At 50.8% G+C, this 53,802-nt stretch carries 47 protein-coding genes and 4 pseudogenes; 36 read left to right on the top strand and 15 right to left on the bottom strand.

All coding sequences use genetic code 11. The features are described 5' to 3' along the window. The 3 genes and pseudogenes from glgB to BZG13_RS10940 all read right to left on the bottom strand — a co-directional run. Positions 1-1,666, bottom strand: a pseudogene (glgB, locus tag BZG13_RS10950) (1,4-alpha-glucan branching protein GlgB); the annotation flags it as partial. 183 nt (positions 1,667-1,849) lie between these two features. Next, positions 1,850-4,036 carry a 4-alpha-glucanotransferase gene (gene malQ, locus BZG13_RS10945; protein ID WP_077486647.1) on the bottom strand — a complete coding sequence of 729 codons (2,187 nt, stop codon included), beginning with the start codon at positions 4,034-4,036 and terminating at the stop codon, positions 1,850-1,852. Between the two features lie 116 nt (positions 4,037-4,152). Beyond that, complete coding sequence (locus BZG13_RS10940) at positions 4,153-6,603, bottom strand: glycogen/starch/alpha-glucan phosphorylase (RefSeq protein WP_077486646.1); 2,451 nt, start codon at positions 6,601-6,603, stop codon at positions 4,153-4,155. A 506-nt stretch (positions 6,604-7,109) separates the two neighbouring features. Here BZG13_RS10940 and malT point away from each other — a divergent pair. The 8 genes and pseudogenes from malT (at position 7,110) to BZG13_RS10900 (ending at position 16,291) form a co-directional block, all read left to right on the top strand. Next, on the top strand, positions 7,110-9,818 hold the full coding sequence (gene malT, locus BZG13_RS10935; protein ID WP_077486645.1) for an HTH-type transcriptional regulator MalT: 2,709 nt from the start codon (positions 7,110-7,112) through the stop codon (positions 9,816-9,818). 210 nt (positions 9,819-10,028) lie between these two features. Next, a pseudogene (locus BZG13_RS10930) lies at positions 10,029-11,206 on the top strand (alpha-1,6-glucosidase domain-containing protein); the annotation flags it as partial. 329 nt (positions 11,207-11,535) lie between these two features. Further along, positions 11,536-13,215: pseudogene (locus tag BZG13_RS15590) on the top strand (PAS domain S-box protein); the annotation flags it as partial. Between the two features lie 169 nt (positions 13,216-13,384). Beyond that, entirely contained in the window at positions 13,385-14,314 is a 930-nt protein-coding gene (locus tag BZG13_RS10920) for a DUF368 domain-containing protein (RefSeq protein WP_077486643.1), read from the top strand. 3 nt (positions 14,315-14,317) lie between these two features. After that, positions 14,318-14,797, top strand: a complete 480-nt coding sequence (locus tag BZG13_RS10915) for a hypothetical protein (RefSeq protein ID WP_077486642.1) — start codon at positions 14,318-14,320, stop codon at positions 14,795-14,797. Then, positions 14,794-15,381, top strand: coding sequence for an SCO family protein (locus tag BZG13_RS10910; RefSeq protein WP_077486641.1), 588 nt, complete (start codon positions 14,794-14,796; stop codon positions 15,379-15,381). Before BZG13_RS10915 ends, BZG13_RS10910 begins: the two co-directional genes overlap by 4 nt. 2 nt (positions 15,382-15,383) lie before the next feature. Next, positions 15,384-15,860, top strand: coding sequence for a copper chaperone PCu(A)C (locus BZG13_RS10905; RefSeq protein WP_069362923.1), 477 nt, complete (start codon positions 15,384-15,386; stop codon positions 15,858-15,860). Between the two features lie 185 nt (positions 15,861-16,045). Next, positions 16,046-16,291: an Lpp/OprI family alanine-zipper lipoprotein gene (locus tag BZG13_RS10900; protein ID WP_077457827.1), complete on the top strand. Its 246-nt coding sequence runs from the start codon at positions 16,046-16,048 to the stop codon at positions 16,289-16,291. Positions 16,292-16,374: 83 nt separating this feature from the next. Here BZG13_RS10900 and BZG13_RS10895 read toward each other — a convergent pair whose 3' ends face one another. Then, positions 16,375-17,373, bottom strand: a complete 999-nt coding sequence (locus BZG13_RS10895) for a L,D-transpeptidase family protein (protein ID WP_077486649.1) — start codon at positions 17,371-17,373, stop codon at positions 16,375-16,377. 55 nt (positions 17,374-17,428) lie between these two features. Then, positions 17,429-17,857: a hypothetical protein gene (locus BZG13_RS10890; protein WP_077457829.1), complete on the bottom strand. Its 429-nt coding sequence runs from the start codon at positions 17,855-17,857 to the stop codon at positions 17,429-17,431. Positions 17,858-18,265: 408 nt separating this feature from the next. Here BZG13_RS10890 and BZG13_RS10885 point away from each other — a divergent pair, with 408 nt between their 5' ends. Next, a complete protein-coding gene (locus BZG13_RS10885; protein WP_069362919.1) occupies positions 18,266-18,919 on the top strand; it encodes a hypothetical protein in 654 nt (217 codons plus the stop codon). On the opposite strand, the gene BZG13_RS10880 is transcribed toward BZG13_RS10885, so the two are convergent. Continuing rightward, complete coding sequence (locus BZG13_RS10880; protein ID WP_077486640.1) at positions 18,916-20,613, bottom strand: SgrR family transcriptional regulator; 1,698 nt, start codon at positions 20,611-20,613, stop codon at positions 18,916-18,918. The two genes, BZG13_RS10885 and BZG13_RS10880, sit on opposite strands and share 4 nt — an antisense overlap. Positions 20,614-20,821: 208 nt before the next feature. On the opposite strand from BZG13_RS10880, the gene BZG13_RS10875 reads away from it, so the two are divergent. Then, positions 20,822-21,340 carry a hypothetical protein gene (locus tag BZG13_RS10875; RefSeq protein WP_131825168.1) on the top strand — a complete coding sequence of 173 codons (519 nt, stop codon included), beginning with the start codon at positions 20,822-20,824 and terminating at the stop codon, positions 21,338-21,340. On the opposite strand, the gene BZG13_RS10870 is transcribed toward BZG13_RS10875, so the two are convergent. After that, complete coding sequence (locus tag BZG13_RS10870; protein ID WP_077457835.1) at positions 21,337-21,564, bottom strand: DUF3820 family protein; 228 nt, start codon at positions 21,562-21,564, stop codon at positions 21,337-21,339. The genes BZG13_RS10875 and BZG13_RS10870 overlap by 4 nt on opposite strands. 17 nt (positions 21,565-21,581) lie before the next feature. Further along, positions 21,582-22,121, bottom strand: coding sequence for an NUDIX hydrolase (locus tag BZG13_RS10865; RefSeq protein WP_077486638.1), 540 nt, complete (start codon positions 22,119-22,121; stop codon positions 21,582-21,584). Positions 22,122-22,304: 183 nt separating this feature from the next. On the opposite strand from BZG13_RS10865, the gene BZG13_RS10860 reads away from it, so the two are divergent. The 3 genes from BZG13_RS10860 (at position 22,305) to BZG13_RS10850 (ending at position 24,508) form a co-directional block, all read left to right on the top strand. Continuing rightward, positions 22,305-23,456 (top strand): HD-GYP domain-containing protein, encoded by a 1,152-nt coding sequence (locus BZG13_RS10860; RefSeq protein ID WP_077486637.1) that lies wholly within the window; start codon positions 22,305-22,307, stop codon positions 23,454-23,456. Between the two features lie 74 nt (positions 23,457-23,530). After that, complete coding sequence (locus tag BZG13_RS10855; protein ID WP_077457841.1) at positions 23,531-23,962, top strand: DUF3010 family protein; 432 nt, start codon at positions 23,531-23,533, stop codon at positions 23,960-23,962. Between the two features lie 21 nt (positions 23,963-23,983). Further along, entirely contained in the window at positions 23,984-24,508 is a 525-nt protein-coding gene (locus tag BZG13_RS10850) for a methylated-DNA--[protein]-cysteine S-methyltransferase (RefSeq protein ID WP_077486636.1), read from the top strand. 7 nt (positions 24,509-24,515) lie between these two features. On the opposite strand, the gene BZG13_RS10845 is transcribed toward BZG13_RS10850, so the two are convergent. After that, positions 24,516-24,944 carry a GNAT family N-acetyltransferase gene (locus BZG13_RS10845; protein WP_077486635.1) on the bottom strand — a complete coding sequence of 143 codons (429 nt, stop codon included), beginning with the start codon at positions 24,942-24,944 and terminating at the stop codon, positions 24,516-24,518. Positions 24,945-25,037: 93 nt separating this feature from the next. Next, a complete protein-coding gene (pdsO, locus tag BZG13_RS10840; RefSeq protein ID WP_158011734.1) occupies positions 25,038-25,754 on the bottom strand; it encodes a sortase-associated OmpA-like protein PdsO in 717 nt (238 codons plus the stop codon). 205 nt (positions 25,755-25,959) lie between these two features. Between pdsO and pdsR the strand changes: the two genes are divergently transcribed. The 4 genes from pdsR (at position 25,960) to BZG13_RS15665 (ending at position 29,957) form a co-directional block, all read left to right on the top strand. Then, positions 25,960-26,658: a proteobacterial dedicated sortase system response regulator gene (gene pdsR / locus BZG13_RS10835; protein ID WP_077486633.1), complete on the top strand. Its 699-nt coding sequence runs from the start codon at positions 25,960-25,962 to the stop codon at positions 26,656-26,658. Next, positions 26,655-28,880, top strand: a complete 2,226-nt coding sequence (gene pdsS / locus BZG13_RS10830; protein WP_077486632.1) for a proteobacterial dedicated sortase system histidine kinase — start codon at positions 26,655-26,657, stop codon at positions 28,878-28,880. Before pdsR ends, pdsS begins: the two co-directional genes overlap by 4 nt. Before the next feature lie 111 nt (positions 28,881-28,991). After that, positions 28,992-29,660 carry a glutathione S-transferase family protein gene (locus BZG13_RS10825; RefSeq protein WP_077486631.1) on the top strand — a complete coding sequence of 223 codons (669 nt, stop codon included), beginning with the start codon at positions 28,992-28,994 and terminating at the stop codon, positions 29,658-29,660. 90 nt (positions 29,661-29,750) lie between these two features. Then, positions 29,751-29,957 carry a DUF1289 domain-containing protein gene (locus tag BZG13_RS15665; RefSeq protein WP_077457855.1) on the top strand — a complete coding sequence of 69 codons (207 nt, stop codon included), beginning with the start codon at positions 29,751-29,753 and terminating at the stop codon, positions 29,955-29,957. Here BZG13_RS15665 and BZG13_RS10815 read toward each other — a convergent pair. After that, on the bottom strand, positions 29,925-30,257 hold the full coding sequence (locus tag BZG13_RS10815; RefSeq protein WP_241824799.1) for an XRE family transcriptional regulator: 333 nt from the start codon (positions 30,255-30,257) through the stop codon (positions 29,925-29,927). The two genes, BZG13_RS15665 and BZG13_RS10815, sit on opposite strands and share 33 nt — an antisense overlap. Positions 30,258-30,451: 194 nt before the next feature. On the opposite strand from BZG13_RS10815, the gene BZG13_RS10810 reads away from it, so the two are divergent. The 3 genes from BZG13_RS10810 (at position 30,452) to BZG13_RS10800 (ending at position 34,931) form a co-directional block, all read left to right on the top strand. Next, on the top strand, positions 30,452-30,685 hold the full coding sequence (locus BZG13_RS10810) for a DUF3283 family protein (protein ID WP_077486630.1): 234 nt from the start codon (positions 30,452-30,454) through the stop codon (positions 30,683-30,685). Positions 30,686-31,187: 502 nt separating this feature from the next. Continuing rightward, positions 31,188-33,098: a methyl-accepting chemotaxis protein gene (locus tag BZG13_RS10805; protein WP_077486629.1), complete on the top strand. Its 1,911-nt coding sequence runs from the start codon at positions 31,188-31,190 to the stop codon at positions 33,096-33,098. Positions 33,099-33,263: 165 nt separating this feature from the next. After that, complete coding sequence (locus tag BZG13_RS10800; RefSeq protein ID WP_077486628.1) at positions 33,264-34,931, top strand: pyridoxal phosphate-dependent decarboxylase family protein; 1,668 nt, start codon at positions 33,264-33,266, stop codon at positions 34,929-34,931. Here BZG13_RS10800 and BZG13_RS10795 read toward each other — a convergent pair whose 3' ends face one another. Beyond that, on the bottom strand, positions 34,932-36,392 hold the full coding sequence (locus BZG13_RS10795) for a TrkH family potassium uptake protein (RefSeq protein WP_077486627.1): 1,461 nt from the start codon (positions 36,390-36,392) through the stop codon (positions 34,932-34,934). A 234-nt stretch (positions 36,393-36,626) separates the two neighbouring features. Further along, entirely contained in the window at positions 36,627-38,429 is a 1,803-nt protein-coding gene (locus BZG13_RS10790) for a DEAD/DEAH box helicase (RefSeq protein WP_077486626.1), read from the bottom strand. Positions 38,430-38,780: 351 nt separating this feature from the next. On the opposite strand from BZG13_RS10790, the gene BZG13_RS10785 reads away from it, so the two are divergent. The 3 genes from BZG13_RS10785 to BZG13_RS10775 all read left to right on the top strand — a co-directional run bounded on the left by BZG13_RS10785 (position 38,781) and on the right by BZG13_RS10775 (position 42,687). Beyond that, the gene (locus BZG13_RS10785; RefSeq protein ID WP_077486625.1) at positions 38,781-40,763 is read left to right on the top strand and encodes an exoribonuclease II; all 1,983 of its coding nucleotides are present in this window, start codon (positions 38,781-38,783) and stop codon (positions 40,761-40,763) included. 215 nt (positions 40,764-40,978) lie between these two features. Continuing rightward, positions 40,979-42,208: a GGDEF domain-containing protein gene (locus tag BZG13_RS10780; RefSeq protein WP_077486624.1), complete on the top strand. Its 1,230-nt coding sequence runs from the start codon at positions 40,979-40,981 to the stop codon at positions 42,206-42,208. Then, positions 42,205-42,687, top strand: coding sequence for a C40 family peptidase (locus BZG13_RS10775; RefSeq protein WP_077486623.1), 483 nt, complete (start codon positions 42,205-42,207; stop codon positions 42,685-42,687). The genes BZG13_RS10780 and BZG13_RS10775 overlap by 4 nt, the downstream gene beginning before the upstream one ends. On the opposite strand, the gene BZG13_RS10770 is transcribed toward BZG13_RS10775, so the two are convergent. Beyond that, positions 42,678-43,274 carry a DNA-3-methyladenine glycosylase I gene (locus tag BZG13_RS10770; protein ID WP_077486622.1) on the bottom strand — a complete coding sequence of 199 codons (597 nt, stop codon included), beginning with the start codon at positions 43,272-43,274 and terminating at the stop codon, positions 42,678-42,680. The two genes, BZG13_RS10775 and BZG13_RS10770, sit on opposite strands and share 10 nt — an antisense overlap. Positions 43,275-43,467: 193 nt before the next feature. Here BZG13_RS10770 and folM point away from each other — a divergent pair, with 193 nt between their 5' ends. The 9 genes from folM to BZG13_RS10725 all read left to right on the top strand — a co-directional run bounded on the left by folM (position 43,468) and on the right by BZG13_RS10725 (position 50,261). Further along, complete coding sequence (gene folM, locus BZG13_RS10765; protein ID WP_077486621.1) at positions 43,468-44,166, top strand: dihydromonapterin reductase; 699 nt, start codon at positions 43,468-43,470, stop codon at positions 44,164-44,166. 21 nt (positions 44,167-44,187) lie between these two features. Beyond that, complete coding sequence (gene folX / locus BZG13_RS10760; protein WP_077486620.1) at positions 44,188-44,553, top strand: dihydroneopterin triphosphate 2'-epimerase; 366 nt, start codon at positions 44,188-44,190, stop codon at positions 44,551-44,553. 112 nt (positions 44,554-44,665) lie between these two features. Then, the gene (locus BZG13_RS10755) at positions 44,666-45,205 is read left to right on the top strand and encodes a cytochrome b (protein ID WP_077461382.1); all 540 of its coding nucleotides are present in this window, start codon (positions 44,666-44,668) and stop codon (positions 45,203-45,205) included. Next, positions 45,202-45,771: a YceI family protein gene (locus BZG13_RS10750; protein WP_077486619.1), complete on the top strand. Its 570-nt coding sequence runs from the start codon at positions 45,202-45,204 to the stop codon at positions 45,769-45,771. The genes BZG13_RS10755 and BZG13_RS10750 overlap by 4 nt, the downstream gene beginning before the upstream one ends. A 100-nt stretch (positions 45,772-45,871) precedes the next feature. Then, positions 45,872-46,579: an HAD family hydrolase gene (locus tag BZG13_RS10745; RefSeq protein WP_158074889.1), complete on the top strand. Its 708-nt coding sequence runs from the start codon at positions 45,872-45,874 to the stop codon at positions 46,577-46,579. A gap of 191 nt (positions 46,580-46,770) precedes the next feature. After that, positions 46,771-47,673, top strand: coding sequence for a metal ABC transporter substrate-binding protein (locus BZG13_RS10740; protein WP_077486617.1), 903 nt, complete (start codon positions 46,771-46,773; stop codon positions 47,671-47,673). After that, the gene (locus BZG13_RS10735; RefSeq protein WP_077486616.1) at positions 47,660-48,541 is read left to right on the top strand and encodes an ATP-binding cassette domain-containing protein; all 882 of its coding nucleotides are present in this window, start codon (positions 47,660-47,662) and stop codon (positions 48,539-48,541) included. Before BZG13_RS10740 ends, BZG13_RS10735 begins: the two co-directional genes overlap by 14 nt. After that, positions 48,538-49,383, top strand: a complete 846-nt coding sequence (locus tag BZG13_RS10730) for a metal ABC transporter permease (protein WP_077486615.1) — start codon at positions 48,538-48,540, stop codon at positions 49,381-49,383. The genes BZG13_RS10735 and BZG13_RS10730 overlap by 4 nt, the downstream gene beginning before the upstream one ends. Beyond that, complete coding sequence (locus tag BZG13_RS10725) at positions 49,380-50,261, top strand: metal ABC transporter permease (RefSeq protein ID WP_077486614.1); 882 nt, start codon at positions 49,380-49,382, stop codon at positions 50,259-50,261. The genes BZG13_RS10730 and BZG13_RS10725 overlap by 4 nt, the downstream gene beginning before the upstream one ends. Before the next feature lie 123 nt (positions 50,262-50,384). On the opposite strand, the pseudogene BZG13_RS10720 reads toward BZG13_RS10725, so the two are convergent. Then, positions 50,385-51,269, bottom strand: a pseudogene (locus tag BZG13_RS10720) (type II toxin-antitoxin system HipA family toxin); the annotation flags it as partial. Between the two features lie 74 nt (positions 51,270-51,343). Here BZG13_RS10720 and tnpA (BZG13_RS15660) point away from each other — a divergent pair. The 4 genes from tnpA (BZG13_RS15660) (at position 51,344) to tnpC (ending at position 53,774) form a co-directional block, all read left to right on the top strand. Continuing rightward, the gene (tnpA, locus tag BZG13_RS15660) at positions 51,344-51,481 is read left to right on the top strand and encodes an IS66 family insertion sequence element accessory protein TnpA (protein ID WP_443216358.1); all 138 of its coding nucleotides are present in this window, start codon (positions 51,344-51,346) and stop codon (positions 51,479-51,481) included. 61 nt (positions 51,482-51,542) lie between these two features. Beyond that, complete coding sequence (gene tnpA, locus BZG13_RS10710; protein WP_077486613.1) at positions 51,543-51,842, top strand: IS66 family insertion sequence element accessory protein TnpA; 300 nt, start codon at positions 51,543-51,545, stop codon at positions 51,840-51,842. Further along, the gene (gene tnpB, locus BZG13_RS10705) at positions 51,839-52,183 is read left to right on the top strand and encodes an IS66 family insertion sequence element accessory protein TnpB (RefSeq protein WP_025675503.1); all 345 of its coding nucleotides are present in this window, start codon (positions 51,839-51,841) and stop codon (positions 52,181-52,183) included. The genes tnpA (BZG13_RS10710) and tnpB overlap by 4 nt, the downstream gene beginning before the upstream one ends. A gap of 88 nt (positions 52,184-52,271) precedes the next feature. Next, entirely contained in the window at positions 52,272-53,774 is a 1,503-nt protein-coding gene (gene tnpC, locus BZG13_RS10700; RefSeq protein ID WP_077486612.1) for an IS66 family transposase, read from the top strand. The last annotated feature ends 28 nt before the right edge of the window (positions 53,775-53,802 follow it).

Genomic DNA, 53,802 nt, shown 5'->3' with positions numbered 1-53,802 from the left:
AATCACCACTCATCGGCACACCCAGCTGAAAACCGTCCCGGGGTACCGGGGTGAAATTACTCACCACCAGCATCCGCGAGCCGTCATCGCCAAGCCGTTCGTGTGCCATGACACTGAGATCGGCAGCGTCTTTTAATCGCCACTCAAACCCTGCCGGATCGCAGTCGAGRCGATGCAGTGCCGGCGTTGAGACATACAGGTGGTTCAGCGCTTTCACCCATGCTTGGATACCTTGATGGCGACCGTATTGTAGCCAATGCCATTCAAGCTGACTGTCATGGTTCCACTCTGCGGTCTGACCGATCTCCGCCCCCATAAAGTTAAGCTTTTTACCTGGCTGACCATACATATACCCAAGAAAGGCACGTAAGTTGGCGGTTTGCTGCCACTCGTCACCGGGCATTTTACCGATCAACGAACCTTTTCCATAAACCACTTCATCATGCGACAGTGGCAATACGTAATTCTCGCCAAACGCATAAACCAATGGAAATGTTAGCGTGTCGTGGTGATAGCATCGATACACCGACTCTTCACGGATATAACTGAGGCTGTCATGCATCCAGCCCATATTCCATTTGAACCCAAACCCAAGTCCGCCGGCATAAGTAGGTGCCGATACTCCCGGAAATGTCGTCGATTCCTCGGCAATGGTCATCGCATTTGGGAAATAATGATAAACAGACTCGTTCATCCACTTTAAGGTAGCGATGGCATCATAGTTCTCGTTGCCGCCATCCACGTTGGGGACCCATTGATCCTGCTCGCGCGAGTAATCGAGATACAGCATCGACGCGACGGCATCGACACGCAGGCCATCGATGTGAAACTGGTCAAGCCAATACAAGGCGTTATTCACCAAAAAGCGGCGCACATGCTCTTTACTCATATCGTAGAGATGACAATGCCAGTCGTTGTGCCAGCCACGTCGTGGGTCGGGGTCATGATATAGCGGAGTGCCATCGAAAAAGGCTAAACCGTGATCATCGGTAGGGAAATGCCCCGGCACCCAGTCAAGGATCACACCAATACCCGCTTGATGGCACTGGTCGACAAAATACTTAAAATCATCTGGCGAGCCATAGCGGCTGGTCGGCGCAAACAGGCCAACCGGCTGATAACCCCAGGAACCATAAAACGGATGCTCACTGACTGGCATTAGCTCCACATGGGTATAACCCATTTCTACCAAGTAAGGAACGAGACGGTCAGCAAGCTCACGATAGCCTGGGCACTGACCCGATGCATCTCGCTGCCAGGAGCCGAGGTGAAGCTCATAAAACGATAACGCTTGCGTGTGTTTTTCGGTGACGGGACGCGCTTGCCAGTGCTGGTCGTGCCATTGATAAGCATGTTGATCATAGGTCAGAGAGGCAAAGGACGGGTATTGCTCGGCATACGCCCCGTAAGGGTCGGCTTTGTGCGGTAAGCACTGTCCATCAGGCCCCGTTAGGGCGTATTTATAGCGCTGCTGCATGCTAAGGTGAGCAATAAACCCGACCCAAAAGCCATCTTCAATCGGCGTCATGTAGGCGGCGTCGGCTTGCCAATGGTTCCAATCACCTATCACGCTGACTGATTGTGCATGCGGGGCAAAAACCACAAACCGAACCCCCTCAACCGCTTTACCCGCGACGGGTAACGTCACCGGATGCGCGCCCATATACTGATGTGCAACGCTCGGGTTATATAAAGCAGCCATATCCATTGCAAAGTGATCAGGCTGAATAGATTGGGGCTGTATCGAATGGGAAGAATCTGGCACTGGAGGCTCCTTATACAAAAAAACGCTCCATCCTGTACGTGTTGGCTGGCACTGAGGATAGAGCGTTAGAGCATGGTATGGTGGTTACACCGTTTGGCGGCTCGCTTGCATACGCACCCGAGATAAATCTCTGGCAAGTTGGTTGAGGTCGTCTCGACTAAAAAGCGCCTCTAAACTGACCGAGAGTTTACGTCGCCAGTTAGGATACTCATCCACCGTGCCTGGGATGTTGACCGGTTTCTCCATTTCCAACCAATCTTCCAACTGGACACTTAACAGCGCCGATTGGCCGGCGGCAACATGCAATTGCAATGCGCGGCACAAGTGGCCATCCATCGGCACATAGCGCGCATCAGCCCCCACGCCATCCGGTAGCATGCCGTGCCAGCTTACACTGTCTAATATGCCTTGTTTGGCTTTTAAGCGATCATCAAACAATTGTTGGAGTTGCGCTTCATCTGGGTATAGGCCTAACTCTTGCCCCAGCTTTAAATCGTCGCAATGCCAAAAACCACGAATCGTTGGCATATCATGGGTGGCAAGCGTCGCCATCGCTTGCTCGGTGTAATGCGCCGGAGAAATAAAGCCACCGTCCTCTTCTGAGGTTTCAAAGAAGAATACCTTGTAGGAATGCACGCCCGCATCCGCAAGTAACGCGCCAATTTCATCGGGTACCGTCCCCAAGTCCTCACCAATCACACTGCACTGATGACGATGCGACTCAAGCGCTAAAATCGCGAGCATGTCTTTAACGGGATAGTACAAGTAAGCGCCCTCGGTAGCATTTTTCCCTTTAGGGATCCACCATAAGCGCAGCAAGCCCAGTACGTGATCGATACGCAACGCCCCACAATGACGCATGTTGGCACGTAGCAATTCGATGTAGGCATGGTAACCGGTGTGTTGCAGCGCTTGCGGATCAAATGGCGGCAAGCCCCAGTTTTGTCCCCGCGGTCCCAACACATCCGGCGGTGCACCAATGCTAGCATCCAACACTAACGGTGAATTATCCGACCAGGTTTCGCTTCCCGCCTCTGACACCCCAACAGCAAGATCACGGTACAAGCCCAGCGACATCCCCTGCTCTTCAGCAATGGCTTGTACCTCTTCCATTTGACCTTCGGCAATCCACTGTAGATACATGTACAGTTGAATGTCATCGCTATGCTGCTCGATAAATGCTTGCGTCGCCGCGTTTTCATAACGACGATATTTTTCAGGAAACACTGGCCAACCCCAGGCGTGAGGATCATCGGCCCGTAAATACTGGTGCAACGCATCAAACGTCGCTTGCTGTTTTAAGCTTTCTCCGCCTTTTTCAATAAAGTCTAAAAACGCACGGCCACGTCGTGTCTGTTGCAGTAGCTCGCGTTGCTTAAACTCTTGAAATAAAAGCGGTAGTACGGCCATCTTTAAGGCGGCGACTTCACTATAATCAACCCAATGCGTGTCGCGTACTGCTTGCAGGCGACGCTGGAATTCGGCACTGCCCACGAGTTGCTGGGCACGGGCGCTCAAACAAAACTCTCGAACGTTGCTCACATCAATATACAAAAGATTAAGCCAGCGGCGTGATGACGGACTATACGGGCTCGCGGCTTCTGGATTGGCAGGGAACAACGCATGAATAGGGTTAAGGCCAACAAAGTCAGCGCCGCGCGAGGCAAGCTCACTAACCAATTGTTTGAGATCGCCAAAATCACCGATACCCCAGTTATGAGGGGTACGTAATGTGTAGAGCTGAATACTCGGCCCCCACATTTTCTTGTGTTGATCCAATTCTGGCTGCTTATAACATTGGGTGGGCGCCATGATGAGTGTCATTTGATACGGGGCTTTGCGCCGTTTACGTATCACGGAAAGGCGGTGATAGCCCCACGGTAGGGAGCAAGGCAGGCTAAACACCAATGGGCCACCATTACTGCGCTCATCGCGAACGATTTGTGACTGTAAGTAACCTTCAAAGCATTCGCCCTGTTCGGTTTCCAAACGCCAACTAAAGTCACTTTCTCGCGCACTGGTACCTAAATGAAGCGCAATYTCAACCGGCTCATTCTCCTGCACCACCTGCACGGGGGCGAGCACATCCGCTTTGTGTTTTTTCTCCGCCGACGCCAATAACGCCTCGTCGTTTCGTGTGTCATAGCCAAGTGACGTTAGTAAGTCATGTAAGGTACTGTCCGGCACAGCCGCTTCTGAGCCCCATGCACTGATATAGCGATCAGCGAGGTTGGCCATTTGTGCGACTGTCTTCAATGCAGATTCTTTCATCGCTTTCTCCGAGGGGTCTGCCCCCTTCTTTTATTGGGCAATATTGTTGTCATTATTGTTAGGTGGCAAGGCTCATTCCTTGCCACCGATAAGGTTGTTAACCCGTTATATTGCAATTAGCGCTTAATCGCTTCTAACTGCCAAATGTTATTAACGTAATCGCGAATTGAGCGGTCTGAGCTAAACTTACCGACCAGCGCGGTGTTCAGAATCGCTTTACGTGCCCATTGCGACGCGTCACGGTAATCACGGTCAATGTCATTGTGTGCGCGCACGTAATCGGCAAAGTCAGCCAAACACAGGTACGGGTCGCCGCTACCCATCACGCTGTCAAACACAGGACGCAGGGCCCCTGGCTGACCTGGCGTGAACGTCTCATCCAGCAAACTATCCAAAGCGGCCTTCAATAGGGGCTGGCTGTGATAGACCGCTTCAGGCTGATAGCCTTTTTGGCGTAATTCGGTGACACCATCAACATCTAAGCCGAAGATATAGATATTATCGTCACCCACCTCTTCACGGATTTCCACGTTAGSGCCATCCATGGTGCCGATGGTAAGCGCGCCGTTGAGTGCCATTTTCATGTTACCCGTGCCAGACGCCTCTTTACCGGCCATAGAAATCTGCTCAGACACATCGGCAGCCGGAATAATGATTTCTGCCATGCTGACACGATAATCAGGAATGAAGACGACCTTGAGCTTGTCACCGACTCGTGGGTCATTATTAATGGTTTCAGCGACCTTATTAATCGCATAGATGATCGATTTTGCTAATTCATAGCCAGGCGCGGCTTTCGCGGCAAAAAAGACCACTCGTGGCGCCATGTCAAAGTCTGGCTCGTTAAGCAAGCGCTGATAGAGCGAAATCACATGCAATAGATTCAAGTGCTGACGCTTATATTCATGCAGACGCTTAATTTGTACATCAAAAATCGCATCGGTATTGAGGGTAATATCGAGATGCTCTTTGACCCATCCTGCCAAACGCTGCTTGTTGCGCTTTTTGACATCCATGAATGTCTTTTGAAACGCAGTATCATCGGCGTATTGAGCAATCCGCTCGAGTTGCTCTAATTGCGCTGGCCACTGCTCACCGATTTTTTCACTGATCAAGTTGGACAAGTCAGGGTTACAGAACTTCAACCAGCGACGCGGTGTGATGCCATTGGTCACATTTTGAATGCGGCCCGGATATAGCGCATCAAATTCTGGGAATAAATCACGCTTAACTAACTGAGAGTGCAACGCCGCAACGCCATTTACCGCATAAGAGCCAACCACACATAGATTCGCCATACGCACCATGCGCTCACCTTTGTCGTCAATCACTGACAACACCTGCTTTTTCGCCACATCGCCGGGCCACTTCGCTTCTACCTCTTGCATGAAGCGATGGTTAATCTCAAAAATGATCTCCATATGACGCGGCAGCAAGCGCGCAATCAATGCCTCACTCCAGGTTTCCAGCGCTTCGGGCAGTAAGGTGTGGTTGGTGTAAGCAAAAGTACGACTGGCGATTGACCACGCCTCATCCCAGCCCAGACGATAATCATCCAGCAATACGCGCATCAGCTCAGGAATCGCGATGGTGGGGTGGGTGTCGTTTAATTGAATGGTTTCATACTCTGGCAACGCCGCTAGAGCATGACCTGCCTCTAGGTGACGACGGAGGATATCTGCGACCGAGGCGGCACTGTGGAAGTACTGCTGCATCAAGCGCAGCGTCTTGCCCGAATCATGGTTATCGTTGGGGTAAAGGACTTTAGACAGGTTACCCGCATCAATATCTGCTTGCTGCGCATGGGTATACTCGCCCGCATTAAAAGCATCAAGCGCGAACGGTGTCAGTGCTCGACCTTCCCACAAACGCAATGGATAAACGGTGTTACTTTGGTAACCGACAATGGGTAAGTCCCAAGGCATTGCCTGGATTTTCAAGCTTGGCACCCATTGGCGATAGGTATGCCCTGCTTCTTCAACGACCTCAACATGACCATAAAAGCCGATAATTTGGGATAATTCAGGACGTACCAGTTCCCATGGGTAGCCTTCCGGTTCGCGCCATGCATCAGGAGCCTCTTGCTGCGCCCCTTCATGAAAAGACTGACGGAAAAGCCCATATTCATAATGTAATCCGTAACCCACTGCCGGATACTGCTGTGCCGCCAAAGAGTCCATAAAACAGGCCGCCAGACGTCCCAAGCCGCCATTACCCAGAGACGGATCACGCTCTTGTTCGAGTAAATCCGTTAACCCAAGCCCAAGCTCACTCACGGCATCGGCGATAGCATCGTACAAGCCCATGCTAATCAGGTTGTTCCCGGTTAAACGACCAATCAAAAACTCGAGGGATAAATAGTTAACACTTTTCGCTTGTTTAATAGCTTGATCGTGTTCAGTGGCCACCAAGTCACTCGTCGTGTGTTCGGCTAATGCGCGGCCAAGCGCGAGGTACCAATCACGCAGTTGAGCAGTATCTGGTGCGTGACCTAGCTGGGTTAAGTGTTGAACCATACTGATTTTAAACGCACTTTTATCAAACGCATGTTGCTGTTTTGGTGTCATGTCGTTGCTCTCGATAATGGAATGAAACCTTGATGGTTAGTCATCCTGCCCAACCCGAGCACGGCAAACATCCTCCCACGTCGTTCTCATCAAAGGAGGAGACCACAGGGCGTAGAGAGCCAGGTCACACATCAACAGTGAGCGGGCTCTCATCAAAATGAAGCACAGCCCACTGACTGGTGATCTTCATCACGCTATGAGACAAAAGCCTGTCTAAGCCGGCGATGAAAAAAACCGTCTAGCTTTTGGTGATTTTTGTGCGCTAGCGCAAATTAAACCCTGACAAACCAACATGAATGTGTACACCGACGATAAAAAAAGCCAAGAAAAAGGCAATTGAGTGACATTTATCACAATTATAAGGCGTAGTTGCACTAAATTAGGGCACCCGTTAAGAGATCAGGGATAGATCATAGTTTGTGTCTTTGAAGTTACATACACTGCAATCAGGACAGAGGTGCGCACCAAAGATGACGCACCGCATTTGTAGTGAAGGACAGTGTCTTATGTGGATCCCATCAAAGCTGACTCGGCCTGGACGGCTTTATAACGCGATATTGCGCCCGCGAGTGCTCGATATTTTACAACAAGCCCCCCACTATAAGCTGGTGCTGTTTCGCTCTCCGGCCGGTTATGGCAAAACCACCATGGCTGCCCAGTGGCTCGCCGATCAACCCAATGTCGGTTGGTTTAGCATTGATGACAGTGATAACGACAGCTTTCGCTTCATAAACTATTTATTACAAGCGTTGCACCAAGCCACCCAAGAAGGCTGCGCCAATACGATAAAACTGGCGGAAAAACGCCAATTCTCATCACTTCGTGCGCTCTTGTCTGATGTTTTTGCCGAACTGGCCGGGTTTCACGCCACCAGCTATTTGGTGCTGGACGACTATCAACTGGTTGATAACGAAGAAATCCATGAAGCGATGCGCTTTTTCATCAAGCACATGCCAGAGAACCTCACGTTAGTGGTGACGTCACGCGCTAACCCACCACTGGGCACCGCGAACTTACGCGTGCGAGACCTGATGATCGAGATAGGCAACGAGCTTCTCGCGTTCGATAACGAAGAGACAACCCGGTTTTTCAACCAACGTATCGACGATGGCGTCGATGAATCGACCGCGAATGCCTTATGTACCTACGTCGAAGGTTGGCCATCCGCGCTGCAACTGATCGCCATTCAAGCGCAGCACCAAAAACGCACGCTAATTCAAAGCGCCGCCTCGTGTGCAGAATTTAACCATGCCCATCTTTGGGACTATCTAGCGGAAGAAGTCTTCGACTTGCTTGACACGGAGACACGTCAGTTTCTGATGAAGGTCTCAGTGTTAGAAATGTTCAATGATGAACTGGTTTTCGCCTTGACCGAGCGAGAAGATGCGCTGGGTATGCTTGAGTCACTCAATCGCTATGGCTTGTTTATCTATCCGCTTGAGGGGGATAACAACTGGTTCCGGTTTCACCATTTATTCGCGGAGTTTTTGGCCCACGAGCGCCAAGCCAGGATCCCCCACCAGCAACAAACCTTGCATCGACACGCGGCACTGGCTTGGCTAAAGCTGCAGTCCCCTCATCAAGCCTTGCGCCACGCACGCTATGCCAAAGACGATGCGTTGCTGGCCGATATTCTCAATCAACACGGCTGGCGTATGTTCAATCGTGGCGAACTATCCACACTCGCATCCGCGATTATCAAGCTCAGTGATGAGCTTTTATACCAATACCCCAATTTGAGCTTACTGCGTGCTTGGTTAGCACAAAGCCAACACAGGTATCACGAAGTTGGCGAGTTATTGGCCAGTGCCGAAAAGGCGTATCAAGCCCGCGACATTCCACTGGATATTGATTACCAAGGCAATGCCAATGCCCTGCTTGCCCAAGTAGCCATTAATGCGAATGAGCCTGAGCAAGCGATGCAGCTGGCAGAAAAAGCACTCGAGCAACTCGATAGCGCCAATTACCGAGGACGTATTGTCGCGACTTCCGTGGTTGGCGAGGTGAATCATGTGCTCGGCGAACTGGATCGCGCTTTATCCATGATGCAACAAACGGAAAAGTTAGCGCGCCAGCATCAGGTATATCACCAAGCGCTGTGGGCCATTTTACAGCAAAGTGAAATTCTCCTGGCACAAGGCTATGTGCAAGCCGCGTTTGAGTTGCTCGACAGCGCCGATCAGCTCATTGAAGATCAGCAATTGCACCAAGTTCCTTTACATGAATTTGCTCTACGGCTTCGCGCCCAAATACTCTGGTGTTGGAACCGACTGGATGAAGCTGAAGCCTGTGCGTATAAGGGGCTACAGGTTTTGGAAAACCAACCGCCGAGCAAGCATTTGCATAGCTACTCTATGCTCGCGCGCGTGGCTGTTAGTCGCGGTGAGTTAGATAAAGCGGCCAAAAGCATTGAGCACATAGAGCACCTTCTACGAGAGTCTGTTTATCATGTTGATTGGACCGCTAACGCGTCACTCTCGCTATTGCTCTATTGGCACGCCAAAAACGAACTGACCAATATGGATGAGTGGTTACATCAAGCCGTTCGCCCCGCGACCGCCTGCAACCACTTTAGCCAGCTTCAGTGGCGAAACATTGCCCGCGCGCACCTGCATTTGGGTCAGTATGATCAAGCACGTCAAGCGGTCGATTTTCTGCGCCGCGAAGCGAACCGGGCCAACTTAGTGACGGATAAAAACCGCAATCTCATCGTCGAGGCCGTGCTCGCCAGTAAAGTGCAAGAGACGGAATACGCCAAAAGTCTCTTGCAAGATGCCCTGATCCTAACCAATCAAACCGGGATGATGGGTAACTTTTTAATCGAAGGTGATGCGCTCTCATCATTGCTGCACGCGTTGATTGAACAACATGCGCTCGGCGCATTAGAGCGCCACCGGGCACAGCAGCTATTAAAAGAAATCGCCAGCCATCAGCGCTCACGCTCCACCCACTTTGATGAAGCCTTTGTCGAAAAACTGGTCAAGCACCCTAACGTGCCAGAGCTGGTGCGAACCAGCTCCCTGACGCAACGCGAATGGCAAGTGCTCGGCTTGATTTATTCCGGGTTTAGTAACGAGCAAATTGCTCATGAACTGGATGTCGCCGGTACCACCATCAAAACCCATATCCGTAACCTTTACCAAAAGCTCAATATTGCTAACCGTAAAGAAGCGGTCGTCACCGCCGAAAACCTCCTTCAGCTTATGGGTAACTAGTCATCTATGCCTACGCCCCCAGACTTTTCGGGGGCGTAGTGGTCTTTCGCTCTCCCCCTACTTTTCGTGATACTTTACTGAATTTCATCATCTTTTCTGCCATAACACGCTGAGTTTTAACCCGATCACGCATGGTAGGTGTCGCCCTTCAGTATGCTGCGCCTCAGTATTGACACATGAGGAATAATCAATGAAGCGCACTCACTTTTTGCAACCGCTCGGCGCATCGGTTGCCATCGCGACTATCATGGTGAAGGTTGGAAGAAGTCGCCAACGATCGCCAGTTTGTCCAAGCCACCCAAGCAAACCTGGCCGGCACAGGTATTGGTTCGTTTTCTGACCGACTTCGTGATGCGGTTCGTGGCGGCGGTCCATTCGATGGCGGCGAGTACCTGCGTAAAAACCAAGGCTTTGGTAATGGTCAATGGGTCGCGCCCAATGATCTGCAACAGCAAAGCAACGGGGAAAGAGCCAGTGCCCTGCATAACGCCGATTTAGTCCGTTTGGGTATGGCGGGTAATTTAAAAGATTTTCAGTTACAAATTGCCAATGGAGATACGGTCCGAGGCGACGAGGTCGATTACAACGGTCAACCGGCTGGCTACGCACAAGATGCTTGGGAGATCCAAAACTATGTCTCCAAGCACGACAACCAAACCTTGTGGGATAACAATCAATACAAATTCCCTTACGCCATGCCGCTCGCGACACGCGTCCGTGCCCAGGCCGTGTCACTCTCCACTGCACTGTTGGGACAAGGGGTGCCTTTTATTCACATGGGCAGCGAGATGCTTCGTTCAAAATCCATGCAGCGTGACTCATATGATTCGGGCGATTGGTATAACCGCGTCGACTTTACCCAACAAACCACGCAGTGGGATCAAGGGCTGCCGCGTGAAGATAAAGACGGCTACACCTGGCCGATGATTGAAACCGTGATTGCCAACCACAACAACGAGGCCAAACCAACGCCACAGGCAATCAGCAACATGGACAGCTACTTTAATGAGCTGGTGGCGCTGCGTACGTCGTCAGGGCTGTTCAATCTGGGCCAAGGCAGCGTGATCAACCAACGTGTCAGCTTTCACAATACAGGCGCCTCACAAATTTCAGGGCTAATTGTGATGAAAATTGATAACAGTGGCAGTCTGCTCGACAGCACGATGGATGCAACGCGTGACGGGATTATCGTCGCGATCAATGCCTCAGGCGCGGCGGTCAATGACTTTGCCAACATCGACGCCACCGGCTATCAGCTTCACAGCTTGCAAGCCAATGCGGGCAACGGCTCGATAGCGTATAACCAACAGCCCGCTCAAGTGACCAACGGCAAACTCACTGTACCCGCTTGGTCCGTCGCCGTGTTCGAGAAACCTCAACAGCCTTAACCATCATTTGGGGGAGTCCGGCTCCCCCACTCCACTTGCCGCCCGGACATACAGGCTTAACGCCATCATCATCAACCTAGCCTTCCTTTAAAAAGCCGTTAAATACACGAGTTTTCTGGCCCGCGCTCGCGTTATTTATAGTGATATCAACGCTTGAATACGCTTTGACAGTATTTCCTCGTTTTTTGTGTTGCTATTGGCATAAACGCTGATCGGTTCACTCAACACCCGAGTACAGGATGTGATACGGTATTTCTCTCTAATTGGAACTGACATCACACTCATCAATAGTCACCGAGGAGTGTGAGCGGTCAATAAGGAATAAGTGAATGTTAAAAGATTTGGTCGTTGATGGACGTTATAAAAAAACACTGGATCAGTCGATACACGCTATCGTGACCATCGACGAAAAAAATGATGTTATCTATTTCAACGATGCTGCTGAATCGCTGTGGGGTTATCAACGCAATGAAGTATTAGGTCACAACGTCAAAATGCTGGTTCCAGAAGAAATTCGGGGCAGTCATGACGGGTTCATTAATCATCACCGTACGACCCAAGAAAATCGCATCGTCGGAACATCTCGCGATGTACAGTTAGAAAGAAAAGATAGAACTCGTGTATGGGTGAACATCTCGTTAAACCATATTAAACATGCTGGAAAATCTACTTACACCGCATTTGTTCACGATATCTCTTCACAAAAACAAGCTCAAGAGATTGTTCATCAAACCCTCGAGCAAGCTCTAGATGCAGTCGTGACTATCGATGGCCGTAACTGCATCACCTTTGCTAATAAATCTGCTGAGCAAATGTGGGGATACTCTCGGGACGAAATGCTAGGCCATAACGTAAAAATGTTGGTGCCTGAACAACACCGTCATGAGCATGATGAATTAGTCAATCGAAACCGAAGAACCGGTATCAACAAAATTGTGGGCTCCACCCGCGAAGTCCCTTTCGTACGTAAAAATGGTGAAAACCGTTGGGGAAGTTTCTCAATATCTAAAATAGAACTTGATGACGAGATTCAGTACACCGCGTTTGTCAAAGACGTCACAGAGGAAGTTGAGCGTCGGGAAGAATTCAAAATGCTGTCGATGGTAGCAAATGAGACAGATAACTCAGTCATCATTACCGATGCTGACGGCTATACCCGTTATGTTAACCAAGGGTTTGAAAAACTTACAGGTTATACAATGTCGGAAATGCGCGGCAAAAAACCAGGTACCATGCTTCAAGGGCCAGGAACTAACACCGAAACTGTCGCGAAAATCTCACAAAAACTAAAAAATCGCGAACCCTTTTACGACGAGCTCCTTAATTATAACAAACACGGTGATGCCTATTGGATATCTGTCTCTATCAATCCAATTTTTGATGATAACGGACAGTTATCTAGCTTTATTTCTATTCAAGCTGATATCACCGAAGCGAAACAACGATCACTTGAGGCAGAACGTCGATTTGATGCGATCAGTGTCAGCAACGGCATTATGCAGTGGAGTCTTGACGGTACACCTGATTCGTTTAATTCGTACATGCTTGACCACTTACGCGCAGAAACATCGTCGAACTCAGAAATTCTAAGCAACAACCTCAAGAATAAGCTCGGAGAACCGACATTTAGCGATGTGCTCTCGGGTAAACAAATAAAAGAAGTACTGCCGTTTACAGCTGCAGACGGAAGCGAACGCCGTTTCGATACTGTCGTCGCCCCCATTTTTGACTCCGAAGGGAACCCTGTGTACCTCGTCTCCTACGGTATTGATGTGACCAATAGAGCCCAAGCTGTTGATGTAACGGAGAAGGAAATGACAAAAGTCGAAGCATCTAGCAGCGAAATACAACAAATTATTGGTGTAATAAACGGCATCGCCGAACAGACAAACTTACTTGCGCTCAACGCAGCTATTGAAGCAGCTCGGGCCGGTGAGTCGGGCCGAGGTTTTGCCGTGGTCGCCGATGAAGTACGACAATTGGCACAACGCTCTGGAGAGTCTGCAGCCGAAATTCGTCGCCTTGTCGATCAAACGAATGAACGCGTGAGGGCACTAGCTGATGCTCTTCAAAATTTAAATGGCGAAGACGACTAGTCGTCCTAGTATAAGCAGGCCTATCACTGACGATTCATCTCGGTATAATGCAGCCCTTAGCTTTTTATCGATGAATAGCATTATGATCAAGAACCTGGTCTCAACTTACCTTAAAGGCATGGCGATGGGGGCTGCAGATGTGGTTCCTGGTGTCTCTGGCGGCACCATCGCATTTATTACTGGTATCTACACCCAGTTACTTGAGAGTATTCGGCGTATCACGCCGCGCCTTTTTACACTCTGGCGCAAGGAAGGGTTCAAGGCCGTCTGGCACCATATCAACGGCACCTTTCTTTGTGTGCTCTTAGCCGGCATTCTGACCAGTATTGCCAGTTTGGCCAAAGGGATAAGCTGGATGCTCACCCATCACCCGATCCCACTGTGGTCGTTTTTCTTTGGCTTGATCATCGCTTCAGCGTTGCATATTGCCAAACAATTGCCCGCCCCCAGAATAAGGCCTAAAACCGTTCTCGCCGCACTGCTAGGGATCGGGTTTGCCTATTGGATTACTATTGCGAACCCGTTGCAGCTCACCGCCTCGCCGCTCACCGTCTTTCTCGCCGGCGCCATCGCGATTTGCGCTATGATTTTGCCTGGGATCTCTGGCAGTTTTATTCTGCTGTTGCTGGGAATGTACAGTCCGATCCTAGATGCGGTTCATCAAACGCAGTTTGGCTTACTGGGATTATTTGCGGTGGGCGCGGTGACTGGCTTATTGACCTTTTCGCACCTGTTGTCATGGCTGCTGCGCCGCTACTACGCGCTAACGCTCGCGTTTCTGACCGGCCTGATGTTGGGCACGCTAGGTAAAATCTGGCCGTGGAAACACACGCTTACATGGCGTACCAACTCATCCGGTGAGCAAGTGCCTCTGATGCAAGATAACCTTCTACCGGGCGCGTACGAGGCAATCGTGGGACACCCGGCACAAGTTAGCTTGGCCATCATTGCCATGATAGGTGGCTTTGTGCTGGTATTATTGCTGGAGCGTTTCTCGCCTAAGCAGGACTAAATAATGCATATATCACCCTCACAATCACCCGTGAGTCGCCCATTGTTTATCACTGTCGGTCTCTTAATGCTGGCAGTGATGGCTTTTTTTCTTCCCTCTTGGCTATCTGGCTTTTTCTCGACCGCTTCGAGTTCAACCGTCGCGCCAGCCGCCTACTGTTCGCTAAATCAGCAAACGTGCCAATACAAGGGTTATCAAGCCCACTTAGGCAATCCAGTGGTTCATCCACTACACGCCAATACCCTCACGGTAACCGCCCCCCAGGCGCTTAACACGGATACCTTGCTCGTGAAGCTCCAAGGCGTCGAAATGAATATGGGGGAATATCGGCTGGTGCTTAAACAAACCGATAAACTGACTTACCAAGGGCAATTGATGCTGCCCGTTTGCACTGAAGACAGCATGACCTGGGCGGGAACCATTACACTTAATGATGATGCAAACACGCTATTCCCCATTAAAGTAAGCATGGAGCGACTATGAGTAAGAAAGCTTGGCTTGTCGCCATTATTGCCGTTTGTTTTGGCTTGGGTGCCCGCGCGCTATTTGATCACTATCAAACGTCACAAAAGCAGGCACAAGCGGGTGCATTACAATCACAAGGGCAACCGTTTAACCTTTACAATACCGATGACCCACGTCCGCGCATTGTTTACTTCGGTTATACCCATTGTCCTGATGTTTGTCCCACCTCGCTCGCCGTACTATCTGCTGCGTTAAAATCGCTCCCTGAGTCGACACGAAACGCGGTGTCGCCAGTCTTTATCACCCTCGACCCAAAGCGTGATACCAGCGAAAAAGCCGCGGAGTATGCCCATTTTTTCCATCCGGCCATCACCGGCGTCAGTGGTTCAGAAGCACAAATCGCCCAGCTGGCAAACCGTTACGGAGTTTTATATCGCATCACCGAGCTGGAAGACTCCGCCATGGACTATGCCGTTGACCATAGCTCCTTTTTTTATTTTCTCTCACCGAACGGTGAACTCGTAGAGAAAGTCCCTCACACCTTAAACCCTGAGATGCTGATCGCAGCGATTGAACGGGTGACTGGTCAAAACAAGGAATAACAATGACATCATTCAAATCTTTTATTGCCGCTATCGCTTTTATGGTTGCCCCATTGGTGCATGCCCATGGTGAGTTTTTTATTCATGATGCCTACGCGCGTGCCACTGCACCTGGCGCACCAAATAGCGCCGCTTTCATGGTGCTCGATAATCAAAGCAAGGTGCTAAAACGGGTGGTGAGTGCGAGTACACCGGCGGCGAAACGGGTAGAGTTGCATGAGCATGCCATGGTAGATGGCATGATGGAAATGCGACAAATTGCGCAAATCTTGGTGCCTGAAGGCGAGCAAGTCACATTAAAGCCAGGAGGCCTGCATGTGATGCTATTTGATCTTACCCAGCCACTCAAAGTAGGCGAGCACATTTCGTTGACCTTAAACACTGCAGACGGTCATTCACTGACCAAGCAGATCCCAGTGAAATCAGTCATGGATGGTATGCAGCACCATAGCGATGAAGGAAATCATCACCACGAATAGTCTTTAACGTGTCTCGATGGATGGGTCGAACAGCGCGTTAAATGTTAACTGTGTCAAGGTATGGCCGCCAAGTTGAGGATTCAGCAGCAAAATCCCCTACCAGCGTCTATGGTAAAAGGTAGTCGCGCTTGCGCGTGACCCTTTTGACGTGATTGCTATCTCCAACAACAATAGCGAGGTTCTCTATGAAAATCCGTCCAATGGCTCTAGCAGCAATAGCTTCAACCGTGTTGCTCGTCGGCTGTACTAGCAACACCGCACTACAACAAAGTGTTGATGATTTATCCGCGAAAGTCGATGCGCTCTCTAACGACGTTTCTATGATGAAAAGCGACGTGAGTGATACCAAAGATACCTCTCAAATGGCCTATGACGAAGCCAAACGTGCTAACAAGCGCATTGATAATATGGCGCAGTCGTATACCAAGTAGCGTATCGACTTAAGCACCGACGACGCATTGAATAAACAAAACGGCGCTACGCCATGCGCCGTTTTCATGCTGTTATCTGACGTTTACTCCTTCGTTCGCCTCACTGGCTTGACATCTACGTCTGCACGCTCGAGACGCTGCCAGGCTTTTAACTGTGCTGGGGTCAGTGTCGCGATCTCTATCGGCACGCCTTCCTGAACCGATAACGCCGCTCGGTACCGCTGAGGTGACAATTCCAATCGCGCTAACATCGCTAACACCTGAGGATCAGGCTCAATCGACAAACGCGCTTTGGTCTCTTTTTCATTTTTTGACAAAGGACGATGGGCTTCTACCATCACGCGCCCATCAGGCTCAACGCTTAGCTTCGCGGGTTGATTAATCACCCTCACGGGAGTATGAACGTCCACTTGCTCAAACAGCCATGCCACATCGTCAGGACGAAGTCGGATACAGCCCGCGCTGACTCGCAGCCCAATACCAAACGACTTATTCGTGCCATGAATTAAATACTCACCGTTACCGAAGCCCAACCTTAGCGCATGTTCACCTAAGGGATTGTTTGGTCCTGCCGGCACCACATCAGGCAAAATGATGCCGCGCTGTTTTTTATATTCATCACGAATGCTCTGAGGTGGCGTCCACGTCGGATGTTCGCGCTTTTGGCTAATATAGGTGTTCATGGTGGGGGTTTCGCGCCCCACTCTACCAATCCCGATGGGGAATACATGAACAGCACGTTGAGCGTCTGTTGTTTCTCCTCCTGCTCTAGCGGCTGGCTCAGGGAAATAGTAAAGGCGTAACTCGGCAAGATTAATCACGATCCCCGAGTGAGGTGGTGAGGGCAGCAAGAGCTGATTGGGTAAGCGCACCAAAGCGCCGGGCTCAGGCAAGTAGGGATCCATTCCTGGGTTGAGCGCTAAAAGCGCTAGAAACCCCACATCATAGTGTTTGGCAATGGCTTCTAAGTGCTCGCCCTCTTTGACGATGTGCGCTTCTGGATAGCCAACCAGTCGACTGCCGTCGGTGGGCAACGGATACTGGGTGGCAAACGCTGTTGGCACCGCTAACGCCCAAAGCATCGCACAGGCTAACCCCAGCGATGCAACCTTTTTATTAATCACAGACGGGAGTCGGCTAGAAATAAATCCGCGCCCCAGCGGCACCTTCAAACTCAATATCGCCTTTTTCCTCCCAATACCACGTCGTGCCCGCCTCGGCGAACAGTTCCACATCCCCCGTACCCACCGGAAGCGTGACGCCGAGCCCTGCGCGTGGTCCCCACTGGTGCGTTGAATCATCTACCCACTGACCCCCCGCATAGACATACATAGGCGCATATTCCATCCGCCCAAGCCATTCACCCAAATTCCAAGTCCCATCGACGGCAACGCCCACCTTGTCGATGCCCGCTTGAATTTTAAATTGGTTTTGTTTCAAGGTCACGCCCGACATCGGCGAGCCAAGGAAAACCCCCGCGGCAAGGCCATCAGCCGCGTATGAAGAAACGGGAAATGAGGCAACCGTCAACCAGACTGCTGCACGAAGCCAAAGGTTTAAATTCATGGTATTCCGTTGTATTACTGTGACATGCACACAGACAAAAGCAATTTTAGTGCCAATATGAGATAGCAATTGAACAGGCACTGGTGTGTCTCCAAATAAGGCAATGAGCCGGTGATCGTCAAGGTGACTGGGTCAACGCATCACCCCGTCCCCACCGAAGGAGGCAATAATCTGCCAATAAGGGTAGATAAAAACATACAAACCATGCCGCTTGATTGGTCACAACATGGTACCGATCGCCGTTCAGCCCCTCCCCGCGATGAGAAAGTGCGCACAAAGTAGCGTTTCTCCCTGATTTATTGGGCGATTTAAGTGATATACTGCATACTTTAGGCTGTGTGCCCTGATGAGTCCGCGCAACAGGACGACATCCGCGTTCAAGACGTTTTTGGTAGGAGTAACGGGTTTTTGTTAGATGATCTGGTCTCGCTGGCACTGCGCCAGTTTCAGCAAGATTGTGTCAAATTGTGCGAGCATCACTATCCGACGGTTCACAACCGGGGAATGCGTGATCCCCACATGGGCAAAGCACTCGCACGCCGACTCATGCGAGTGCTTGATGCACACGACAAGCCCGCAACGTTTCATTTGCTCGACGATACCCGCCCACATAGCCAAACCGTCTATCAACTACAACTTGATGGCAGCGCGATATACATACTCGCCCATCGCCTACTCAGCGGCAATAACGCTTGTCGTGATGCCCTGGTGCGTGACGTTGCTTGGCTACTGAATCATGGCATCACCAACCCGGCTGAGCCTGGACGCGTGATTGTGGTCAGTGATCACTGGATTGATCGCACCAACGCCAGTAAGGCCGTTCCTTCATGGTGGTTGGGACACCAGCCAATTCACGCAGACGCCTATCGCGCGCAAGGAATACGCCTGACCAGCGCGACATCGAGCCTTGCTGAGACCATCGCACCCTTAGGGTTAACTGAGGGGCGATATCGTATCTTTCACCCTTTGTTTCGCAAAAAAGATGGCTTACCGTTGCACAAATACCTTTTACTCACCGCCACGTTTCCGCTCGGTGTTGAAGAGGACAATAACAGTCTTTAATGTGGTTTGTGCCACACAGATTTAAAATCAAACCACCCCACTGCATTCGATGCCACATCTTGGAGATCTGGCGTTGCCATGACACCCATCCAAATATGAAACAACGGCACCATTTGATGCTCAACCAGACAACGGGCTAAGTGCTCAGCACAGCTATCATCTTGCGTGTCTCGCCAACGCTGCGTGTGACTTTCAATGGTTTTGAGCATGGGATCCGTGCAGGCACTCAATACCAGATCATGCGTCCCCAGCCAGTTGAATAACCCTGCCTGTCCGCGTTCTCCAAAGCTCATCGCCCCTAACCAGATATCGATTTTGCGGCCATATTGACCACTAAAATAGTCGGTAGGTGACAATGCCAGGGTTTTCACTTGAATACCATCCTCAAGTAAGTGCGCGTGTATTGCCTTGGCGAGAAGGGGATAGAGAGGATGATCAGATAAATACGCCACGGTCAATGACGTTGGCGACGGCACGACTGGTGACATGGACGAAAGGCCATGATGCATCCAACCTGGCATCAGTCCATACGCATTGAACAATCGGTATTCACCCATGCCACAATGCGCCAAGCGTGGAAGTAGTTGCAGCGATGAGAGCTTGGCATGTAGGTATTCACGCCATGCGGGTTGCTTTGCTAATCCATCGCGACAATTCAACAATAAATAACCGGCCCCCTGATCCATTTCTAACTTTTGACTCAAGGTCGTTTGATGGCTGGCTAATCGCTCCGGCGTCAGTGAGGTACTGGGAGTGAGATAGCACATTGCCGCCTCATCAAACACCATAATCTGGATCTCATCGGTCAGGGCACGATAACCAAAATAATCATCAAATGCCTCGAGAACTAAGCGGTGTGGCTGTTTCTCTGCCACGCGATAAGGGCCCGTCCCAATCGGTTGATAACTACTGGATTGAGCTTGGTGGCGATCGGCTGGACGAATGACTGCCTCTGGCAAGGTAAGCGCGTGATCAAACCTTGGGTCGGGGGACGAAAGGTGCACATCGATCATACGCGGACCCGGCGAGTCAACGCGCGAAAGGTGAGCAAAAAAACGCCGCGTAGAAAGCGCAGATAGGCTCGCTATCACATCCTGCTCGCGCATTAGCTGACCATCATGGAAGCGGACACCAGGACGTAAGTAAAACCGCCAATGAGTCGGCGACAACGCCTCCCAATGGTGGGCTAAGTCCGGCGTTACGATACGTTCACTACCACGATAACGCACCAAGCCATTAAAAATTTGCCCGACCAAGTGCTGCTCTGAACGACGCAAAGGTTCGCTTGGATCCAGCGTCTCGAGTTGACGGTAATAGGGCAGGCGAACAATTTGCCGCCCGTTTTGCGTACTCGGCCCCATCTGTTTTTGAATTAAGGCGGCGAGCTTGGTCGAGTCATGATCAAGGCACGCCAAGGCTTGATCCATTTTGCCCTGCGCCAACCAATGTGCTGCCTGCTCTTCTCGCAGTGCCATTTCACTTCGCAAAAACGCTAAACGAGAGAGCTTCCCTCGCCCTACGGAAGGCTGCCAGGTAAGCCACCCTTGCTCTTCTAGCTTGCTGAGCACCATTCGCGCATTACGCCGCGTACAGACCAAAATATCCGCCACAGCTTGCAAGGTTGTATCAGTGCTTTCACCATTGAAATGATGATAAAGGCGGGAGAACTGTGCACGTAGCCGCTGTCCAGACATAAAAGGGGAACCTAAATGCAGTATCATTCATTGTCGATACTTCCTATTTTACGCGACAACAGCCGCTCCGTCTGCCCAGTTTAAACGCAATCAGATTGGGGCTGTGATCTCTGGCAGGCTTTATTGTCGGGTGCTATCGCGCAGCGATTGTTATTTCTGCTCACTCCGTTATGATGCCTGTTGATTGTTGTTATCGCATGTGGTGTTTATGGACGCGTCTGAAATTATTTCCCATTTTGATGTTAAACAACGCTGGATGGCATGCCACGTAAAAAAAGCGCAATTCCCAACCAAAGAAAGCCTCGCGGGCTTTGATATCTATCACGCCGCCGCTAAGCCTCCTCAACCTTTCGAGCCACCCAGCGTACCGGACAAACAACCGCTAACGCTATATTGGGTCAACAACCACCCACTGATGATTCAATACGCCAAGCTTCAGGCGCAACAGTGGCCAGAATCAGATCGCGCCACTATGCTCGCTTACTTTGCCCAGCTTGCGCTTGAAGATGGCGTTGAAATTGACGACGCCACAGTAACGCTATGCATCGGCACTCAAAACGGGGAAACCTATGCCGCCGCCATGCGAGTCGATACAGTGTTAGACGGTCAAGCAGTCAGTGGTATTTATGATCTGATTGCCCCCAGCGACGACGCCCGCGCACAACTTCTTTATGCACTTAGTCAGAAGATCAACGGCGACGACAGGCTGTGGGTCATCGACCGCTAGTGGGCGGGACGAAGATTCTTGAGAGGGTGAACCACTTCCTCAAGCCCTTCCACTTTGAGGGCCAGGCACAGCTTCATCAGCTCTCCTAGCTCGCCTTTTGGAAACTCGGCTTTGTTTTGAAACCACAGTAAGTATTCTTCAGGCAGATCAATCAATACACGTCCTGCGTACTTGCCAAACGGCATGGGCATGTTGGCCAATTTAATCAGTTGCGCTTTGTCCATGAAGCAGACCTTGTCGATTACGCCGAGGCTTGTTGGGTGTTCTCACGCTGCTGAGCAATCATTTCAAGCAACATGGTTTCTCGCACCAACGACTGGCCAGCTTTCTCGCTGTTTGCCATCACTGCTTTGTTATGCGCAATTGCATGGTCAATGCTCACCCACACCGGCCGCATACCGTTATTGATTTCATAGTGCTCAAAGGTCGGTGTGCCGAGATCACGATCAACGCGGCAGTAAAAACAATACGACAGCATATGCATCACATCCGCACCATCACGATACCAAGGGCGGTACTCTTCACAACAGCCAAACGGGCGAATATCTCGAATCTGTTGCGCGCCTGTCTCTTCTTCTAGCTCACGGATCATAGCTTGCTCTGGCGTTTCGCCCTCATCCATACCGCCACCTGGCAGTGAGTAATCATCATAGCGTGCGGTGTACATCAGCAAAATCTCATCACCATCTAACGCGATGGCTCGCGCAGCATTTCGCTTGATAATGGCTTTATCTTCCAGCGGTAGCACCCGCTCATCCGTATGTTTGGCTATGATTTGCATAGTTACTCGCGTCATTAAAAAAAAGGCGCACAAGGATACCACACATAGCGCATTACAGAGCGGATGATCTTGCGCGCACAAAAACTTAATTTTCGCCGCATTTAAATAGCGTGGGTACGTCCTTTGAGCAATACTGTTTCCGATATTCATATCGGGATGATTATGTAGGAAGGACAATCTAGGATGTTGCAAAAAATTGGTATACAGCAGCTAACCCTTGGCATGTATGTTGAACACATCGAAACTGAACACTCCCGCACACGTATGGCAAAACCTGGCTATGTGCGTCGACCTGAAACGATTGAAAAGCTGCGTCAAAGTGGGGTGAAGCATATTTGGGTTGATGCGGACCAACTATTAAACCTGGATGAGATCCACTACAAAGGCCCTTTGGTCAGAGGGAAGTATGCCGCGACAGGCGCGGATATGGAAAAAGCCCGAGAATTAATCGATGCCTCAAAACAACAGCTTTGTCGGTTATTAAAAGATATCTACGCCAATAAGCCTATCGATATGACGCCTATCGAGGATTTAGGGCTCAGTATTGTTGATAATATCTTTGAACGACAGCACGCCGTTGCCTGGATCAGCGGTATTCGCGACAAGAGTGCTTACCTGATGGAGCACTCGCTCAATGTAGCCTTTTTGTTGGTGAGTTTTGGCAGGCATCTGGGGTTTGATCACGCGACTTTGCAAGAGCTTGCCGTCGGTGGATTAGTGCACGATATCGGTAAAGTGCTGGTTGCCGATGACGTGCTCAATAAACCGGGAAAACTGACCGCTGAAGAGTTCGACCACATGAAACTCCACCAAGTTTTTTCTCAGCCAGTACTGGATAGTATCCCTGACCTCTCACAAATCGCTCGCGATGTAAGCTTGATGCATCATGAAAAGCTTGATGGCAATGGCTACCCTAACGGATTACAAGGTGAAGAAATACATACGATTGGCCGCATGAGTGGCATTGTCGATATCTATGATGCGCTCACCGCCGATCGTTGCTATAAGCGAGCCATGTCACCGGCAGAAGCGTTTAAAATCATGATGGGACTGACTCCGTTTCATTTGGATCCCACTTTGTTGCGTGCGTTTATTCAGTGTATTGGCTTTTATCCGATTGGTTCGTTAGTGGAACTTGTCGATGGGCGTATTGGTTTAGTGTGGCAAGAGAACCTTGATGACATCACGCGTCCAGTTGTGAAAACCTTCTACTCCGTGCGCAGTAACCATTTTCGCGACGTCGAGTATATTGATCTCGATAAGCGCCATGATTTGCGTATCGCCCGCGCCACCAGCGAGAAAGCGCTTGATATCAATGTCGATGCATTTCGTTAATCCTGTGACGAGGCGAAGGCTTTTGCGTATACTGCCCTCCCTCAGTGACAATGCCTTAAGATAGAGAGAGAAAAATGAGAGTTTGCGCGGTTGATTTAAAAGCGAATGAAGCGAACCTGGTCTTGCTAGATAGTGACAATCATTTGTTTTCGGTGCCTGAGTGTCGAGCCAAGAAAATTACGCTGCCCTCGCCAGAAGCCCAAGAGAGTATTCAACATTTCCATCGCACCATGAGCAAGCTCATCGAAGACTATCAAGTGGATAAAATCGTTATCCGTGAGCGCCAGACCAAAGGCAAATTTGCAGGTAGTAGTGCGGGCTTTAAAATGGAAGCTGTTTTGCAACTGATCGAAGGCGTTGACGCCGAAGTCTTCTCCTCCAACGTGATGAAACAAACGCTAAAACGTCATCCCATCGATGTAAACTTAAAAGAGCTAGGCTTAAAGCAATTTCAGGAAAATGCCTTTCTTACCGCTTGCGCCTATTGTAATCAAGACAAGAAATAACGTGCCGAACACGGAGGTACCATGAGCAAGAGAGCCTACTCTTCCCCTCTGGGGCCATTAAAATTGCTAGCCAATAACCAGGGATTAACCGCTCTGTACCTCCCTAACCGCGCACCGAATCATACTGATCACGTCAGTTCGCCAGAAAGCGGCGCTATTCTCGAGCTGGCCTGCCACCAACTTGATGAATACTTTGCAGGCACTCGACAGTTATTCTCGGTGCCTCTTGCCCCGCAGGGGACAGCCTTTCAGCAGCGCGTATGGCAGGCACTGCAATCGATCTCTTTTGGTGAAACGGCCAGTTACCAAGCGATCTCGCATCTGATCGGTAATCCAAAAGCCAACCAAGCTGTAGGCAGTGCCAATGGCAAAAATCCGATTTCTATTATTATCCCTTGTCATCGGATTATTGGCCGCCAAGGACAGTTGGTCGGCTATGGAGGGGGATTAACCGCCAAACGCGCATTGCTGACTTGGGAAGCAACAGGCAAGTGGCCCGACGCTGTTTCGAGCGAACTGAGCAGCACAGATCCCGCCCTGCCTTAGCATCTGCTCACGCGGCCAGCGGTTTGATCAACCGTTCTGGGGTCAGCTGAAAACCACAGTGCATATAAAAACTCTGCGCATCTTCCTTGTGGTAACTTGGAACCACTTCAATGTGATCACACCCTCTTGCTATCAGCGCCTGCTCGGCAGCGACGAGCAGTTGACGCCCCAACGTCATATCACGGAATGGTTCGTCAACAATAATGGTGCTAATGCGCCCCATGTGGCCTGATAAACCTAATTGTGGGATCACCTGACAGACCACCACACCCGCCACCAAGCCGCAAAGCTCAGCCACGCTGACTGACACCAAGTCTTGATTAAGTAAGTGCCTGATATGGCGCTGCATCTGACGCTTGTCTACGTTATCTGACTGGCAAAGTGCGCAGAGTTGGCTAATGGCATCGATGTCTTTATCAATGGCTTGTCTTATCATTATCGTCTTCCTTGTTTGGGTTACCCCACCCGCAGACTGCTGGCTCAATCTACCGATGAGGCGTTGTGTTGTAAAAAGCGCGGGGATGGGTGACTAACGCTGAGCGGTTGGCGTATCCGCCATACGGCTTACCGTCACACGGCGGTCAAAGAAAAAGCCCTCATTTCCCGCTTGATTATCCAGTGGCTGACTGTCCCCATACGCCACCGTGTTGAGCTGATGCGGATCCACACCTAACGAGACGAGATAATCTTTGACTGCCTGCACGCGGCGTTCCGACAGTGCTTGGTTATAGCCTTGACGCCCTCTTGGGTCGGCATAGCCTGCGAGTTGCCATTGCGCATTTGGCATTTGTTGAATAAACCCGGCTAGCTCGTCGAGCTGGATCATAAAGTGCGGCTCGATATCTGCTGAGCTGGTGCGAAACTGAATATTCATCGCCAAGGCAAGATCGTCCACCTGATGCTGCGCACTGCGCAAACGCGCGAGTTCAAGCTGCGCTTCATTGTATTTTTGGCTAATCCGACTCAGTGATTGATTCTCGTCTCGGATCGTTTGAATCGTCTCACCCTGCTCGTCGGCCAAGTCTTCATAGCTGGCATTTTGTCCCATCACGGTGCCAATAATGGCCCCTGCAACCGCGCCGACAGGGCCTGCCACCACCGCTCCTGCGATGGCACCGCTTCCCATCCCGATCAACTCAGGCTGTTTATTGCGTTCAACCTCACTGGCGGCCATCCCTTGTGGTGTGGCGACCGCGAACATTGAAACGGCGAATACAGAGTGTGTAAGTGCTTTTTTGATATCCATAATGTCCTCGAAAGTGTGGTTGTTGTGCCGTGCTGGCGATGAGGACATTAAAACAAGCCGATCAGGCATTTTGCGGGAGTAAAAATGGCAATCTGGCGATCAATAGTGGCAAAAAAATGGCAATTGACGTTTCATGCGCGAAGAGGGTTTTCTCTGCACACAGTTTGGGTATAGTCATCACAACGCAAGATACGAAGACAGAGTTATGAAACACATCGCGATAGTGGAAGATGACGCGGCGATCCGAGAAAACTACGCCGATGTTATTCGCCGCCAGGGTTACCAAGTCCATACCTACCAAGACCGGCCCAGCGCGCAGGTGGCCTTTGAGCGGCAATTGCCCGACCTAGCGATCATTGATATAGGCTTAGGCAATGAAATCGATGGGGGGTTTGCCCTTTGCCAATCCCTCCGCGCCTTGTCGGCGACGGTGCCGATTATATTCCTCACCGCGCGCGACAGTGACATTGATACCGTGGTTGGGTTGCGGATGGGCGCGGATGATTACCTCACCAAGGATGTGTCTTTGCCGCATTTAATGGCACGTATTGCCGCCTTGTTCCGTCGCTCAGACTTATTGGCACAAAGCCCGTCTAAAGCGGATAAGCGTCTCCAGTGTGGCCCTCTTGACCTCGACCTGGACCGGATGCGGGTCTATTGGCATGACCAACTGATTGATCTCACCGTGACCGAATTTTGGATGGTACACGCCCTCGTCAAACGACCCGGGCATGTTAAAAGCCGTCAAGCGCTCATGGATGAAGCACATGCTGTGGTGGATGACAGCACTATCACCTCACACATTAAACGAATTCGTAAGAAATTCATGGTGGTTGATAAGCAGTTTGATTGCATCAGTACCGTTTATGGCATGGGCTACCGTTGGGATGAGGCCCCCGAATGATCGCGAAGTTACACCCGCTTGCGCGTCGCGTATGGCAACACCTGGCTGGGATCCGTACCAAAATAGTGGTGCTATCGAGCTTTTTGCTGCTGTTGCCCTATCTGGGGTACCAATATGTGTGGGAGATGGAAACCGTACTACGACAAGGGCAAGAGCAAACCTTGATGGGGACGGCACGCGCCTTTGCCATGGGGATGAATGACCGACCGGCGCTCTTTGCTTATCGGCAAACGCCCTCAAAGCTGGAACCAGGAAAGGATCTCCACGCTTTTCGTCTTAACCACCCCATCAGGTTGGATGGCGACTTGAGCGACTGGCACCCAGATCGCCATCATCAACGCCTTTACCAGCGTGATGGCCTGATTTTTAACCAAGTCCCCTACCAGAGTGACCAATTGGCGTTGTCAGTGCTCACCGGCAGCAATACCGATTCTGTTTATTTCGGTCTCAATGTCACCGATACGATGCCAACCCCAGCTCAGAAAAAGGGGGATATAACCAGCCAAGATCACTTGATTATCGCGCTCACATCCCCTCAAGGGGCGTTTTATCGCGTCGCGCTCAGCCAAGCCCGCAACAGCGATAATGCCCATATCACTCATCTAGCCAATGGGCTGCCTGAGCGGGCTGACGAGACCACGATGGAAGGCCCCGCTCAGCCCTTGCCCATCGCGGCAAAATGGCAAGCAACAGAAAAAGGGTACAGCATTGAAGTGAAACTCCCCGCCAATTGGATTGGCCAGCAGCTGGCGCTTGCCTATTATGATCGCGGCAATGGTTTCGAACGGCCACTTAACGCCATCATCGGCAGTGCTTCAACGCGCTCGCCCACCACTCTGGGCAGCTTTATGATGCCCTCGGCCGCTATCCAATCTCTGATTGAGCGAATGAATAACGACGCCTCGCGCGTTTGGGTCGTCGACAAACACAGTCGCGTGCTCGCCAAAGATGGCGATATTCAAACCTCCAATGGCGTTTGGCAGCCTCAGTCGCCTTCAGACCAACCAGAGGGGTTGATCCCCTGGATAACCGACACACTACTGCGCCCCTGGTATGACCGCTTGCTCGTGACGCCACCCGATCACTTCATCGACGCCATGCAGCAAGCCTCTATTTACCAAGGCGTGCAGGCACAGCAAGCGTTGCAAGGACGGCCCTATGCGGGTTGGCGCAGCTCGGACGATAACCAAGCGATGATCTTATCCGCCGCCTATCCTATCTGGCTCGACGACCGTGTCGCCGGGGCGGTGATCGTCGAAGAGACCACCAACGGCATTCGCAGTTTACGTAATGACGCATTGGAAACCCTGTTTTCCGTCATGCTGGCAGTGATTTGTACCGGAGTGCTGTTGCTGCTGTTATTTGGATCCCATATCGCCAAGCGCTTACGCCGTCTCCAACACGAGGCCGACCACGCTATCGATAGCCAAGGCCGAGTCACCGGCGCCATAACCACCACGCATAGCCATGACGAGATTGGCCGGCTGTCACGCACCATGGCCGACATGGTCAGCCGAATTGCCGGGTATAATCACTACTTGGAAGCTATGAGTTCGCGGTTATCCCACGAGCTACGCACGCCGATTGCCGTGGTGCGATCCTCGCTTGAGAACATGGCCTACACCCAGGAAAACCCAGCGCATTTAACCTACATTAACCGCGCGCAAGATGGGGTTCAGCGCCTCGCGGGGATTTTATCGACGTTAACCGAGGCCACCCGCCTAGAGCAGAGCTTTGATAACGCTGACAAGGAGACTGTGGATCTCAATGCCTTACTAGAAGGCTGTACCCAAGGCTACCAATTCGCTTACCCAGAGAAGACCTTTACCCTAAGCCTGCCCCACCACACCGTAAAGGTATGCGGTGTCCCTGATTATCTCGCGCAATTACTCGACAAGCTTATCGCCAATGCCGTGGAGTTTGACGACGGCACCACTCCCATCGCCTTATCGCTATCACAAGATACACATCAGGTCGCGATGAGCGTGAGCAATCATGGTCCATTGCTCCCCGAGCATATGCGCGAGCAACTTTTTAACTCTATGGTCAGTGTCCGCCCTGATGGTCAGAACGCGGATAAGCCTCATCTTGGCTTAGGACTGTATATCGCACGGTTAATCGCCGACTTTCACCAAGCCGAGCTTGTCGCTGCCAACCGGCCACACGGAGATGGTGTGACGCTGTCACTTACATGGCCCAATACACAGTCAATCACACACTGATTGATCTTAAACAGATTGGTCCCAATACTGATTAGCAGTGCCCTGTATTGATAAGGGACCGGTTTTTTACGGGATCACTCACCGCGTGACACCCCCGAGCAAGGAGCCAATATGATTGAATTTTATTCTGCTGCGACACCTAACGGGCAAAAAGTGGCGATTGCGCTAGAAGAAATGGGGCTGGATTATCAACTCCACAGCGTTGATCTCATGGCCAATGAGCAAAAACAGCCCGATTTTTTAGCCATCAACCCCAACGGTCGTATTCCCGCGATTGTCGATAGAGCCAATGGCGACTTTCCTGTCTTTGAGTCAGGGGCAATTTTACTTTATCTCGCCGAAAAAACGGGGCAGTTCTTACCCAAGGATCCCAAGGCGCGCTCGCAGGCAATTCAGTGGCTGATGTTCCAAATGGGAGGCGTGGGGCCAATGATGGGGCAAGCCAATGTCTTCTATCGCTATTTCCCAGAGACGATCCCCGCCGCGATTGAGCGCTATCAAAAAGAAGGCCGCCGCCTCCTTGAAGTGGTCGATAAGCAACTGCAACAGCACCCTTACTTGGCAGGAGATAGCTATACCATTGCTGATATGGCCACGTGGCCATGGGCGAGGATCCATGAATGGAGCGGTGTCGATGTTAGCGGATTAGACGCGCTACAAGCGTGGCTAGACAAACTCGCCGCGCGTCCTGCTTGTCAAAAAGCATTACTGACTCCCGCGCCTGATGAGGCAACAGACGATGAACGGGCCGAGCAAGTACGCGGCATGGTGACGCGATAGCAAACTCGCTATACTAACGCGTCATGTTCGAGTCAGACAGACAGCCTATCAACTGTCTGTCTGCTAGTTTGGTCGTTTTGAGGAGGTCGCGTGTTAACACCTTGCATTGGTCACTGTCGGCGTGAAGAAGACATTTGCCTCGGTTGCAAGCGCACGCTTGACGAAATTGTTCGCTGGGGAAAAATGACGGACACCGAGCGCGAAACCATTATGTTAGAGCTGGAAAATCGACCAGACCCTTGCCCTACTGACCCGCCTCGCCGCTCACGAAACCCGTTCAAGCGCCGCACTGGCTGAAGGCGCAAGCGGTTTGCGATACTCGATAATCACCGTACTGCCCTCATAATGCACGGCTTCAATCGCCCCATCGACGATCACTTTACTGGTCACGAGCACGTCTTGCTCGACCTGTTCGCGGTCGCGCAAGCTGGGCAGAACCTTGTTCGGCTCAACGCCCATTGCTTGGCAAAACGCAAACACAAACTGGCTATCAAGGACGGCATCGCCGTGAATGCACCGCGAAAAGCTAAGGTGGCTGATCTCAAGCTTTTTTGCCATTTCTATCTGGGTAATCCGAGCTTTCGCTTTATAAGACATCCATATCTCATACAAAGCCTGTCGGTCTTGCTCATTAAACGTCATCACGGTGTCCACTGGCTATCGTTTAAAAACCACTAGCCTAACAACCCAGTACGCCACAATGTCAGCTCGGGGTAAACGACGAGTAAATCTTGCTGGAATCGAGCAGCTCGGTTAGGATCCAAGAGCCCTGATCAGATAAGAGATGTGCTATGGACGTCAACTTGGCGAATCTACCTGCCGACGAGAAACAAAAAATTGAACTCGATAAACAAGCTGCCTACGCCGTATGGAAGGTAGTGAATAACCAAGCGCCACAAACCCTTTACCAGCAGGAAGCCAGCGCCTTAGTCGATTGGCAGCGCGAGGTGTATCTCGCCAGTGTAGAAAAATACCGTGCACAACCTGACGCCTTTATCATCCCTGAGACCGCTTCCTCCGAATAAGGTTTTACCAGCACCTTCGCATCGGTGCTGGCACCTGTCAGTCAGCGTACGCCACACGGTTTTTATTGCCGACATCATTACGCCAAGCTTTCATACGTCTCAACCCCTCACCACTGTTTGGTTTTACCTTACTCGCTGCTGATAGGTGCTGAAAATAAAGCACTTATATCAGTAAGCCTCTTACACGGCGTTTAAAACCCGAACCCCTGTCTTTATTGCCTAATAATTCCTTCATCAAAACAGCACCAAATTGTTATACACTTTTCATCTATCAACTAGCAAAAACCGCCCCCTCCCTCTATTGYTATTCTTATCAAAAATTTCTTTTTTTATTTGGCACAAAGGCAATATAAGCACTAATTTCAAATAAACGTTGGCTGGGTGACTCCTGGTTGGGCAACAAAAAACCGCATAAAAAAGCGGACAATACACGCACACCAAGCACAGGAAGCACCCTTACTTTTTAGACAGGCAAACACGCGCTCAGTAAGGGGTAATTGTCATGACCTTAGGGTTTAAATCACGCATTATTTTGGGGGTCGGGCTGCTCGTCACCCTCTCGCTGGTGGTTCTCGGTTCGATCAATGCGATGTCATTACGTGACAAGATGGTCAGTGCCTTGGTCGAACAAACGAAAAACAAGGTTGATCACCATGTGCTTGAATTAGAGCAATTAGTTCAGTCTCAGCTCACTGCGGTAGAGCAAGGTGCCGGGCACTTCTCGAGAAATTTGACCGAGCCTGAGAATGTCGCACAAGTCCGTATGCTTGCGGACACCGCCGGTATTGCCAATGTGATCATGACCTACGAAAACGGTACGTCGTACATGTCTAATCACAATGGTAATGGTGTGACCACCAATGAATATAACTTCCGAGACCGAGACTGGTACCGTACGGTTAAATCCGATCAGTCCATTCACTTGACTGACATTTACACGGACAAGGTCACCGGTGGAAAAGTGATCAGCGCCGTGGCACCAGTGTTTGAAAACGGCCAGTTTATCGGCGCGCTGCTTGGTGATATTCCGTTAGAAGATGTCATCACGCAAGTCAGTGAGATGCGCTTTGCCGGTGGGGCCGCGACATTGACGGATCAAAACGCGGTGTTTTTTGCCAGTGATGACCCCAATGATATCGGTAAAACCCCCTCTCAAATTAGTCCTAACTTTTCACAAATGGAGAGCATGTTCCGCAGTAGCGAGCAAGGTCACCTCACGTTCCCCTATTTAGGCATTCAATTTGATGGCTATTTCCAGCGAGTCAACCTAACCGAAAACAGGTATTGGACCCTGATGGTTTTTGTTGACCAAGAAACCGCCTTGGCGGGAGTTCGCGATGCCCAATTCGAATCGATTGGCACCGGTGTTGTCCTCCTTATCGCCAGTCTGGGTGCCATTTATGCGATTATTCAGTTTTCGTATCGCCCCTTACTCAAACTCAAAGAAGCGGTATTGGATCTGTCGCGCGGCGAAGGGGATCTCACCGCTCGCCTTGACGTGAACGGCAATGATGATTTGGCGCAAATCAGTGACGGCTTCAACCGCTTTGTCGAGAACTTACAAGGCATGATATTGAGCGTCGCCGAGTCGAGTCAGGCGATCTCCGCCAATATCAGTCAGCTTTCCCAAACGACCAGCGAAAACGAATCTGTGCTCGACGCGCACTCCTCTGAAACCGAGCAAGTGGTCACCGCTATCACTCAAATGAGTGAGAGCGCGCGAAACATTGCAGAAAACGTTTCTCAGTCAAACAGCATCACCGCCTCAGCCAGTAAAGAGGCCAACCAGTCACTCAAAGTGGTTGATAACGCTGTCGTCACGGTCAGTGCACTGGTTGATGAAGTGGAAGAAATGTCTGGCCGAATCACCAGCATGAACAAAGATGCGAACCGGATTAGTGACGTGCTGACGGTAATTGGCGAAATTTCCGAACAAACGAATTTGCTGGCGCTCAACGCGGCCATTGAAGCAGCGCGCGCTGGCGAGCAAGGCCGAGGTTTTGCAGTGGTTGCCGATGAAGTGCGTGCCCTCGCCGCTCGCACGCAAAGCAGCACCACGGAAATTTCTGAGATGCTCACCGCGTTACTCGATGGTACCTCGAGTGTGGTCGAAGCCATGGAGAAAACCAAAGAGCAGTGTCAGACCACGGCAGACAAAACCTCAGAGGTGTCCAACAGCTTGACCATCATGAGCTCATCTGTCACCGAAATCGACGATGTGAGCACCCAAATCGCCACGGCCACCGAGCAACAAAGCTCTGTCGCGGAAGAGCTGAGCAAAAACATGCTGTCGATTCGGGATATGGTGAATAAGCTGGTAGACAGTGGCAATCAAACCACCGCGGCCACCAAGTCGCTGACTCACTCGAACGAAGAGTTAGACCGCATGGTTCACAACTTTAAATTGCAATAAGTCAGCAAAGCCCTGTAGCTCAGCGGGATTGGCGTTGCAAGGCCGCGGCGCCATATCCCGCACCAAGCAAAACTCGGCTCAGCACGACACAAGCCGACTATGGCTGACGTTCACCCGATTAGGCAGTATATGACTGCCTGCTTCCTATTGGCGAGGGTTGTACCTATGTCTCGTTCTTTTCCAACACACGCGTTAACCACGACGTTTGCCCAACAATACCAAACCATTCGCCAACACTTTTTCGACCGTGACCCTGATCGCTGGCCCGTCTATCGGACGCCAGAGCTGGCTCATTGGTTGGAGAACGGCATGCATCCTGTTGTGGCCGACACGGCGAATCCATTGAGCCAACAAACGCATGTTCCCGAACAAAGTGACATTAGCGCCACGACACTGCCTCATCTGGCACGGCAAGCCGCCACCTACTCCAAAGATTGGACATCACCTCGTGCGGTGGAAAACGTGATCACCGCCCCCTGCGATCCGGCGATACATGGGGCTCTCCTTGCTACCATGGCGAACCCCAATCTCGTGTATAGCGAATACGCGGGAATGTCTGTAGAGCTAGAAAAAACACTCGTGCGCCAAGTCGCTAATTTGATTGGCTATGATCCTGACCAAGCAACCGGAATTGTTACCCAAGGCGGGACGTTCGGCAATTTGTACGGTTACTTGATGGGACTGAGAAAGCAGTTCCCGCTATCAGGCCAGCGGGGGTTGCAAGGACAAGATTTTCGCATGATTAACTCACTCGCCGGCCACTATTCAAATATGACTAACCTCGGTTTACTGGGCATAGATATCCCCAACCAGGTATTGCGTATTAAAGTGGATGCCAACAACCGACTTGATCTGGACGATTTTGCCTACTCGCTCAACCATTGTTTAGCCGAGAAGATACCGGTCCCTACCATTTTGCTGACCTTTGGTACCACAGATACCTTCGCGATTGACGACATTGAGCGCGTGTATCAAATCACGACGCAAGCCTGTCAGCGCTTTGACACGTCCGTAAAACCACATATCCATGTTGATGCGGCAGTGGGCTGGCCATTAGTGATGTTCAATGATTATGATTTCGCCGCCAACCCCATCGGGATCAACGCTGCGACATTGAACAAACTTCAAGCATTAATACCACGCATCCGCGGGCTACGCTTTGCCGATTCCATCACTATCGACTTTCAAAAGTGGGGATTCGTGCCCTATACCGCCAGCCTGGTAATGTTCAAACAACACACAGACATGGAGCATCTCAAGCAAGATCCGCATTACTTTTCTTATTTTGAAAGCAGCAAAACACAACAAACCCATCTACAGTCGACAATAGAATGCTCGCGTGGCGCCGCAGGGGCTTATGGCAGTTATTGCGCCCTCAATATGCTGGGTAAACGCGGCTATCAAACCATGATTGCGCATAGCTTGCAAAATGCCGAGTATTTAAAAGCACACCTAGACGCACTCCCCCATTGCAAGGTCGTCGCTGGTGATAACTTGGGGCCGACGGTCGCGTTTCGCCTCTATCAACCCTCCCCCACACTGGATGTGAATGCGATGTTCCAACAAGAACAAACCTTGCATCAAGTCGGGGCGCGCATTGACAGCATTACCCAACATAGCTTATTCCACCGTCAGCATTTTCTTGCCCGACAAGGCAAAAAACTACAAACCAATTGGGTCGAGTCCATTGCACACACAGACTTTGACGCCAACGGTCAATGCCTGTTTATTCCCGGTGAGAAAGCCGTTTTTTTAAATCCGTACACGTGTTACACACATATTGATGAGTTTGTCGCTTCGATATGCACCGAGGACACAGAGCAGTTGGTCTAGTTACCAACGCCAAAAGTGCGGCATAAACAGCGCCAATACGGTGAAATACTCCAAACGCCCTAAGATCATGGCAATATTTAGGATCCAAATGCCCGTATCTGTCACCGGCTGGAAGTTACTGCCTACTTCACCAAAACCTGGCCCAAGCACATTGATACAAGCGACCACGGCGGTAAATGCCGACCAAAAATCGAGCCCGGTCATCATCATTAATAGGGTAAACACACCGGTAGTCAGCGCTGCCAGCGACATAAATGCCATCACCGCTTGAGTCACATCGTTCGAGACCACCTTGTCTTGATAACGAATCGGGATCACGGCCGAGGGGTGTACCAGTTGGTGTAATTGGCGACGAATGATTTTAAAAGTGACAATATCACGGATCATTTTATTGCCGCCGGCAGTCGACCCCGAGCAGCCGCCAAGGTAGGCACAAAACACCAAGAATAAGGCGGTTGCCGCTGGCCACGAGCTAAGATCCGCGGCCCCAAACCCGGTACTGGTAATAAAAGAGACCACATGGAACGCCGCAAAGCTGAGTGATACCCAGAGCGATTCATAACGAGCTTCACCATAAAGGTAAAAACCCAGCACTAGGGAGAGACACGCCACCACAATCAAAAATACCCGTGACTCTTCATCATCGATATACAGTTTTAAACCGCGCCAACCGATACGGAAAATACGAAAATGCAAACCAAAATTGATCGCGCCCAGCAGCATAAACACATTAGAAATCATTAAAATAAGATGGCTTTGAAAATACCACATGCTGGCATCGTGGGTAGAAAACCCACCGGTTGAGACAGTAGAAAAGCTATGGGCAATCGCATCATATGCACTCATGCCAGCCATGTAATAGGCCAGCGCACATACAAGGGTAATCACCACATATACCCCCCACAAATAGTGCGCCGTTTTTGAGATTCGGGGAGAGAGTTTTTCGTCTTTGATTGGCCCTGGCGTTTCAGCTTTTAATAGCCGCATGCCACCCACGTTGAGCATTGGCAATACCGCGACCACGAAGATCACCACGCCAAGCCCCCCCATCCATTGCAAAAATTGACGGTAGAGCAAGAAAGAAGCAGGCATATTGTCCAAGCCACTTAAAATGGTGGCCCCTGCCGTACTCAAGGCACTGATCGACTCAAACGTGGCATCAGTAAAGTTAACCCCAGTGACCAACGCTATCGGAATACCGCCAAGCAACCCCACCAATATCCAGGTCAGCGTCGAAAACAATAATGCATCGCGAAAGGTGACCTGATTGAGTTTGCTTTGCCGAAAAAGCCACGAGATGGCCAATGATGAAATCATCATTAGCAACGAAGGGTAAAAGAAGTCGGTTGAAACACCATCGCGGAAAATAAAAAGCGATAAGAGTCCAAAAACAAATTGAACAACACCCATCCATAAAATAGGCATGCCAAGCAGACGCAGGGTATTTTTAAAGTTAATCATGACAGAGGCAACTCATCATTAACACGCTCGTGGTTTATCGATCCATCGCCACCACGCGTAGCGACAAACAGTGGCGTAACACTTATCACCTCACCGTTTAACTATATAGGTCTTATTCCAGAATGTCATGGAGGATTAAGGCCTCATATCTACGTCGTTAATACCCTGCATACAAGGCATTACATCGCAGACACGTTATGAAAAAGCCGGGCATCACTGCCCGGCTTCCTAATTTTACTGTGCTTGACGACGATCGCCGCGCGCAGGGCCACCACGACGCTCGTTGCCGCGATCACGGTTGAAACGACGTTCGCCACGGCCACGCTCGTTACGGCCACGACCGCCGCCATTGCGGTCACCGCCACGACGTTCGCGCATGATTTGACCTTCAACACGCTGGGCGTTGGTCTCTTTTTGGCGAATACGCAGTTTTTGCAATTGTGCAAACACGTCTTTCGGCATGGTTTTCGGCAACTGTACAAACGTATGTGCCGGTGCCAGCTTGATCGCGCCAATGTTTTGCTTGTTTAAGCCAAGCTCGTTGGCAATCGCGCCCACAATATCTTTAACCTGAACACCTTGCTCACGACCCACGTCCAATTGGTACGTATCCCAATCAGCTGGGTTGGTGTCACGACGGTCAGTGCCATTTTGACGATCGTCACGACGACGTTCACGGCGTTGTTTCTCACGCTCCATCGCTGCAATCATCGGGTCTGGGCCCTTGTAGAACAATGGACGCTTACCTTGCTGGCGTTGTAACAGCATCGCTGCCAAGGTGGTTGCATCCACGTCGATATCGTTTTGCAGTTGCTCAATCAGCTCAACGAAAGGTGCCATGGCATCGCCATCTTTCTTTTCAGCTAACTCGCCGGCTAATTGAGCGACACGTGCTTCCGCCACTTTATCGCGGTTTGGCAGCTGAATTTCTTCCATCTTGGTCTGCGTGACACGCTCAACCGTGCGCAGCATACGCATTTGGTTAGGGCGCACCAACAGAATCGCTTTACCCGCGCGGCCAGCACGGCCAGTACGACCAATACGGTGAATGTAAGACTCCGCATCAAACGGAATATCATAGTTAAATACGTGAGTGATGCGCGGTACATCAAGGCCACGTGCCACGACGTCAGTCGCGACCAAAATATCAATCACGCCACGCTTTAAGTGATCAACCGTGCGCTCACGCAGTGACTGTGGGATATCCCCGTGCAGTGCCGCCGATTTAAAACCACGCGCTGACAACCAGTCGGCAAGACGCTCGGTGTCTTGGCGGGTGCGCACAAATACGATAGACGCATCAGTGTCTTGCGTTTCTAGCAGACGGCTCATCGCTTCGTCTTTTTCAACACCTTTAACCACCCAGAACTGCTGCTCAACCTTCTCAACCGTACGGTTGCTACCCGCGACGTCGATACGCGCCGGCTCACGCAAGAAGCGATCAACGATTTGTTTAACGATAGGCGGCATGGTTGCCGAGAACAGGATGCGCTGTGCACTCTCAGGCGCTTGCTCCATGATCCAGGTAACATCGTCCACAAAGCCCATCTTGAGCATTTCATCCGCTTCGTCGAGGATAAAGGTATGCACTTCGTCGAGTTTCAAGCGATCGCGGTTGATCAAGTCTTTCACACGTCCTGGCGTACCGACCACGATATGCGCGCCGCTTTTCAGCGCTTTCATTTGGTCAACAATCGACGCACCGCCGTAAATCTCAAGGACTTTTAAGCCTTTGATGTTTTGTGCCAGCGTCTTCATTTCCGCCGCGACTTGGATGGCAAGCTCACGCGTTGGTGCCATAACGATAGCTTGTGGCTTGCGCTGGCTTAAGTCGACTTTGTTCAACAGCGGCAGCGAGAATGCAGCGGTTTTACCCGTACCGGTTTGTGCTTTACCGAGCGCATCACGGCCTTCGAGGAGTACAGGGATAGAAGCGGCTTGGATAGGTGTAGGGGTTTCAAAGCCCATTGAGTCAAGCGCAGACAAAAGGGTGTCGGCCAGATCTAACTGGCGAAATTTGGTTACAGATTCTTGCATTGGGATCCCAATCTATAGAGTGTAGCGAAACGGGGCCCCTCAAGCGTTCTGCTCAACCATGCAACACTGTCTGTCATACAGTGTCAGTCACCAGCGCCATGGGCCTCGGTCATTAAGGATGTGCATTCTGCGCTATTTACACTAAAAAAGCCAGAAAAAGTTGAACAAGTTCACAAAATTTGCGGTATGTGAGCAGGTTTATAGCAATTTGTACATAGAGGCAACAAAGGTCGCGGCCATTCTCCGCACTTTCCATACGTTTAAATCGAGTCACAGGATTTTAGTGTCACGGGTTGGTTTTGAAACAGTGAATCCGTATAGTGTGGCGATCCGTTTATCGAGACCCGAGTTATGTTTCAAGACAATCCCCTGCTAGCACAGCTAAAGCAACAGATCCAAGAAACCTTGCCGAAAAAAGAAGGCCAGGTAAAAGCCACCGAAAAAGGCTTCGGCTTCCTCGAAGTTGATGACAAGACCAGCCTTTTCATTCCGCCTCCATATATGAAGAAAGTGCTCCACGGTGACCGTGTTGAAGCCTTTGTTCGCACCGAGAAAGACCGCGAAGTGGCTGAGCCGGATACGCTGGTAGAAGCCAGCTTAGATCGCTTTATTGGCCGTGTGCAGTGGATCCGTAACCGTCTCAACGTGGTTCCCGATCACCCGCAAATGAAAGACGCCCTGCGCGCAAAAACGCAGCGTGGCTTGTCGCAAGACAACTTGAAAGAAGGTGACTGGGTCGTCGCGTCCCTCATCCGCCATCCACTGAAAGGCGATGACAACTTTATGTGCCAGGTCAGTGAAAAAATCACTGATGCGGACGATAAAATTGCGCCTTGGTGGGTCACGCTGGCAAAACATAACTTGCCCAACCAAGAGCCGGCCCCAAAAGATGAGTGGCCACTGCTGGAGCAAGGACTCGAACGTCGCGACCTGACTGATTTGCCGTTTGTAACCATCGACAGTGAATCCACCAAAGACATGGATGACGCCCTGTACGTCAAAGCCAACGCACAAGGTGGCTTTACCATGACAGTGGCCATTGCCGATCCAACGGCATACATTGATGCCGATGAGGCGCTTGATCAAGTCGCGCGTGACCGCGGGTTCACCATTTACTTGCCTGGGCGCAATATCCCAATGCTGCCGCGTGATCTGAGTGATGATTTATGTTCACTACGAGCCAACGAAAAGCGTCCGGCGCTTTGCTGCACCTTTGATATTGATGCTGACGGCACCATTGCCGACGACGCTGAATTCTTCTCAGCTTGGATTCAATCACACGGTCAGCTTGCTTACGATAAAGTCTCTGATTACATCGAACTCGGTGAACAAGCGCAGTGGCAGCCAGAATCAGCAGCCATCGCCGACCAAATTCATCAGCTTCACCAGTTTGCACTTGCTCGCATTGAGTGGCGTGAGACGCACGCGGTGACCTTCCCCGACCGTCCTGATTATCGCTTTGAGCTCAGCGAAGACAACGATGTGATTGCCATCCACACCGATCAGCGCCGCATTGCCAATCGGATCGTGGAAGAATCGATGATCAGCGCCAACATCTGCGCAGGCCGCAAACTTAGTGACGCATTCGGGTTTGGTATCTTTAACACACACGCCGGCTTTAACAGTGAAAAGCTCGACGATGTGGTCGAGCTGGTGAAAGCGCACGACGGCGAGGCGGACAGCGAAAGCCTAGCCACCGTCGAAGGCTTCAGCGCACTCCGTCGCTGGTTAAACAGCCTAGATACCACCTATCTCGATAATCGCTTGCGCCGTTTCCAAGCCTACAGCGAAATTGGTCATGAGCCAGCACCACACTACGCGATGGGCCTAGATGTCTACGCCACGTGGACATCACCTATTCGTAAATACGGCGATATGATCAACCACCGTTTGCTCAAAGCGATTATTCGCGGCGAAACAGAGGCCAATGCCCCGGCCGATACCGTGGGTGAAGAGCTTGCTGGCCATCGTAAGCATCACCGGATGGCCGAGCGCGATGTCGCTGATTGGCTCTATACCCGCTTGCTCAAGCCAGAAGTTGAAGCGCAAACCCGCTACACCGCGGAGATTTTTGACATCAACCGAGCCGGAATGCGTGTACGCTTGCTGGAAAATGGCGCGCCTGCCTTTATCCCATCGTCGTTGATTATGGATAACAAAACGCGGATTGCTTGTGATAAAGAGACGGGCACAGTGACTATCGACGGGAATATTGAGTTCAAGCTCGGTGATAGCCTAGAAGTCATTATCGCCGATATTAAAGAGACAACGCGCTCGATTGTGGCTAAGCCAACCCAAGTATTTACCCTGCCTGAGGCGTCACAGAGCGAATAAACCTGTTCTCGCTCTAACCACGCCCGTCGTGCAAAATATCCGCAGAAAGCCAAGCATCGCTTGGCTTTCTTTTTGCCCCCAAAATGATAGTCTAATCATTAAAATAAACTGACTCGCTAGACCATTGCAGTTATCACATTCTCAGCGTCAGGCCATCCCCTAAGCAGCTATCCGTGGTACGTTAATGGTGTTACCTCAACCCAATAAGAGGTTTCATGGGATTTTTGCGTTCATCCGTGGTCCGTATGGGGACGCCCATTGTTTTACTGCTGCTGCTTGCCGCGAGCTATCAACCCTTGATTGCCTCGCTAGCTCCCTATTACAACTTAATTTACGCAGCGCCGTATTTTCTGTTATTCACCGCGCTCCTTTTAAGCCACTTATTCAAAAGCGCCCGCGTCGGTATGATGGTGGTGATCTTATTAGTAGGATACACAGTGATCCTCACGCGACTACAATCGCCACTCAATCATGGCACAACCTATATGGAGTACTTGCTGCTCACGGTCGCGCTACCGATTAACTTGCTGTATATGATCATCGTACGCGATCAAAAACTCACCTCTCGATTTGGTCTGTTCTTTTTCCTCGCCATTGGTATGGAAATCGGCTGGTGTGCGCTTCTCGTGCAGCAATTCGGTGAGCTGTCCACCTCTCTCCATCAACACCCAGTATTAGTCAGAATAACGTCAGTGAGCCCCATGCCACTGCTGCTGATCGTGCTGCTCTCTATTTTGGTCTGTGTCAGTATCATTCGACTGTTGCGCAAAAATAGTATTGAGGACCATGCCGCCTTTGTCAGCGTGTTATGCGGTGTCACAACCTTGGTGTTTTTTAATGTGCCTTTTATTTCTTCGCTGATATTTTCGTTGGCAGGTGTGTTATTGATTGCCAACCAGGTATCGCTCAGCCACCAACTGGCCTTTATGGATGGGCTTACCGAAATTGCGGGGCGTCGGGCACTTGAAGACGAGCTCAAACATCTGGGCCGCCAATATACCCTCGCGATGCTCGACGTTGACCACTTTAAAAAATTTAACGATAAATACGGTCACGAAACAGGCGATGATGTCCTTAAGCTCGTCGCCAAACATATGGCACATTGTGAAGGAGGCGCCAGTGCCTTTCGTTACGGCGGTGAAGAATTTACGTTGTTGTTTAAAGGAAAAACCACCGAACACTGCCTACCGTTTCTTGACGCCCTGCGTGAGGATATCGCCAATTACCCCTTGGTTCTACGTGATGCGTCTCGTCCCCATGATGACAAACAAGGCCGGCAAAAGCGCGGACATGCAAGCCAAAACAAACCGGTCAATATAACTGTCAGCATTGGCTATGCTGATGCCTCGCAAGCCGACACCCCCGACGAGGTATTACAGTTGGCAGATAAAGCCTTGTACAAAGCCAAAGAGGCCGGACGTAACTGCATTAAGGGAAGTGTATGAAGCATTGGTTAGTGATATTTGTTTTTACCGTTTTTCTGGCAGGCTGTGCGATGCAGCGTGACGCGGCAACGACAGCTGACATGCCTAGTTCGGACAAAACGATTCGCGATCAGGCGCTAGACCAGGTACTCACTCAGCTTTATCGTCAGTGGCAAGGCACACCTTATCGGTGGGGAGGCACCTCACGCCAAGGCATCGATTGCTCAGCGTATACGCAGCGCGTCTATCAAGAAGCCCTCGCCACACCACTACCGCGCACCACCCACGGCCAGGCAAAAACCGGCTATGCCATTGGCTATCAATCCGCACGCCAAGGCGATCTGGTGTTTTTTCATATTCGCCCCGGCCTTCGCCATGTCGGCATCTTTCTGGGTGGACAGCGGTTTATGCATGCGTCCGCCTCAAAGGGCGTGACAGTGTCACGATTAGACAATCCTTATTGGCAAGCGCGCTTCTGGCAATTCCGCCGTTATTTCTGAGGCGAAGCTTTTACCAAGTCAGCCAGTTCGCAACAGGGTTGATAGCGCGGGCACGTGACGACATGATCATTGACCATACCAAGCGCTTGCATCAGCGAATAGCAAATCGTCTCGCCTACAAATTTAAACCCGCACTTTTTCAAAAAGCGGCTCATGGCGTGGGACTCGTCGGTCGCGGTCGCCACATCGGCATCCGATTGGTGCTGATTCACAATCGGTACACCGCCGGTAAACTGCCAAAGTGCCTTCGCTAAGGATCCATACTCTTCCACCAGCGTCACCGCCGCCTTAGCATTGGTAAACACAGAGGCCACTTTCAAGCGATTGCGGACAATCTCGTGGTTGGCCATGATCGCCGCGATATTCGGCTCGGCCACGTTGGCGAGTTGATAGAAGTCGAAATCGGAGAACGCGGCACGATAAGCCGCACGCTTTTGTAGGATGAGACGCCAACTCAGTCCTGCTTGTGCGCCCTCTAAACAAATAAACTCAAAGATCGCTTGATCATCAAACGTTGGCACGCCCCACTCGCTATCGTGGTACGCACGCTCAGCCTCGCTTTGTTGTGCCCATTGGCAAATGTCCATCTTTGACCTCACCCTTGTTATACAAATTTACGCCAACGTTTTGTTGCTTGTGGCACGAAATCAGCGACTTAACCATGTAAAGGCTATCGTTTCTCGGAAGATCACGCTATCTTTGATCGCGATAAGTTTTTGAAACGTAATAAACCAGTTGATCCGTGTTGTTGATGACACTCATAAACAGAAAGGAAACCCCGTGACAAAAAAGCATTTCTTGATCACCGGCGCCGGGCAGCGTATCGGCTATGCACTGGCCTGCCACTTTCTCAATCAGGGTCACCAGGTAACGTTATCTTATCGTACCGAGCGCCCTCAAGTGGCCGATTTAAGAGCGCGGGGCGCGCGTTGTTTGCACGCAGACTTCTCAACGGATGAGGGCGTTTATTCCTTCATTGACCAAATTGATGCTTTAAATCCCACTTTCGATACATTGATCCACAATGCGTCATCTTGGGACAGTGAGAAACACAGCCAAGATATTGCATCGCTGTTTGATAACATGATGCAAATCCATGCAAAAACACCTTATCTCATCAATATGGCCGCGCCCCGCTGGATGCAACAGGGTGATATTATCCATCTCACCGATTATGTCGCGCAAAAAGGCAGTGCCAAACACACCGCTTATGCCACCAGCAAAGCTGCGCTCGAAAATCTTACCCTCTCGTTTGCACAGAAAATGGCACCATCAATCAAAGTGAACAGTATTTCACCAGCATTAATCATGTTTAATGATGGCGATGATGAAGCCTATCGAGAAAAAGCACGCCGTAAGTCACTATTAAGATCCGTCCCCGGTGAGCAAGAAGTGGTGAATGCATGCGAATTTATTCTCGCCAGTCAACATATGACCGGCCAATCTATCAAGCTGGATGGCGGACGCCATCTCATTTAATTTCGTGACCAGGGAAAGATTATGAACGACGCTGTGATTAAAATAACCAACCTGCGCCTACGTACTTACATTGGGTTTAATCCTGACGAGCAGGAGAAAAAACAAGACGTAGTCATCAATGTCGAGATTCATTATCCAGGCCACAAGGCGTGTGAAGAAGACAACGTTGATGATGCACTCAATTACAAAGATATAACCAAAGCGATTATCGACTATGTTGAGAACGGACGTTTTCTCTTACTCGAAAAGCTGGTTGCGGGTGTTTTAGAGATTACACGTGACCATCACTGGGTGCGCTACGCACAAGTGACCATTGATAAGCCGCATGCACTCAGATTTGCCGACTCTGTCTCATTAAGCCTAAGCTGGACCGCTAACGAGTCGTAACACCGCACAGAGTTCGTTAGAATTATTCGAACATCATGTTCAAGGTGAACAGCTTCTATATTGCCGTTCACCTTATATACTGTGCTGGATTAGTAATTGGGAGCGGGAACAAATGACACCGAAAAATAGCTACGATCGCGTTATGCGTACGCTACACTGGCTATCGAGTCTCGTTATCGTTGGCCTTTTCGCTGTCGGATTGTGGATGGTCGACTTGAGCTACTACAGTAGTTGGTATCAAACTGCGCCACACTGGCACAAATCGATAGGCATATTACTGGCGATAACGACTGTTGGTCGACTTGTGTGGAAAGCAACACACACTATGCCCACCGTTGAAGGTAAGGCTTGGGAACGTAAAGCGGCAACAGCAGGCCATCATACTATTTACCTGCTCCTTGCCACACTGTTTGTCTCTGGATACTTGATCTCAACCTCAGACGGACGTGGGATTGAAGTATTCACCTGGTTTACCGTGCCGAGCGCAGGGGAGCTGTTTCCTAATCAATCAGACATTGCTGGCGATATACACTACTACGTCGCCATCACCTTGATTGTGTTAGCAGCAGGCCATGCCATTATGGCACTTAAACACCATTTTAAAGATAAAGACAATACGTTACGGAAGATGATCGGAGGAAACCCGAAATGAAAAAACTCATGTTAGCCATGGGAATGAGCGCCGCGACACTCTTATCTGGGCCTGCACTGGCAGACACTTATATGATTGACACCAAAGGCGCACATGCCTCGGTCAACTTCAAAGTGCCACACCTAGGTTACAGCTTTACCAAAGGTCGTTTTAATACGTTTGACGGCCAATTTGAATTCGACCCAGATAACATTGGCGCATCAAGTGTGTCGGTGACGATTGATACAGCCAGTATTGATTCTAACCACGCCGAGCGTGATAAGCACATTCGTAGCGGTGATTTCCTGGATGTGGGCGAATATGGCCAAGCATCCTTTGAAAGCACCAAGGTAACCGACAACGGTGACGGCTCGATGACCATCGCAGGCGATCTGACCTTGCATGGCCAAACTAAGCCGATTGAAATCGACGCAGAGCTGGTTGGCCACGGTGAGGATCCTTGGGGCAACTACCGCGCAGGCTTTATGGGTAACACCCGCCTGGAGCTAGAAGACTTCGGGATTCCTACCATGGGCCCTGCCACCTATGTTGATATGGAGCTGCACGTCGAAGGTATCCGTCAGTAAACCACCGTCAGTCAATATCATGATGAAGCCTCGGGTCCTCCGGGGCTTTTTGTCGCACACTGAAACCCAATCGTCATAGTTGCTGGCTAGGATGGACGGCATGAAAAACAATCAGCAAGCAGCTATGACGGCACCTATTAACATCGCATTTTTCGATCTCGACGAAACCCTTATCGCCACTGACACCAAGCAAGCGTGGCTTGAGTATCTTCGCCAGCGCGATCTCGCCCCACACAATGTGGTTGAACACGAACGTCAAGCTTATCTCGATTTCAAAAAAGCGCGGATTAATCTTGAGAAATACATGCACGTTCAGCTCACGCCAGTGAAGGGGCAATCGACCCAAACAGTGGAACGCTGGGTCACTGATTTTATCGATAGACAGGTCGCGCCAGTCGTGGTCCCCCAAGCATTAGAGCGGATTGAATGGCACCGTAACCGTGGTGACCACTGTGTGCTGGTGTCTAATACCGCCGCACATTTGGCAAGGCCGATTGGCGAACTACTCAAGCTCGACACCGTGATTGCGATTGAGCTTGAAACATTAAATGGCGTATATACGGGCAGCATATCGCATTGCGTGCGTGATTATCGTGGCAAGCACGACTACATGCAGGCATGGCTATCTGACCGTCATGACACTGTCGGCCACACATATGGTTACAGTGACTCGCACTGGGATGTCCCCTTGCTTGAGCAAGTCGACAGCGCCTTTGCGGTCAATCCCGACCCGCACTTAAGCCTGCACGCGCAAGAAAAAGATTGGACTATAATGGAGTGGGCCAGGCACGACACCATTCGTGATTGAGTGTGCATGCTCACTGTCAGCAACCCCATATGGGCGGTGGCAATGATTGATTGCCGCAATGAATGGGCGCTATCGGCGCCTTTTTTATTAACATCCACTTGAGAATGATTATCATAACCGTTATCTTTAATGTATGATCGGCTGGCGACCTCACGCCGTAGTCACACGCATAGTAAAAGAGATAAAGGCTTATGAAGAAGAACATCATCATTATCGTCGCGCTCTTGCTCTCTCCGATGGCGCACGCCGACCAATCAAAACACGCGGACAAGTTAAAAGTGGTGACCAGCTTTACCATTCTCGCGGATATGGCCGCCAACGTGGCGGGCGAGCATGCCGAGGTGGTATCGCTTACTAAACCCGGCGCTGAGATCCACAATTACCAACCCACCCCAGGGGATATTCTGCGTGCACAAGGTGCGGATGTGGTGATGTGGAACGGGTTAGGCCTAGAGCGTTGGTTCGAACGTTTTTTCCAGCACATCGACAAGGTACCGAATGTGATCTTATCTGAGGGAGTGGAGCCAATTGTGATTGCCTCGGGCCCGTATCGTGGCAAACCCAACCCCCACGCGTGGATGTCTCCTTCTGATGCAATGAAATACGTTGATAACATTGCGCAAGCCCTGATTAAATACGACCCTGCCAATCAAGCTCATTATCAAGCCAATGCCAAGGCCTACAAGGCAAAAATTCAAGCTGTGTTCGCGCGTGCGCAAGACGCGCTATCCGCAGTCCCCGAATCACAGCGTTGGCTAGTAAGCAGCGAAGGCGCTTTTTCTTATCTGGCACGTGATTTAAACCTCAACGAAGCCTATTTATGGCCGATTAACGCTGAGCGTCAGGGCACACCACAACAAGTTCGCGCACTGATTGATACCGTGCGAGAACACCAAGTGCGTGCTGTCTTTTCTGAAAGCACCGTGTCTGATGCGCCCGCCAAACAAGTCGCCGCGGAAACCGACGCACACTATGGCGGCATTTTATATGTCGATTCGCTCAGTCAAGCTGACGGACCCGTGCCTGACTATCTATCCTTACTAACAGTGACTACAGAAACCGTGTTAGCGGGGTTGCACAATGACGCACTATGATTTAACCGACGGCACGCCCAGTGTGTTAGATGTCAACGAGGTACGTGTCGTCTATCGAAACGGCCTGTGTGCCCTTGAGCACGCCAGCTTCTCGCTGCCCGCGCAAACCATCACTGCCTTGGTGGGTGCCAATGGCAGCGGCAAATCCACCTTATTTAAAGCGATCATGGGGTTTGTGAATCCCGGCAGTGGCAGCATTGCGGTGAACGGCACCCCCATTAAGCAAGCGCAAAAAGCAGGCTTGGTCGCTTATGTGCCTCAATCGGAAGAAATCGATTGGTCGTTTCCGGTGTTAGTGGAAGACGTGGTGATGATGGGCCGCTACGGCAAGATGTCATTTATGCGTCGCCCCAAAGCGGCGGATCATCAGGCGGTGGATGAAGCCTTAGCCCGCGTTGATATGACAGCCTTTCGCCAGCGCCAAATTGGTGAACTGTCCGGCGGACAGAAAAAGCGCGTTTTTCTCGCCCGTGCTCTGGCTCAGCACAGCCCGCTGATTTTACTGGATGAGCCTTTTACTGGCGTAGATGTTACCAGTGAAGAGTCGATTATGCGTTTGCTGCTTGAGCTCAAAGACGAAGGCAAAACCATTTTAATTGCCACCCATAACCTTGGCACCGTGCCCGACTTTTGCGATCGCACCGTGCTGGTCAATCGCGCGGTGGTGGCAGGCGGACACACCGAGCATGTTTTTACCACCGAGAACCTGAGTGCAATTTTTGGCGGCAAACTGCGCCAGTATGTGATGCCTAGCGATCAGCTCCACCAAGATGCCGATCCGCGCGAACTGTCGGTCATTTCCGACGATGAGCGGCCCTTGGTGGTGTATGGCAAGCGCGAACAAAGCTCGCAGGAGCGGCGCGAATGAGCTTACTCGATCCCCTCGCCTATCAATACATGCAAAAGGCATTGCTGGTCACCACCTTAATTGGTGGCGTGTGCGGCTTGCTCTCCGCCTTTTTGATGCTCAAGGGCTGGTCGCTGATGGGCGATGCCCTCTCTCATGCGATTGTACCGGGCGTTGCCGGCGCTTATATGCTGGGCTTGCCCTTTTCGCTCGGTGCCTTTGCTGCCGGCGGCATGGCCGCGAGCGTGATGCTGTTTTTGCACCAACGTAGCCAGATAAAACAAGATGCGATCATCGGTTTAATCTTCTCGAGCTTTTTCGCCTTCGGCCTCTTTTTGGTCTCGATTTCGCCCGTCGCGGTCGATATTCAACAAATTATGCTGGGCAACTTGCTCGCCATTGCCCCGCTCGATGCGATGCAAATGCTGATCATTGCCTTGGTGAGCCTCACCGTGCTGGCAGTGAAATGGCGTGATTTTATGCTGACTTTTTTCGATGAAAGCCACGCCCGCTGCATTGGTTTACCTGTGGTGGGGCTCAAAGTGCTGTTTTTTGCGCTGCTCAGTGCTTGCACCATGGCGGCACTTAAAAGTGTCGGTGCCTTTTTGGTGATTTGCTTAGTAATCGCCCCCGGTGCCACCGCCTATTTATTGAGCGATCGCTTCGGGCCCGTGTTGGTGCTGAGCGGTGTCATCGGCACACTCACCTCGCTATTTGGGGTGTATATCAGCTATTTCGCCAACCTTAACGCCGGCGCACTGATTGTGCTGGCCCAAGTGGGACTCTTCTTAGCCGCCTTTGTGTTTGGCCCCAAACACGGGATCCTCGCGCGGCGCGCCAAACGTCAGGAGGCACTGCAATGAATCCGTATCAACTGACTTTTATGCAAGATGCTTTGCTCATGGCCGTCTTAGTGGCGCTGCCTTGTGCGCTGCTTTCTTGCTATTTGGTGTTAAAAGGCTGGTCACTGATTGGCGATGCCGTGGCACACGCGGTGCTGCCGGGATTGGTACTAGCAAACTTATTTGGCCTGCCGCTGATTGTCGGCGCCTTTGCCGCCGGTTCTGCATGCGCCACCAGTGTGCATTGGCTCAAACAAAATAGCCGTGTGAAAGAAGACACCTTACTGGGGATTGTGTTTTCTGGCTTTTTCGCGCTGGGGCTGATTTTGCAAGGCCAATTCCCGTCTGATTTGCACCTTGATCATATTCTATTTGGCAACCTGTTGGGGATTAACCACCAACAGTTGCTCACCGCCGCCATTACCGGCTTAGTCGTGCTTGCGCTGGTGTTGCTTAAAGGGCGAGATTTAATGCTGCTATCGTTCGACCCCGCACAAGCCAGCGTGCTCGGGCTCCCCGTACAAAAGCTTCACTGGCTCCTGCTCTCGGTGATGATTGCCACCATTGTCGCGGGGTTACATGCCGTGGGGATCATCTTAGTGGTGGCGATGTTGATTGCACCGGGCGTCACCGCCTTTATGCTCAGCAAGCAATTTAGCCGTATGTTATGGATTGCCTGTGCGATCGCTTTAGTCACCGCCGTGGGCGGCGTGACCTTATCGTTTTATCTCRACAGCGCCCCCGGCCCGACTATTGTATTGCTACTCACCGGCTGCTTTGTAGTGACCTTTGCATGGCAGCAATATCAAATCCACCGCAACCAAAAGCGCCCGCAACCGACGCGCCAAACCACAAAAGCAACGCGCTCTGCCACCACCCATTCAGCGCAATCGCACTAACCGGCACCGACGGACACAGCGACACCTAACCTCAGCAGTGCGCGAGATAGAGCTCGCGCACATTGCTCGTCGCATAGGTTTTATCGCCCATGGCCATCATCTTGCCTTCACGCACGTCAAATTTCAGCCTAGTGGTATGCTTCGTAAGTGCTCTTCGATGGCCTTAATCATCGACTTAGTAAGTGGTAAATGCGCTTTTTCTTTCGCCCATACTTCATGGAAGCCTGCTACAGTTTGCTTTGCGGTATCTAACACCAATTTTTCTGGCAACATGGCTTTAGCAGCTAAGTGTGATAGCTCATCCAGCGTAAAATCACTGAATTTCTTGCTACGGCTAACCTTAAGCGACGCACTATCATCGGGGATATAAGGAATGGTCGAGACAAAGTCATAAGCAGGTGCAATCGATGCTGTGCGCCTATCTTTATAGATCACAGACCAATTCTTCAAGTGCATATCGGCATTTCCAATTAGACTATTGAACACCAATCGGCGAGTAAATTCTGCAATGTCTTCGTCTTGCCCTTCAACACCGATAACCTGAGCAATATTCCGCATACTGGCTTTTTTGTATTTATCTTGAGGATAAACGCCGAACACTTGCGCAAAGTCCTCAATGTGCACAGTTTGACCATCTGCACGATCAAAACGCTTGATCACAAACGCACTGTCACCAAATTTGCCAATGCCATTTGGGATATTAGCAATCCGATTAATAGGGAGTAACTGCGTTTCTGGCACGTCCATTCCCAACATTCGAGCCAGTTCCATCATTGAATATTCATTTTCTGGCACAGCTTGAAATCGAGACGCCGGTAATTTTACAACCCAAGAACCACCTTGACCGGTTGCTGGGATCGTCAAACCGCCATTTGCCTGCTGCACAGCTGAAAACTTCAATTGCACTCCCGCCAATGAAAAACGCATTGGCCCATCTGTTTTCGTTTCATCTTCAATGTCTTGATGCACATTAGGCGGTAAGGCTTCACCATCCGCTGGCTCAACCGTGGTAAGCGGTTAATAAACCCCACATACCCATAAGACACGGGCTTTGCCATAGTACCTTTTTAAGCGGAGGTACCATGAAACAAGCACAAAAACGCGCGCACTGGGCGGCGATCATTGAACAACAAAAGCAAAGCACAGTGTCCATTAAGCAGTTTTGCCAAGATAACGCTATTCCCTATCAAACTTTTTATTATTGGTCNGTAAGCGGTTAATAAACCCCACATACCCATAAGACACGGGCTTTGCCATAGTACCTTTTTAAGCGGAGGTACCATGAAACAAGCACAAAAACGCGCGCACTGGGCGGCGATCATTGAACAACAAAAGCAAAGCACAGTGTCCATTAAGCAGTTTTGCCAAGATAACGCTATTCCCTATCAAACTTTTTATTATTGGTCGAAGCGATTACGTGAAGACGAGCAAACGCAAACCGTGCAGCCGGTCGTGGTCGACGCGTCCGGTCACTTACCAGGGGCGTCCGTCGTGCTTGTCTTTGCCAATGGCATTCGAGCAGAGTTACCCGCCACGCTCAACGCCGCACAAATCAAACACTGGGTGGATGCACTGCAATGACGCCTTCTGGCAAGGTATTCTTGGTCTCTGGCGTCACCGACATGCGCAAGTCGATTGACGGTCTATCATTGATCGTGGCCGAGCAGCTTGAGATGGATCCCTTTAGTGAAGCCTGGTTTATTTTCTGTAATCGCGGTCGCGATAAGCTCAAAATCTTATTCTGGGATACCAATGGGTTTTGGCTGTATTACCGCCGCCTCGAAAAGGGCACCTTCAAGTGGCCTCGCCCGAGCCCTGACGGCGTGATCACTCTGAGTAAACCGCAACTTCACTGGCTCCTATCGGGACTGTCACTGGAAAACAGTCACGGGCATCATCCTTTAAAGGGACTAGAAGTGTGACCCATGACAGTGATCATCATATTGCCCTTGAACGATCCTTTTGCGCCGTCAAACTTGTTGCCATGACACGGTAAGAAGATGACGCCCAATGACCGACCTCCCTGATGATATCGAGCAACTTAAAGCCATGCTAGTGGCGAAAGAGGCATTGCTGCATGACAAAGAGGAAGAGATCTCGGCGTTAAAAAATCACGTTCAGTTATTGATTGAGCAGTTAAATCTGAGCCAATCCAAACGCTTTGCCGCACAAAGTGAAAAAGTGACGAAAGGCACTTTCAACGAAGCCGAGCAGCAAGATGCGTTACCCTCTGCGCCTAAGGCGCGACGTCAAACAGGACGCAAACCCCTACCTGCTGATCTTGAGCGTGAGGTGCACACCCATACCTTAAATACCCCTTATTGCGCGTGCTGCGACGTGCCCTTACACGCCTGTGGCAAAGAAGTGAGCGAAACATTGAAAATCGTGCCGCAGCGGGTCAGTGTCATTCGCCATGAGCGCACCAAATATGCCTGCCGCCAGTGCGAGCAAACCGCTGAAACCAGCCAGGTAGTGACCGCACCGAAGCCAGCTAGCATGATCCCCAAAAGCCTTGGCAGTCCAGAGGCGTTTGCCGCCGTCGTGACCGCCAAATATGTGGATGCACTGCCGCTATATCGTCAAGTTGATATGCTGAACCGAGCGGGTATCGACATTAGCCGTGCCACTTTAGCCAACTGGTGTGTGCAGCTGGGCAGCAAAGTTGACGTGATTATCGATACGATGAAAGCACAGTTAGCCAGCGAGCCACTTATCTGCGCCGATGAAACCACGGTGCAAGTGCTCAAAGAAGCAGATAGAAAAGCGCAGTCGACCTCTTACATGTGGGTGTATCGCAGTGGTGAATTTACCGACCACCCGGTGGTGATTTATGATTATCAACCCAGTCGAGCCGGCGCGTGTGTGCGAGCGTTCCTGGGCGATTATCAGGGCTATCTTCTGTCCGATGGTTACAGTGCTTACGATACCGTTGACGGTGTGACGCAAGCAGCGTGTATGGCTCATGTTCGCCGTAAATTTACCGATGCGCAAAAGGCGTCGCCCTCGAAAAAAGCCGGCAAGCCAGAAAAAGCGCTCACCTTCATCAACAAGCTCTACGGCATCGAGCGACGCGGGAAACACTTATCGGCCGAGGCCCGGCAACAACTCAGACAGCAAGAAAGTCTGCCTCTGTTAAATGACTTTAAACGCTGGCTTGATAGCATGCATGTGTTGCCCAAAGGCGCCTTGGGCCAGGCCATCACGTATGCGAAAAATCAGTGGCCCAAACTGCTGACCTATCTGGAAGATGGCCGCATTAGCATCGACAACAATGTGACGGAGCGAGACATCCGTCCGTTCGCCACAGGGCGAAAGAACTGGATGTTCTCGACATCTGTCGGTGGAGCAAAAGCGAGTGCTAATCTGTATAGCTTGGTGATGACATGCCGTGCCAATGACATCAATCCCTATTATTACTTCCGGCACCTGTTCGCTGAATTACCCAAGCGGTCGCCATCGGACGATATGTCAGATCTGATGCCATGGTGTGTGGATCTCAGTGATGTCGAGTAGGCGTTCACCGGTTTATTAACCGCTTACC

This window comes from Salinivibrio sp. ML323, from assembly GCF_001995745.1.
Lineage (GTDB): Bacteria > Pseudomonadota > Gammaproteobacteria > Enterobacterales > Vibrionaceae > Salinivibrio > Salinivibrio kushneri.
The sequence above is the reverse complement of the archived record's forward strand: the minus strand, read 5'-3'. Positions and strand labels throughout refer to the sequence as shown.

Coding starts and splice junctions, on each gene's coding strand:
- malT (WP_077486645.1), top strand. CDS start 7,110: ATGTGGATCCCATCAAAGCTGACTCGGCCTGGACGGCTTTATAACGCG.
- BZG13_RS10920 (WP_077486643.1), top strand. CDS start 13,385: ATGATCAAGAACCTGGTCTCAACTTACCTTAAAGGCATGGCGATGGGG.
- BZG13_RS10915 (WP_077486642.1), top strand. CDS start 14,318: ATGCATATATCACCCTCACAATCACCCGTGAGTCGCCCATTGTTTATC.
- BZG13_RS10910 (WP_077486641.1), top strand. CDS start 14,794: ATGAGTAAGAAAGCTTGGCTTGTCGCCATTATTGCCGTTTGTTTTGGC.
- BZG13_RS10905 (WP_069362923.1), top strand. CDS start 15,384: ATGACATCATTCAAATCTTTTATTGCCGCTATCGCTTTTATGGTTGCC.
- BZG13_RS10900 (WP_077457827.1), top strand. CDS start 16,046: ATGAAAATCCGTCCAATGGCTCTAGCAGCAATAGCTTCAACCGTGTTG.
- BZG13_RS10895 (WP_077486649.1), bottom strand. CDS start 17,373: ATGCTTTGGGCGTTAGCGGTGCCAACAGCGTTTGCCACCCAGTATCCG.
- BZG13_RS10890 (WP_077457829.1), bottom strand. CDS start 17,857: ATGAATTTAAACCTTTGGCTTCGTGCAGCAGTCTGGTTGACGGTTGCC.
- BZG13_RS10880 (WP_077486640.1), bottom strand. CDS start 20,613: ATGTCTGGACAGCGGCTACGTGCACAGTTCTCCCGCCTTTATCATCAT.
- BZG13_RS10875 (WP_131825168.1), top strand. CDS start 20,822: ATGGACGCGTCTGAAATTATTTCCCATTTTGATGTTAAACAACGCTGG.
- BZG13_RS10870 (WP_077457835.1), bottom strand. CDS start 21,564: ATGGACAAAGCGCAACTGATTAAATTGGCCAACATGCCCATGCCGTTT.
- BZG13_RS10865 (WP_077486638.1), bottom strand. CDS start 22,121: ATGCAAATCATAGCCAAACATACGGATGAGCGGGTGCTACCGCTGGAA.
- BZG13_RS10860 (WP_077486637.1), top strand. CDS start 22,305: ATGTTGCAAAAAATTGGTATACAGCAGCTAACCCTTGGCATGTATGTT.
- BZG13_RS10855 (WP_077457841.1), top strand. CDS start 23,531: ATGAGAGTTTGCGCGGTTGATTTAAAAGCGAATGAAGCGAACCTGGTC.
- BZG13_RS10850 (WP_077486636.1), top strand. CDS start 23,984: ATGAGCAAGAGAGCCTACTCTTCCCCTCTGGGGCCATTAAAATTGCTA.
- BZG13_RS10845 (WP_077486635.1), bottom strand. CDS start 24,944: ATGATAAGACAAGCCATTGATAAAGACATCGATGCCATTAGCCAACTC.
- pdsO (WP_158011734.1), bottom strand. CDS start 25,754: ATGGATATCAAAAAAGCACTTACACACTCTGTATTCGCCGTTTCAATG.
- pdsR (WP_077486633.1), top strand. CDS start 25,960: ATGAAACACATCGCGATAGTGGAAGATGACGCGGCGATCCGAGAAAAC.
- pdsS (WP_077486632.1), top strand. CDS start 26,655: ATGATCGCGAAGTTACACCCGCTTGCGCGTCGCGTATGGCAACACCTG.
- BZG13_RS10825 (WP_077486631.1), top strand. CDS start 28,992: ATGATTGAATTTTATTCTGCTGCGACACCTAACGGGCAAAAAGTGGCG.
- BZG13_RS10815 (WP_241824799.1), bottom strand. CDS start 30,257: ATGTCTTATAAAGCGAAAGCTCGGATTACCCAGATAGAAATGGCAAAA.
- BZG13_RS10810 (WP_077486630.1), top strand. CDS start 30,452: ATGGACGTCAACTTGGCGAATCTACCTGCCGACGAGAAACAAAAAATT.
- BZG13_RS10805 (WP_077486629.1), top strand. CDS start 31,188: ATGACCTTAGGGTTTAAATCACGCATTATTTTGGGGGTCGGGCTGCTC.
- BZG13_RS10800 (WP_077486628.1), top strand. CDS start 33,264: ATGTCTCGTTCTTTTCCAACACACGCGTTAACCACGACGTTTGCCCAA.
- BZG13_RS10795 (WP_077486627.1), bottom strand. CDS start 36,392: ATGATTAACTTTAAAAATACCCTGCGTCTGCTTGGCATGCCTATTTTA.
- BZG13_RS10790 (WP_077486626.1), bottom strand. CDS start 38,429: ATGCAAGAATCTGTAACCAAATTTCGCCAGTTAGATCTGGCCGACACC.
- BZG13_RS10785 (WP_077486625.1), top strand. CDS start 38,781: ATGTTTCAAGACAATCCCCTGCTAGCACAGCTAAAGCAACAGATCCAA.
- BZG13_RS10780 (WP_077486624.1), top strand. CDS start 40,979: ATGGGATTTTTGCGTTCATCCGTGGTCCGTATGGGGACGCCCATTGTT.
- BZG13_RS10775 (WP_077486623.1), top strand. CDS start 42,205: ATGAAGCATTGGTTAGTGATATTTGTTTTTACCGTTTTTCTGGCAGGC.
- BZG13_RS10770 (WP_077486622.1), bottom strand. CDS start 43,274: ATGGACATTTGCCAATGGGCACAACAAAGCGAGGCTGAGCGTGCGTAC.
- folX (WP_077486620.1), top strand. CDS start 44,188: ATGAACGACGCTGTGATTAAAATAACCAACCTGCGCCTACGTACTTAC.
- BZG13_RS10755 (WP_077461382.1), top strand. CDS start 44,666: ATGACACCGAAAAATAGCTACGATCGCGTTATGCGTACGCTACACTGG.
- BZG13_RS10750 (WP_077486619.1), top strand. CDS start 45,202: ATGAAAAAACTCATGTTAGCCATGGGAATGAGCGCCGCGACACTCTTA.
- BZG13_RS10745 (WP_158074889.1), top strand. CDS start 45,872: ATGAAAAACAATCAGCAAGCAGCTATGACGGCACCTATTAACATCGCA.
- BZG13_RS10740 (WP_077486617.1), top strand. CDS start 46,771: ATGAAGAAGAACATCATCATTATCGTCGCGCTCTTGCTCTCTCCGATG.
- BZG13_RS10735 (WP_077486616.1), top strand. CDS start 47,660: ATGACGCACTATGATTTAACCGACGGCACGCCCAGTGTGTTAGATGTC.
- BZG13_RS10730 (WP_077486615.1), top strand. CDS start 48,538: ATGAGCTTACTCGATCCCCTCGCCTATCAATACATGCAAAAGGCATTG.
- tnpA (WP_077486613.1), top strand. CDS start 51,543: ATGAAACAAGCACAAAAACGCGCGCACTGGGCGGCGATCATTGAACAA.
- tnpB (WP_025675503.1), top strand. CDS start 51,839: ATGACGCCTTCTGGCAAGGTATTCTTGGTCTCTGGCGTCACCGACATG.
- tnpC (WP_077486612.1), top strand. CDS start 52,272: ATGACCGACCTCCCTGATGATATCGAGCAACTTAAAGCCATGCTAGTG.